Annotated in this window: 42 protein-coding genes and 2 pseudogenes (2 of these 44 running past the window's edge); 15 read left to right on the top strand and 29 right to left on the bottom strand. The window is 39.6% G+C overall.

Translation table 11 applies throughout. From position 1 onward, the window contains the following. Positions 1 to 268, bottom strand: the 5' portion of a protein-coding gene (locus FUT79_RS10260) for an FtsB family cell division protein (RefSeq protein ID WP_162147448.1). 149 nt of this gene lie to the left of the window's left edge; only the first 268 of its 417 coding nucleotides appear in the window; its start codon is at positions 266 to 268; the stop codon falls past the left edge of the window. 1,406 nt (positions 269 to 1,674) lie between these two features. Here FUT79_RS10260 and FUT79_RS15920 point away from each other — a divergent pair. The 5 genes and pseudogenes from FUT79_RS15920 to FUT79_RS10285 all read left to right on the top strand — a co-directional run. Further along, positions 1,675 to 2,496 (top strand): annotated as a pseudogene (locus FUT79_RS15920) (hypothetical protein); the annotation flags it as partial. Beyond that, complete coding sequence (locus FUT79_RS10270; protein WP_148889641.1) at positions 2,496 to 3,404, top strand: hypothetical protein; 909 nt, start codon at positions 2,496 to 2,498, stop codon at positions 3,402 to 3,404. The pseudogene FUT79_RS15920 and the gene FUT79_RS10270, both read left to right, overlap by 1 nt. Continuing rightward, a complete protein-coding gene (locus tag FUT79_RS10275; RefSeq protein WP_024751964.1) occupies positions 3,404 to 4,849 on the top strand; it encodes a 6-hydroxymethylpterin diphosphokinase MptE-like protein in 1,446 nt (481 codons plus the stop codon). The genes FUT79_RS10270 and FUT79_RS10275 overlap by 1 nt, the downstream gene beginning before the upstream one ends. Continuing rightward, positions 4,842 to 6,365 (top strand): 6-hydroxymethylpterin diphosphokinase MptE-like protein, encoded by a 1,524-nt coding sequence (locus FUT79_RS10280; RefSeq protein WP_024751965.1) that lies wholly within the window; start codon positions 4,842 to 4,844, stop codon positions 6,363 to 6,365. The genes FUT79_RS10275 and FUT79_RS10280 overlap by 8 nt, the downstream gene beginning before the upstream one ends. Beyond that, entirely contained in the window at positions 6,362 to 7,720 is a 1,359-nt protein-coding gene (locus tag FUT79_RS10285) for a GGDEF domain-containing protein (protein WP_002701185.1), read from the top strand. Before FUT79_RS10280 ends, FUT79_RS10285 begins: the two co-directional genes overlap by 4 nt. A gap of 883 nt (positions 7,721 to 8,603) precedes the next feature. Here FUT79_RS10285 and FUT79_RS10295 read toward each other — a convergent pair. The 4 genes from FUT79_RS10295 to rpe are packed head-to-tail and all read right to left on the bottom strand — an operon-like array spanning position 8,604 to position 12,315. Further along, on the bottom strand, positions 8,604 to 9,707 hold the full coding sequence (locus tag FUT79_RS10295) for a tetratricopeptide repeat protein (RefSeq protein WP_002701193.1): 1,104 nt from the start codon (positions 9,705 to 9,707) through the stop codon (positions 8,604 to 8,606). Positions 9,708 to 9,709: 2 nt separating this feature from the next. Beyond that, on the bottom strand, positions 9,710 to 10,732 hold the full coding sequence (locus FUT79_RS10300; protein ID WP_024751966.1) for a hypothetical protein: 1,023 nt from the start codon (positions 10,730 to 10,732) through the stop codon (positions 9,710 to 9,712). Then, a complete protein-coding gene (gene bamD, locus FUT79_RS10305) occupies positions 10,733 to 11,689 on the bottom strand; it encodes an outer membrane protein assembly factor BamD (protein ID WP_024751967.1) in 957 nt (318 codons plus the stop codon). Next, entirely contained in the window at positions 11,686 to 12,315 is a 630-nt protein-coding gene (gene rpe, locus FUT79_RS10310; RefSeq protein ID WP_002701199.1) for a ribulose-phosphate 3-epimerase, read from the bottom strand. The genes bamD and rpe overlap by 4 nt, the downstream gene beginning before the upstream one ends. A 216-nt stretch (positions 12,316 to 12,531) precedes the next feature. Between rpe and rny the strand changes: the two genes are divergently transcribed. Further along, positions 12,532 to 14,067: a ribonuclease Y gene (rny, locus tag FUT79_RS10315; protein ID WP_002701200.1), complete on the top strand. Its 1,536-nt coding sequence runs from the start codon at positions 12,532 to 12,534 to the stop codon at positions 14,065 to 14,067. Between the two features lie 115 nt (positions 14,068 to 14,182). On the opposite strand, the pseudogene FUT79_RS10320 reads toward rny, so the two are convergent. From FUT79_RS10320 to FUT79_RS10335, 4 genes and pseudogenes are all read right to left on the bottom strand, one after another. Then, positions 14,183 to 16,308, bottom strand: a pseudogene (locus tag FUT79_RS10320) (methyl-accepting chemotaxis protein). Positions 16,309 to 16,570: 262 nt separating this feature from the next. Next, the gene (locus FUT79_RS10325; RefSeq protein ID WP_024751968.1) at positions 16,571 to 18,445 is read right to left on the bottom strand and encodes a beta-N-acetylhexosaminidase; all 1,875 of its coding nucleotides are present in this window, start codon (positions 18,443 to 18,445) and stop codon (positions 16,571 to 16,573) included. A 309-nt stretch (positions 18,446 to 18,754) separates the two neighbouring features. Continuing rightward, positions 18,755 to 20,191 carry a D-alanyl-D-alanine carboxypeptidase family protein gene (locus FUT79_RS10330; protein WP_044634291.1) on the bottom strand — a complete coding sequence of 479 codons (1,437 nt, stop codon included), beginning with the start codon at positions 20,189 to 20,191 and terminating at the stop codon, positions 18,755 to 18,757. A 161-nt stretch (positions 20,192 to 20,352) separates the two neighbouring features. Continuing rightward, positions 20,353 to 21,537, bottom strand: a complete 1,185-nt coding sequence (locus FUT79_RS10335; protein WP_148889643.1) for a coiled-coil domain-containing protein — start codon at positions 21,535 to 21,537, stop codon at positions 20,353 to 20,355. Between the two features lie 195 nt (positions 21,538 to 21,732). On the opposite strand from FUT79_RS10335, the gene fusA reads away from it, so the two are divergent. Further along, on the top strand, positions 21,733 to 23,814 hold the full coding sequence (gene fusA, locus FUT79_RS10340; RefSeq protein ID WP_024751971.1) for an elongation factor G: 2,082 nt from the start codon (positions 21,733 to 21,735) through the stop codon (positions 23,812 to 23,814). A gap of 199 nt (positions 23,815 to 24,013) precedes the next feature. After that, entirely contained in the window at positions 24,014 to 24,571 is a 558-nt protein-coding gene (locus tag FUT79_RS10345) for a DUF2147 domain-containing protein (RefSeq protein WP_024751972.1), read from the top strand. Position 24,572: 1 nt separating this feature from the next. On the opposite strand, the gene FUT79_RS10350 is transcribed toward FUT79_RS10345, so the two are convergent. From FUT79_RS10350 to FUT79_RS10360, 3 genes are all read right to left on the bottom strand, one after another. After that, a complete protein-coding gene (locus tag FUT79_RS10350; protein WP_024751973.1) occupies positions 24,573 to 26,687 on the bottom strand; it encodes a flagellar assembly lytic transglycosylase in 2,115 nt (704 codons plus the stop codon). Then, positions 26,668 to 27,753, bottom strand: coding sequence for an Hsp70 family protein (locus tag FUT79_RS10355; RefSeq protein ID WP_002701217.1), 1,086 nt, complete (start codon positions 27,751 to 27,753; stop codon positions 26,668 to 26,670). The genes FUT79_RS10350 and FUT79_RS10355 overlap by 20 nt, the downstream gene beginning before the upstream one ends. A 180-nt stretch (positions 27,754 to 27,933) precedes the next feature. Continuing rightward, positions 27,934 to 28,161, bottom strand: a complete 228-nt coding sequence (locus tag FUT79_RS10360; protein ID WP_024751974.1) for a hypothetical protein — start codon at positions 28,159 to 28,161, stop codon at positions 27,934 to 27,936. A 213-nt stretch (positions 28,162 to 28,374) separates the two neighbouring features. Between FUT79_RS10360 and FUT79_RS10365 the strand changes: the two genes are divergently transcribed. The 4 genes from FUT79_RS10365 (at position 28,375) to FUT79_RS10380 (ending at position 31,930) form a co-directional block, all read left to right on the top strand. Then, a complete protein-coding gene (locus tag FUT79_RS10365; RefSeq protein WP_024751975.1) occupies positions 28,375 to 29,511 on the top strand; it encodes an AAA family ATPase in 1,137 nt (378 codons plus the stop codon). Beyond that, the gene (locus FUT79_RS10370) at positions 29,483 to 29,953 is read left to right on the top strand and encodes an RloB domain-containing protein (RefSeq protein ID WP_024751976.1); all 471 of its coding nucleotides are present in this window, start codon (positions 29,483 to 29,485) and stop codon (positions 29,951 to 29,953) included. The genes FUT79_RS10365 and FUT79_RS10370 overlap by 29 nt, the downstream gene beginning before the upstream one ends. A gap of 151 nt (positions 29,954 to 30,104) precedes the next feature. Beyond that, on the top strand, positions 30,105 to 31,589 hold the full coding sequence (locus FUT79_RS10375) for a transposase (protein ID WP_148879630.1): 1,485 nt from the start codon (positions 30,105 to 30,107) through the stop codon (positions 31,587 to 31,589). Positions 31,590 to 31,609: 20 nt separating this feature from the next. After that, complete coding sequence (locus FUT79_RS10380; RefSeq protein ID WP_024751978.1) at positions 31,610 to 31,930, top strand: hypothetical protein; 321 nt, start codon at positions 31,610 to 31,612, stop codon at positions 31,928 to 31,930. Between the two features lie 59 nt (positions 31,931 to 31,989). Here the strand turns inward: FUT79_RS10380 and FUT79_RS10385 are convergent, their stop codons facing one another. After that, a complete protein-coding gene (locus FUT79_RS10385) occupies positions 31,990 to 33,219 on the bottom strand; it encodes a dicarboxylate/amino acid:cation symporter (protein WP_024751979.1) in 1,230 nt (409 codons plus the stop codon). Positions 33,220 to 33,554: 335 nt separating this feature from the next. Here FUT79_RS10385 and FUT79_RS10390 point away from each other — a divergent pair, with 335 nt between their 5' ends. The 3 genes from FUT79_RS10390 to recQ all read left to right on the top strand — a co-directional run bounded on the left by FUT79_RS10390 (position 33,555) and on the right by recQ (position 39,219). After that, positions 33,555 to 34,796 (top strand): IS256 family transposase, encoded by a 1,242-nt coding sequence (locus FUT79_RS10390; RefSeq protein WP_024751981.1) that lies wholly within the window; start codon positions 33,555 to 33,557, stop codon positions 34,794 to 34,796. Between the two features lie 89 nt (positions 34,797 to 34,885). Beyond that, positions 34,886 to 36,067 carry an IS630 family transposase gene (locus FUT79_RS10395; protein WP_148889645.1) on the top strand — a complete coding sequence of 394 codons (1,182 nt, stop codon included), beginning with the start codon at positions 34,886 to 34,888 and terminating at the stop codon, positions 36,065 to 36,067. A 947-nt stretch (positions 36,068 to 37,014) separates the two neighbouring features. After that, the gene (gene recQ, locus FUT79_RS10400) at positions 37,015 to 39,219 is read left to right on the top strand and encodes a DNA helicase RecQ (RefSeq protein WP_044634289.1); all 2,205 of its coding nucleotides are present in this window, start codon (positions 37,015 to 37,017) and stop codon (positions 39,217 to 39,219) included. Between the two features lie 498 nt (positions 39,220 to 39,717). Here the strand turns inward: recQ and FUT79_RS10405 are convergent, their stop codons facing one another. From FUT79_RS10405 to bamA, 16 genes are all read right to left on the bottom strand, one after another. Continuing rightward, complete coding sequence (locus FUT79_RS10405; protein WP_002699212.1) at positions 39,718 to 40,545, bottom strand: carbohydrate ABC transporter permease; 828 nt, start codon at positions 40,543 to 40,545, stop codon at positions 39,718 to 39,720. Continuing rightward, on the bottom strand, positions 40,538 to 41,422 hold the full coding sequence (locus FUT79_RS10410; RefSeq protein WP_148889649.1) for a carbohydrate ABC transporter permease: 885 nt from the start codon (positions 41,420 to 41,422) through the stop codon (positions 40,538 to 40,540). Before FUT79_RS10410 ends, FUT79_RS10405 begins: the two co-directional genes overlap by 8 nt. Before the next feature lie 164 nt (positions 41,423 to 41,586). After that, positions 41,587 to 42,858: an ABC transporter substrate-binding protein gene (locus FUT79_RS10415; RefSeq protein WP_024751984.1), complete on the bottom strand. Its 1,272-nt coding sequence runs from the start codon at positions 42,856 to 42,858 to the stop codon at positions 41,587 to 41,589. A 326-nt stretch (positions 42,859 to 43,184) separates the two neighbouring features. Further along, positions 43,185 to 43,643 (bottom strand): PTS sugar transporter subunit IIA, encoded by a 459-nt coding sequence (locus tag FUT79_RS10420; protein ID WP_002699220.1) that lies wholly within the window; start codon positions 43,641 to 43,643, stop codon positions 43,185 to 43,187. 11 nt (positions 43,644 to 43,654) lie between these two features. Then, a complete protein-coding gene (locus FUT79_RS10425; RefSeq protein WP_187426842.1) occupies positions 43,655 to 45,208 on the bottom strand; it encodes a BglG family transcription antiterminator in 1,554 nt (517 codons plus the stop codon). A gap of 465 nt (positions 45,209 to 45,673) precedes the next feature. Next, a complete protein-coding gene (locus FUT79_RS10430; RefSeq protein WP_148884568.1) occupies positions 45,674 to 46,525 on the bottom strand; it encodes an L-ribulose-5-phosphate 3-epimerase in 852 nt (283 codons plus the stop codon). 247 nt (positions 46,526 to 46,772) lie between these two features. Beyond that, entirely contained in the window at positions 46,773 to 47,507 is a 735-nt protein-coding gene (locus FUT79_RS10435; protein ID WP_024751986.1) for an L-ribulose-5-phosphate 4-epimerase, read from the bottom strand. Positions 47,508 to 47,530: 23 nt separating this feature from the next. Beyond that, positions 47,531 to 49,165 (bottom strand): phosphoenolpyruvate--protein phosphotransferase, encoded by a 1,635-nt coding sequence (gene ptsP, locus FUT79_RS10440; protein WP_002699233.1) that lies wholly within the window; start codon positions 49,163 to 49,165, stop codon positions 47,531 to 47,533. Positions 49,166 to 49,169: 4 nt separating this feature from the next. Further along, entirely contained in the window at positions 49,170 to 49,430 is a 261-nt protein-coding gene (locus tag FUT79_RS10445) for an HPr family phosphocarrier protein (RefSeq protein ID WP_002699235.1), read from the bottom strand. A 518-nt stretch (positions 49,431 to 49,948) separates the two neighbouring features. Then, positions 49,949 to 50,245 (bottom strand): PTS sugar transporter subunit IIB, encoded by a 297-nt coding sequence (locus FUT79_RS10450; RefSeq protein WP_002699237.1) that lies wholly within the window; start codon positions 50,243 to 50,245, stop codon positions 49,949 to 49,951. A gap of 59 nt (positions 50,246 to 50,304) precedes the next feature. Beyond that, positions 50,305 to 51,765 carry a PTS ascorbate transporter subunit IIC gene (locus FUT79_RS10455; RefSeq protein WP_002699239.1) on the bottom strand — a complete coding sequence of 487 codons (1,461 nt, stop codon included), beginning with the start codon at positions 51,763 to 51,765 and terminating at the stop codon, positions 50,305 to 50,307. Positions 51,766 to 51,807: 42 nt separating this feature from the next. Then, the gene (locus FUT79_RS10460) at positions 51,808 to 52,866 is read right to left on the bottom strand and encodes a hypothetical protein (RefSeq protein WP_039943356.1); all 1,059 of its coding nucleotides are present in this window, start codon (positions 52,864 to 52,866) and stop codon (positions 51,808 to 51,810) included. 20 nt (positions 52,867 to 52,886) lie between these two features. After that, complete coding sequence (gene ulaG / locus FUT79_RS10465; protein WP_024751989.1) at positions 52,887 to 53,990, bottom strand: L-ascorbate 6-phosphate lactonase; 1,104 nt, start codon at positions 53,988 to 53,990, stop codon at positions 52,887 to 52,889. Positions 53,991 to 54,370: 380 nt separating this feature from the next. Continuing rightward, positions 54,371 to 57,019: a DNA mismatch repair protein MutS gene (mutS, locus tag FUT79_RS10470; RefSeq protein WP_024751990.1), complete on the bottom strand. Its 2,649-nt coding sequence runs from the start codon at positions 57,017 to 57,019 to the stop codon at positions 54,371 to 54,373. Then, positions 57,020 to 57,535 (bottom strand): OmpH/Skp family outer membrane protein, encoded by a 516-nt coding sequence (locus tag FUT79_RS10475; protein WP_002699255.1) that lies wholly within the window; start codon positions 57,533 to 57,535, stop codon positions 57,020 to 57,022. Positions 57,536 to 57,556: 21 nt separating this feature from the next. After that, positions 57,557 to 57,671 carry the 3' end of an outer membrane protein assembly factor BamA gene (gene bamA, locus FUT79_RS10480; RefSeq protein WP_024751991.1) on the bottom strand. It continues 2,369 nt past the right edge of the window, so the window shows 115 of its 2,484 coding nt (coding positions 2,370–2,484); its start codon lies off the right edge, out of view; its stop codon occupies positions 57,557 to 57,559.

The raw sequence follows: 57,671 nt of genomic DNA on the forward strand, positions 1-57,671 counted from the left end.
AAAAATTTGTCGGCTTAATAAGAAACTCTCCATCCCTCACATAACCTAACTGATTTGCATAGACCTCAATTGTGTCTTGGTCAAAAGAAAGATTATCTATTATAATTCCAAGCTCTTTGGTAGTTTCCGCTAAGGCTTCAACATGATATTTTAAGGCATCTCGCTGCATTTGCATTTGTTTCATTGCAAAAAAACTTTTTTGCCCGAAAAAAAGAGACAAAAACCCGTATAGCCCGACGGCAACAAAAACGGGAAAAATTATTTTCAAATACAACTTCATATCATTCTTTAGTTACGGCATATTCGGACTTTCCTTTAAATAATATTGAAAAAAAACAAAAAGTATTATATACTTATGATGTATATATTTTATGCCGATATACGTTATAACAATCCGATATTAACGTGGAGAAAAGCATGGCTTCAGATTATGAAAAAAAAGATTCAATAGATGATTTCTCTTTCCCGGTGCATTTTGATGACAACTCAAAACTTGATATGTATGGAGTTTGGATAAAAAAAAGCGCTCGTGATGAGTCAGATAAAGATTTTCAAGCAATAGAAAACAATAAAGATGCGAGCAGTCCGGCGGACGATATTGAAAATTTGTCTGATTTTGCCGTATCTTTTCCCGAAGAAGAACAAGGCATACATTCCGAAGAAAACTCATTTATACAGGAAAGCAGTAATCATGCTGATGGACAAGGAGATGATATGGCAGCTATGGATATTAACGGATTTGAAACACTGGATCTCGATGATTTTTTAGACGATTCTTTTGACGATTCATCCCAATCCGATCAAGCATCTCAGTCGGATGAACAAGATAAAACTCCTATTAAAGAGGCAGATTTCACTCCCGTTGAATTTTCTATGGAAGATTTTGAAGCGGAAATTAGCAGACCGAACGAAGAGGAAGAGGGAGAAGATCCTCACGCTCCGGTAGATATTGATATAGACTTCAGTCCCGCAGCAAGCACGAACACGGAAACTTCTGAAGGAGACGATAGTTTAAATACAATTACGGAAATTCATTTTGACCTTCCCGATTCTTCACCGAGCTCAAGTTCCAATTCCGCTATAAAGACCGAATTTTCTGAAGCATCCGAATTTGACGATCTTCTTGACGGGCTTGGCTCTTCTTCGGCAAGTACAACAGTGAATGTGCCTGATAAAAGAAAATCGGAAATCAATTTGAATGTTGATATTGAAGATGCAGGTGAATCCAAAGCTGAAGAATTTGAATTTGCCAAAACGGATATAGAGTCTGTTGATATTTCCATTTTTGACAATGATCCCGTTGTGCCTGAGGTAGCGGTAAAAGCGGAAGAACCCGATAAGCCAAAACAGGAAGAACCGGAAGAAAAACTGTCGGCTGTAAACATTGAAGTTCCCGAAACCGACATGTTTTTTGATGATGTCGGTGCTTTAACCGATGACCTTATGAAAGAAGAAATTGCTTCCACAGAAAACAGTCTGGATTCAGTACCTGAGCATCACGCAGCCCAATCGCTCGAAACTGAAAATCTTTTACGAAAAATTGCGGAAGAAATTGCCGGCATTAAAACCGAATTGGCTGACCTTAAGAAACAAGTAAATGAACAAGCGACTGCCCCACTCATCCACAAAGATGATGTCATCCAAACGGAAGAGAAAAAACCCGCGGCAAAAAGCTCGGGTTTCTTCTCCGATGATGATACGGATGAAACAATTGCGCTTACCGGAGATGAACTTAACAATATCTTAATCACGGCGGATTTTACCGAAGAAGCAAATACGGAAGAATATGAAATCCCCGAATTCCTTGATTCGACGAATGAAAACCTTGCTGCACAGGAAATAGAAAATACGGAAGAAAAGAGCGAGCTTGAAGACTTTAAGCCTGCACATATTGTTCCGAGCGGAGATGACCTTAGTTATCTTGATGACCAAAGTGATATTCCCAATGATGAAACAATGCTGGGATCGGTTGCTGACGATTACATTACAAAACCGGATTTTGAATCGGAAGTTTTGGAAGAACCTGAAGATTTAACGATTGAAGCCCTTAATTTTGAAACTGATAATATTGCAGATATACAAAAAGAGACTGATGAAGCTCCGGTGCATGCGGACGATTTGAGCGATATCGACTTTTTAACTGAAGATATATCGGAAATCCCCGCAGAGCAGGAAATTGAATTACCTGAAATTGAATCTCAAGAGTTAACTGATTCTGAAGCAAATGAAGTTTCTTCTTTGGCTGAAAAAGATGCCGCTTTTTTTGATGAAACCCTGACAGATAAAATACCTGTTCACACGGAAGAGATCAAACCTGAACCGGCACAGTCGGAAACTGCAAGTATGCCTCTACAATTGAAAGAAGAAATCAAATCGGTTTTAAGTTATATGGACAGACTGCTTGAAAGCTTGCCGGAAGAAAAAATAGAAGAGTTCGCAAAATCCGAATATTTTAACACGTATAAACGCTTGTTTGATGAACTGGGAATTTCCTGATGGGTTTAATTGCAAAAGCGGAAATATTACGCGGTTCCGTATTTTTTGATACGGAAAAAAATTCGCTGTACGGAGAGCTGGAACGAAAATTTGCCGAACTTCGAGATGCGATAGGAATTGAGCGCGCAGGGTTTTTATATCCCGATGAAAAAAAGACTTTTGCACTCCATTTTGCGTTTGGTCTTGATATCACAACGCTACTTAGGATGGTAATACCCTTCAATACAATAAAAAATGTTTTACCGCAAAATAATTGGATATGTATTGAAGGTGCCAACTTGGAAGCTTTGCGTGTGTATTTTTCTTCTCATGAATTTGCTTCTTTAAAACGTCTGTATCTTTATCCGATAAAAATACAGAATATTTCACTGTATATTATCTTTTTTGATTCTCTTTTAAATGTTGCCGGAAAAAATTTTCAACCTGAGAAGGCGGCAACGCTTATTAAAAATTTTCTCCCCTCTCTTAAAAAGGCTTTTTCAGTTATAAAAATAACTAAGTTGATTTACCCTTTTCAAAAAGGTCAACGCCTTATAAAAGAGCGAATTGATGCGGCAATAATGGCAGAGAATACCGCAAATCTTTTTACCTTAAATACCAGCGCTGTTTTTCCAAATATTATTCGTCTGCACGGAGACATCAGTAAGTTACGCCTTTATTATGCGCTTATCAATCGGTTAATGGTTTTGGTTGGCACCTCAAATTTGTTTTTATTTGAGTCCGATCTCCAAATGCAAATTGTTATTTTTTCCGTCTCTCCGATTGATGCAGAGTTGTATATAACGCAGTTGCGTCAATCAGTGCAAGAAATTTTCGGTTTAAGTGTTGCGGAAAAACTTTTAATTGCTTCTAAAGGCAACAGCAAAGACTCTGAAGAAGTGTTGAAATTTCTTCACTTAAAAGGCTGATGATTCCGCAGGTTGCCCTACATTCAAAATACAACCCGCAAAAAGAGGCTGAAACCTTTGCCGGCTCTATCAAAACAAATCCTGCAATAATCGTTATTAGCGAACCGGGAGAATCCTATGCAGCGGAATCTTTGCGCAAAAGGTTTCCTTCTGCAAAACTGATTGCTTTACGGTATAGTCAAACTCTTTTTTCAGAAAGTGATTTTCTTTGGGATTCGGTTTGGAGACCGCAGGCAGGAAGCCTTGAATTTTTTTTAATTCAAAATATTCACGATGAAGAGTTATCCAATACGATTTTTATTCCTTGGAAGCCGGCGGATCGGGCTTTTCCCAATGAAGCAAAGCTCGTTTGGCAAGGAATTGCAACCGCCATTAAAATGATTCAAAGTGAGATGGCAACAAGGACATTTTTTGGGAAGCGCTGGCTTGCCAATATTTTGCGTAACAGCATGTTTGCAGAACAGGTAATCGATTTTTCTTTTTATGCCGAACGGGTGATTTTTGCTGCCGCAGGGCAAAGCCTTGAAAAATGCCTGAGCAAAAAGACTGGGGCTCCGATTGCGGCAGTTTCTTCCGCGCTTTCTGCATTGGCATATCGCGGGGTAAAACCTATCTTTTGCGTAAGCACCGATGGCGGTTTTTGGGCTGCCGCCCATTTAAAAAGAATTGCCACTGATATTCCGGTTTTGTTCCCACTTGAGGCAGCTATTCCTTCTAATGTATTAATAAATAATCCGCTTTCTTTTTTAAATTACGGATCAAAAACCGAATCTTTTTTCTTAGATGCGTTTCAAGCTCCGTCGATATCAGCACAGCGGAATGGAAGCGTTTCAGGTACGATGGCAGAGCTCTTATTTAATTTCAGAATAAAGAAGATATACCTTTGCGGGCTTGATTTAGCTGAAGGCAAAGGATTTCAGCATGCACGTCCTCATGCATCGGGTATTGCTAAAACATTTAGAACGATGCCTCTCGCATCAATTATTGCAAAAGGCGGAAATCCTCAGTCTTTAGAAATTTATGCAAACTGGTTTATGCAGCTGCCTAAGGAAAAAACCGATTGCCTCATACGCGTGGGCGAAGAAGGAAGAGCATTACCTTCAATAAAAACAATATCGCTAAAAGCGTTTTTAACGCAGATGCCGACCGTTATGCCGCAGATACGGACTCAGACGATTAAAAAAATATCAAAAAAAGATCGATTCGCCCTTGTGCATACATATCTTTTATTACTTGAGAAAACTGCAAAATTAAAAAACGGTGCGACTAAATTTTTAGAGCGAGGTATAGAAAAAGAGGCGGCTGAATTTCTTGCCTATCCGGAACTTTTGGTAGCGATAAAAAATCGAGGAACAAAAGAGCGTTCAATCGCCGCTCAAAAACTTTGTGAAAAAGTATCTGTGGAAATAAAAAAATTACGACAAAGGTTGCAGATACATGAATAAAATTTTTACCGAAAATATAGCAGCATTAAAAAAAGAAAATACTCGACTGGCGGACATACTCGAAAAAACCGAGTCAAATTCCGCGTATTCAAACGTATTCGTCGCAAAGTCGGGAGAACTTGTTCCTCTTTTAAAAAATGGAAAACCCCTACACTCAAAATATGATCCGAAAAAAGAAGCACAAAATCTCTTGCCCAAAGAAAGTTGCTTTGTACTTTTTTGCGGAATAGGCTCCGGTGTTCAAATCAAACTCTTTTTAGAAACCTTTCCTCAAGCTTTTTGCGGAGTTTGCGAAGCTGATTATCCGACACTTCGCTCAGCTTTTGACTGCATTGATTTTACTGAAATCATTGCAAACAAAAGATTGTATTTTTTTGCGCCTATAAGCGTACAGCGTTTGCCCCAAGAACTTGCAGAGCGATACCTTCCAGCAATGCACGGTAATTTTTCGGTATACAGCCTAAGCGCATGGACCCGATTTTTCCCCGAAGAGATAAAACTTTTTTCCCATCTTGTGGATGCGGCTCTGGACAAAATACGGGCTGATTATTCCGTACAAGCGCATTTCGGAAAGCTTTGGCTGCGGAATGCTTTTATCAATTTACAAACAGCGGCAAAAATATGTCCCTGCCTGCCGAAAGTTTCTTTAAGAACTCAGGCAGCTGTTTTGGGTGCAGGACCGAGCTTGGAAGAAGGTATTAAAAAAATACAATCAGAGCGAAGCGCATACACAGTTTTTGCAACCGACACTGCCTTTCCCGCCTGTATAAAACAAAAGCTGATTCCTGATTTTTTTATCGGTATCGACCCTCAGTATCTTTCATATGCGCATTCATTTCCGCCTCTTCCAAAAAACACAACGGCGATCTTTGATCTTTGCGCCTGCCCCTCTGCTATTACTCCTTTTATTGAAAACAAGAATCCGCTTATTTTTGCCGCCGGAGGGCATCCCCTTGCGCAACTTGCTGCCGAGTATTCTCCGTTTCCGTATATGGAAACAAGCTCGGGAACTGTTACCATTGCCGCCTTATCGGTTGCTTCAAGCTTGGGATTTACAAAACCGCTTACCTTCGGCGCGGACTTCGCCTACATAAACGGAAAACCGTATGCACGCGGAACCTATCTTTTTGATTTATATCAAAAAAAAGCGGTACGGACGGCACCGGCGGAAACTTCTTTTTCCGCCCTTATGTTCAGAACTCAAACAAAAAAAATAACAAGCGATTCGGGCATCACGTACACAACCGATGTGCTTACCCGATATAAAAAATCATTTCTTTCTTTTTCCTCCGAAAATATTTGGAAAAAAGAAGACTTCAGCGCATTTCCTTACAATGAGTTTATACAGTTTTTCTTAAAATCGTTAAAAGAGGAAAGGCACGAAACCAGCCTTGCGCTTCTGCCTTTTTTTGCATGGTATAAACTTAAAAAAAAGAAAAAAGGAGAAAACCTCGATAGTTTTTCTATCAGAGAACTTGTCTTTGGGGAAATTCTACGATATACTAAACTGAAATGAGTAAGATTTCTATACGCATATATGCGATTTTTGTAACTGTTGTAATAGTTTTTACCATATTGTGGTTTGCCTTATCGGTGTCAAGTGCGGTGCAAAAAAACACCGAAGGGGCACGAGTCTTTTTTTCGCAGACAGCGCAACGTTTTTTTTCTCTGATTTCTCCTGAAAAACCCGTTACACAGGCAAATATAGAAGAGATAAAAAAAATTTGTGAAGATAGCGGTGTGATACTTGCTTTACATATCGCAAGTCCGCAATCGAAATTATTTAACTGGGCAAAAGACGGTGAAGGCTTTAAATACAATAAAGATAATGAACTTGAACTAAGTGATAATCCGCTTTTTGTAAAAGTTTTTTCAGGGCAACTTGGAGAAAATCAGTCTTCCATATTGACTTTTACTGCTGCAATAAATATTTTGCCGACGGAATTTATCTTTGCGCGATTTAGAGCAGTTTTCTTTATTGTTTTATTTCTTGCGTTACTTTCCGCTATTTTGCTCTCTTTGCAATATATCTATCTGCCGGCTTCTACGAAAAGAGTTCAAAACAAGGAAAAAGAAAAGTTTTCTTTTGAGTCCGCCGAACCTGCGGCCACATCGACAACATCGCAAATGTATTCGCAGGACTCTAATGAAAGTACCGACTCGTATGACAGCTCTAAAAAAGAAGCCTTTTCATTTGCAAAAAAAGATTCGGATCTTACTTTAGATTCATTAGATAATTTAAATTTGTATAAAGACTATCCTGAAAATAATTTTTTTGATGATCAAGAGTTTTCAAAAACAAATACAGAGACTGCGCCTGACCAAACCGACAGTACAACAGTTGAGGCTTCAGCGTTTGATGAGCCGATAGAAGAAAATGATCAGCGAATGGAACTGGGACTGTTTACACCGATAACAGGAATTGGCTGGGAATCCTATCTTTCCGAACGATTGGAAGCTGAGTTGGGCAGGGCAACAGCATCCGATAATGATCTTACGCTGATGCTGATAAAAATACCGGGGGTTGTGCAAGAATCAGAGCTTGCCGTAAATATTTCCCATCGATTAGTAGAAACTTTTCAGTTTAGAGATATGATTTTTGAATTCGGCAATGACGGTTTTGCCGGCATTTTGCAAGATACCAGTCTTGATGAAGCTATGCCGCTTGCAGAAAATTTGCGTGCCGATATTCTTCAAATCGAAGGTTTAGATACAGAGGCGCAGGTCTTTATCGGGATTACCACAAGAACAGCCCGCCTTACTTCTGCTGAAAGACTTTTAGAAGAAGCCTCCGGGGCATTGCAGAAAGCGGAAGAAAGCTCAGGTGCAAATCCCATTATCGCTTTCAGGGTTTCCGCAAGCCGCTATTAACTAATGAAAAAAGCACACAAGGTTTTGTTCTTGCTAAAAATCGCTGTGAATTTTTGCATTTTGACTATGGTACGTTTGCTTACCCTTGCTCAATTCCAAAGGATGTTTTGCCTGACACTCCAACGTAAACAGGCAAAACTCGTAGGCGAAGTTACAGTAAATTTTCAAAACTTCGCCCGTGCTCAATTTCAAAACGATGTTTTAAAGCATCAACACTATTTTGTAAAATTGAAGCTTTAAAACTCGTTGGCGAAGCGGAGGCAAATTATTAACGCTTTGCCCTATGGTAAGTTTACCCACCGTTGTCAAAACTCAGAACAGGCACAGATGGCAAAATCAGAACAATACCAAACGATGTTTTAAAGCATCAACACAAAATTGTAAAATTCAAGCTTTTAAACTCGCAGCACTGATTTAATCAAGAATACTAAAAATCAGTGCGTGGCGGTGGTTCCACGCAGATGGTTTAGTTTTTGCCATGGACGGCAAAAACTCAGAACCGCCATGGACGGCGGTGGTTCCACACAGAAATGAGTTTAAAAACTACCACACTTCTATAATAGGAGTTTTTAAACTCATGGTTTGGTTTTTGCCATGGACGGCAAAAACCAAACCGGAGCTCTTTTTTATAAAATTTTTTACGATTTATATAAAATGCATTAAAAGCGGATTTGAGCTATCAAAAGAAGGTTATATCAGTTTTCAGTTGTGTTTAGTAGGCAATAGTTATACTTTGCAGCATTGAAAGAAGTTATTGCTTTACCGCTTTCTTGGAAGCTGCTTGGGAAGACTTCAATAGCGGTAAAAACGTTTTTCATCGGAAATACTGCGGCGAGAGTATGCGGAAGGTTTTACATAATTTTAATTTTATCAACATATCGGATTATTGCGCCGGCTGTTGACTTTGGAAAATGCTTTTTCCTCTTAAATAAAGAATCCCGTTCCGCAATTGCACTTTTCCTAATACTTGTATGGGTTTGCCTGCATCAACAGGCAGTGAAAAATTACAAACAATGGGTACAACTCCTTCAAGTTCCGTGCGGGTATCATATCCTACCAAAAGATTAAAACTTAGGGTTTGTTCGGATTGCTTGATATTCGTCGCCATCCCTTTCCATACTACCCAGCAATCAAGGTAAAGCTCTTTATTTGTATTTACTTCGCTATACGGAAAGCTGTCTTTAATGGTATCAAAACCGGGAACGGTAAAGTATTCTGTAAGCGTTTTTGCTTTTCTCTTAATTGCGGGCGATGCATTTGAGTAGAGAATTCGGTTTACTTCCACTTGCGCAAGGTTGTCTTTAAAAGATTGAAAGTACTTTTGCGCAGCCTTATATGAGGCAATAACCTCTTTGTTTGTAAGAGTGTAAAGAAAATCGCCTTCGCCGGAAAGCGGCGCTGATTCTTCGTCGGCAACTAAAGCTAATGCGGATAGATCTGCCCGTTGCCCGCGTATGCCTGAAGAATTGGAATGAAAAAACACTACTCCCAAAGATATTCCCAAAGCACAGAGTATGCCGGTACCTACACAACTGAATATGAGTTTTCTGTGATGCTCGCGTACGCCCGGCTGCGGATATAGTTTTTTAATCTCCCCTGATTGAATAAAGTCTCCGATCGCTTCGGGGGTATTATTGTTTTTTATAAAATCCAGACCTTTTTTTGCAAGAAGATGTTTCGGATCAACTTCAAGCGCATCAAGATAACATTCAACCGCTTTGTTGGTGTCTCGTCGACGTAATGCAATTGCCGCCTGTGCGCAAAGAAGATCAGGATCGGGATGCGCTATTTTTATTTGTTTTGCTCTATCCAAGTATGCGAGAGCTCCTGCAATGACCCCTTCATGTAAGCAAGCTAAGCCTAAATATAAATGAAAAGAAAATGATTCGTGATAGTCCAATACACAGGGTTCCAATAATGATATAACTTCATTATATTTTTTCTGTACAAATTTTTTTTTCGCTCGTTCAAGTACTGATAGTGCCATAATTATTCCTGTATATCTTTAATAGCTTTATCCGTTTGATCCGTTAAATCATATATTGCTTCGTCCGAAACAATATCCGGATTTTCTTCAACTTTTTCTATTTTTTGCAAAAGTTTTTGTATATAGTCGTAATTCTTTTTTATTCTTTCGCTTTCCGTTTCCGCTATAGTTATAGAATCTCTTATTCTCTGAGCAGTTAATAAGCAGTAGTCTGCGCATCCGACAATCATTGAAACAGTCATTATGCTGCCTTTTTTAAGAAGTTTTTCTTTCCAAATAAAAAGCATCGCGGCATCGCTTACTGAATTTCCTTTTGTAAACGATCTTCCCTGTTGGTAGTGCGGAAGCCATTCATGGCCGGTAAGTCTGTTTCTGTTTGCAGCGTATACATTTATCGGAGTAATTGCTTGAGGGTGCTTTAGCAAAAAAAGACAGGCTGCATTCACATCGGAGGATACTATCGTAGCATCTTTTTCAGTATCAAGTCGAAGAAGTATTTCTGAAGTTATATCGCGTTTTGTGTCCGTGTATAAAAAACGTTTTTTGTTTTCTCCCAACGATGAATCTATTAATGCTTTAAAAGCGGCAAAAACTGAATTTTCAGAAAGATTATGCACGGAAATGTCAATCTTTAAATACTGCCCGCCTAATTCTTTTTCACCGGGAATAAAATAAAACGTTTGTGTTACTTTAAAATCCTTTGAAATCTGAAAAGTCATTACTATCCGATTGTCAATTTTTTCCGCAAAAATTGTTGAGCCGATCTTTTTAATAAGAGGATATACTGTTCGGTTAAAATGTAAAGAAATTACATTAACACTGCCGCTTCGCGTACTGTCGTATAGCGGTGTGTAATTTTTTTTACAAACATCAAATCGATATAACGTAAAACTGCCTGTTTTAGGATATACCATAACTTTTAAAAATCCGGAACTTAACTCAAGAGCTTCATTTGCGGCAGCACTAACAAGCATTCCGATACCAATACAAAAAATGAGTATGCTCTTTTTAGTAAATCTCCTCATTTACTTTGTCTCCTTTAACAGGTTATCATACATAAATTTGAGCTTGCGCGCCTTTGTCCGCAACTCTTCCAAAGCCTTTCTGCGCTTATTCGGGTCAGCGTAATCGGCAGGTAAAGACGGCGATTTTTCTTCCGGAGCCGGCGGTTTTTCCGTTGAGGAAAGCATCAGTGCTGCGGAAAGTTCTTGGTTCTTCATTTCAACCATTGTAAGCGCATCATAAAGCTCTATATTTTTTTGGCGCTCTTCCTTTAAAAGCTGCTCAAGCTCCGCCGTTCTGGGATCCTTATTCATCTCTCCTATTTTTTTTTGATAAGCTTCAATCGTTTGATTATAAATTTTCTCACGTTTTTCAGACTCTTCTGTTAAACGTAAAAACTCTTCATGACTCATTTTTAGCAGCTTTAATAGTTCTTCCTGCGTTTTTGACTGATCAATCAATGCTATCTTATATCGCGCCGCCTCAACCTTTGCCGACTGAGGATGATCAATTAAAATACGTGAAAAAATACTCCGCGCTTCTGGAAATCTGCCTGTCAAATAAAGGTTTTCTCCTATCCAATAATATGCGGAAGGCACCTGACTGTGATTTGCCCACCGTTTAATAAATGCATATAACTCATTTATTGAATTTTCATGCGCGCCACAAAGGCAAAATATTCTTCCCCGCTGGTATACCACTTCCGGCATTCTTTGGCTTCGAGGATTTGCCTGAATAAACTTTTCAGCTTGAGTTAAAGCAATTTGATAATTATGCGCGGAAGCGTGAGCCATAATAAGCCAGTACCAAGCTTCATTATATTGCGCACTTTGGGGCTTCATTGCTTTTTGAAATGAAAAAATTGCGGAAGACCAGTCCGAGCGCGCATAGGCATCAAGACCCGCCGTCAAGTAGTCTTGAGAAAAACTAAAAGCCGAAGAAAAAAGAATACATACACATAAAAGTAAATATCTTTTCATACCCGCAATTCTCCTGAAAAAAACGATGAGCCCGAAACAATAATATCCGCTCCTGCTTCCGCTGCAACGGGAAGTGTTTGACTATTGATTCCTCCGTCTACGGAAATAAGATACGATAATTTTTTTTCTTCGCGTATTTTTTTTAACTGTCGTATTTTTTCTATACATTCGGGGATCATCTTTTGACCGCCAAACCCGGGATTAACGGACATCACAAGCACAAGATCAGCGAACGGTAAAACTTCCTGTAAAACGGAAACCGGCGTTGAAGGCACTAAACTTATTCCCGGCTTCATTCCGTACTCTCTGATTAAACCGATAAGCCTATGGGCATGCACCGCTGCTTCAATATGAAAAGTAAAATATTCGGCACCTGCTTCTGCAAAATCTTTTACAAAATCCGATGGATTAGTAACCATAAAATGAACATCAAACGGAAGAGACGTTTTTCCCTTAAGACTCTTCAGCACCGGAGCACCAAAACTCAAGTTAGGGACAAAATGCCCATCCATTACATCCACATGGATAAGCTTTCCTCCGTTTTCTTCTATATATATAAGCTCGGAACCGAGTTTTGAAAAATCCGCACTCAGCAAAGAAGGTGCAAGTAAAAAAGACTTACGCATATAGTATATATTAGCAAACAAATGTCAATCTGTAAATAGGGAAAATCTGCGGTTACAACAAGAGCATAGCGTTTTTTTAATACATCTTACAAAATAGGAAAAAATCAGTTTCTGCATTAAAAAACCTTTCTATAATATTATCAATAATTTATTGACATTATACCAATTTGATTGTAAATTAAGTATGGACAGTACTATTTTTTAAGGAGCATACCAATGGGCACGACCATTTTAATCGGTATTATCCTTGTTGCTGTCGGTTTAATTCTTGGATGGACGATTCGCTGGTTGTATGCCAGATTTCAACTATCTGCTTCTGAACAACGTGCAGAGCGGGTTTTACAGGAGGCAAAAAAAGAAGCTGAAGCTCAAAAGAAGGATATTCTTCTTGAGGCAAAAGAACAACTTATTCGGGAAAGAAATCAGCAGGAACGGGAAAACCGCGAACGTAGGAATGATCTCCAGCGTTCGGAACGCCGTTTAGCGCAAAAAGAGGATGTCCTCGACAAGCGATTGGAAACGGTGGAAAAGCAAGAAAAGCAGCTCGTTGAACGTGAAGCCGCACTCAATGAACGCGATAAGAATTTAAGCGGCGAAGAAGAGCGGTATCGGGAAAGATTGGAGGAAATCTCCGGTCTTACGCAGGCGCAGGCACGGGATTTGATAATCTCGAGTCTTGAAGCGGAAGCAAAACATGATGCGCAAGCTTTAATTAATAAGATAGAAGAAGAAGCACATCTTGTAGCTGAAAAAAAAGCGCGGGACATTCTGGTAACAACTATCCAAAGACTTGCCACCGATACAACAAGTGATATAACAGTATCGACGGTTAGTTTACCGAGCGATGAGATGAAGGGAAGGATTATCGGGCGAGAAGGGCGTAATATTCGTGCGCTTGAAACCTTAACCGGTGTGGATATCATTATTGATGATACGCCGGAAGCGGTTGTTATTTCCTGTTTTGACCCTGTACGTAAAGAAATTGCGCGGATTGCGCTTGAGCGACTCATCCTTGACGGGCGTATTCACCCTGCACGAATCGAAGAAATTGTGCAAAAGGTAACACGTGAAATATCGCAAAAGATATACGAAGAGGGTGAAAAGGTGCTTTTTGACTTAGGTATTCATGACATGAGTCAGGAAGGTGTACGGGCGCTCGGGCGGTTGTACTTTAGAACAAGCTACGGGCAAAATGTCCTGTACCATTCTAAAGAGGTTGCAGTCCTTGCAGGGATGATTGCCGCAGAGGTTGGCGCCGATGTGGAAATAGCGAAGCGCGGTGCCTTGTTGCATGATATCGGAAAAGGTGTAGAAACAGATTCCGATAAAAACCATGCGGAAATCGGCATGGAAATTGCACGCAAAATCAATGAAGACCCGCGAGTGGTAAATGCGGTAGGCTCACACCATAATGATATTGAGCCTTCTTGCGTGGAAGCTTTGCTGGTGCAAATTGCGGATGCGATTTCCGCCGCACGGCCGGGAGCTCGACGCGAAACAATGGACAACTATGTGAAGCGTTTGGAAAACCTTGAAGCGATTGCCGAAGGTTTCCCCGGTGTTGAAAAAGCCTATGCAATTCAGGCAGGAAGAGAATTGCGAGTTCTGGTAAATAATGAAAAAATACCGGATCAGGACGTAAAAGTGCTTGGAAGAGATATTGCTAAAAAAATTGAAAACGATCTCAAATATCCCGGCAGAATACGCGTAACCCTTATCCGTGAAACCAGAATTATAGAATATGCACGTTGACGAATTAAAAAGGCTGTCAGTTTGACAGCCTTTTTTATTTTAGGGTTAGAATTCCAACATAGCAGGTTGAGCACTCGCGTTTAGTCGCAGATACTTTTTTAAAACTATCAACGTATCAAACTTTAAACTTTTTCACCTCGCTTACCAGTTTTCAATGCTTTCCTTATTCTTCTGAGTAATTTCATTGACTTCTTGCACCGCATTATTTATCTGCATAATTCCCGATGCCATTTCGTTCATGCTGCCGGTGATAATCAAGGTTAGATTATCCAGCTTTTGCATTTCCTGTGCAACACTTTCTCCGCCCGTGAGCATTTCTGCGGATCCGTCTTTTACTTGGCTTGTAACAGCATGTATGTCTTTAATAGCTGTCAGCACTTCACTGCTGCCATGTTTTTGTTCTTGCATTGCGGAATCAATTTGTTCGACATGCTGTAATGCTTTCTTAGCAAGACTTACAACTTCATCAAATACATGCTCCGCCGCATTTCCGGAAAAAGCAAGATCCTCAATAATTTTCGTAGATTCTTTGAGCATTGCGCTAATTTCTTTTCCTTGTGCATTTGATTCTTCGGCAAGTTTTCTGATTTCATCTGCAACAACCGCAAAGCCCTTCCCTGTATCGCCTGCGTGAGTGGCTTCTATTGCCGCATTCATTGCAAGAAGGTTTGTTTGACTTGCAATATGTTGGATAATTTGACTGGCATCCATAAGGGTATCCGATTTTTCAGTGAGTTTTGCAACCTCGGCATTGGCAATTGATGCACCTTCTTTACCGAGTAAGGTTTGTTTATGAAGCAGGTCAATCACTTCTTTGTTTTCATTAAGCATTTTTCCTATTGATCCTATATTTGCTACCATTTCTTCTATCGAGGATGAAGATTCCTCAACGCTTGCCGCTTGGTTTTCGATACTTGTATTAAGTTGTTTTATCGTACGGATAATTTCTTCAATTGTTGCGGCGGTTTCGGTAACACTAGCCGCCTGTGTGAGGGCTTGCCGTTTTACTCCGTCGATGTTTGTGCTGATTTGATGTACTGCACTTGCGGTTTCTGCCATATTACTTGAAAGTTCCGTGCCGATGTCTTCCATGATAATCGTATTATCGCCAACTTGCTTTACCGCCTCTCTAATTTTTTTAATAGTTTGATTAAAATAATCGGAAAGTTTTGTTATTTCATCATTGCCGGTAATCGGTAATCTCACTGTTAGATCTCCATCACCTTGTGCAATGTTTTGCAAGGCATTAACAGTAACGGTTATCGGCCGCACTATTAGCCGTGCAGTGATAAAGATAATAATGAGAGCTATAATCAGAATGAGTAAACCGGTAATCCATATAGATTTTCTAAGCAACTGTATTGTTCCCATAAATTCATCAATGGGTGCATAAACAATAACTGCCCAGCCTGTTTTTTTTATTTTTGCGAAGGAGGCAATTCTGTCACTACCCTCCCATGTATAAAGCCCTATAACAGAATTTTCCGATGTAATTGCCTGTTTTTCAAAAGCTGCTATACTTGCCAAAGTGGGATCTGTTTTAGCACGCTCAATAGTATTCTCTTGACTGGTAACTAAATTCACATCAGGGTCTGCAATTACCGTGCCGGTTAAATCTAAAACATAACACTCCCCTGTTTTACCTACAATAATATCTTTGATATTATCACAAAGCCACAAACCGCTTATAGTCATACATAAAGATCCGGTAATATGCTTATCCTTGCCATAAATAGGGACACCGACAACCATGATGAAGTCTCCGTCAACCACAGAAATAAAAGGCTCGGAAATAAAATCCTTACCGTCCATCGTTGCTGTAAACCATGATTGACCGGTTATGTTCACTGTTTTTAGATTATGTGTGTATAAGTTTCCCCGTATATCCGCAATACTAATAAAATAAACACTTTCAGGGCAGTCGACTTTGGTTCCCAAATACCGAGCTTTTTCTTCAAAAGAAACAGAATCATCACCGAATATAGGCATTTTTGCCGTATTTACAAGGAATTGTAAAAAAATATTTATTCTACCGCTGATAATTTCTGCAGTATCTACAGCCTTGTCGGTAAGATGTGCCTCGACTTTTTCTGTTACAGCTTTTTTAGCGAAGTATAACGACAGAAATCCAAGCATAAAAACTGAAACAACAACAAGAACTCCAAAAATTATAAGTAACTTTTTTCGGATAGAAAAAAGCTTTTTACTCCCTATTTTCGAGGGGGGGGGCAGTACAGTCATTCATGTAAAGCACCTCCTACGCACTTTTCGTAGTTTTTATATCATTTTTTTTGTAGATTGTAAAGAGGCGCCATTAAGTAAAATATTTCTATTGCGTATATAATCGTAACACCAACAATGATGGGTTGCGAATTCACCATTCCTATGGTAAGTTTACTCACCGTTGCGCCGTGTCGGGCTCTTTTTATAATAGGGAGTTTTTAAACTCGCAGGTTTAGTTTTTGACAAGGACGTCAAAACCAAACCGTTGCGCAGCATTCTTTTACAGCACGGAAGCGGTAGCAATGTTTTTCCAGCCCGGCGAATACATGGCGTTCGGATATTCAGGGTCAAAGCTCAAAGGCTTTTGATTAAGCTCGGGGAGTTCCCGCAGCGTTCCTTTTGCATACAGAACAAGCCTTTCTTGTGCGCGTGTAATCCGCTGCAACAGTCCGCCCATGCGCAAATCAAAGACATCTAAACCGAATATTTTATTTTCCGCCTGCCATTGCCGCGAGTAAATAGAAATAAAGTTTTGAATCTTTTGCGCCAATGCGGGCAAATCCTTTTCGGCAATTTCTTTGAGCTTGGCACTGTCCTTTGCTTCATAGGCACGCCGAATCTTTTGCGGTAAAATGCTTTTTTCCGCAAGAATATCCGACAAGGCAAAACCCGTTTGAAACAACTCCTTCCATGCGGGATTTTTTGCCTCAGCCTGTTTCATTTTTTCAGCGCATTGACGATAGTGCGCATAGGTGCTTTCCCCTTGAATATGACTTTCAAATAAGGGCGCAAGAATATCCTGATACAAAATATACTTACTCGGATTGACCGTACATTTTCCAGGTGCGGGATTATCCGGCGTGAGGATTGGCTCATCAAGGCTTAAAAAACTTTCAAAGTCCGCATTGCAGCAGAGGGCAAACCGCCGAGGCAGCAGCTCAAGCGAATCCGCCCAGCAAAGCTCCGCCCAAGCAGACACCGCAGGCAAAACCGAAAACAGCGACGCCTCGTTGCCGTCATCGCCCCAAGCGGTTACCAACAGCTCTTGTATGCCGGTCTTTTTTGCCGCCCCGTGCACGGAGACGGCAGCCGCTATGCTGAATTGATTGCAGGTAAAAAAACTTGCCCACTTCCATGCGCCCGCCGCAAAACCCGCATTATTACAAAACGCTTTATGAATCTGCATTGGCAACTCATAATCCTCGCTCGGGCGCAGCGCATAATCCCAAAACAATAAACGGCTGCCGGCGGGAATGTCGGCGGCAATATTTTTGTCTATTGCGTGCAAACTCAAATTTTTGGAAAAATAGCTTTCTCCGGTGGCAAGCTTAAAAAAAACATCGCTCCAAAGATACACGGAGGTAAATCCCTGTTTTTCCGCAAGCGCATGCACAGTACGAAAATGCCGCAGCATAAGCTCATATCGATTAGTATAGCCGTGCAAGTCCAAATATCTGCCGAGTCCGACCATAGCAGCCTCGTCCATACCGATATTTATTTTTTTCGAGCTAACCGATTCGGTCAAACTTTTAAACATTGCGGAAATAAAGGCATAGGTTTCCTCGCTGTCAATTAAGAGAATGTCATTACAATCCCGCAAGTTTGCAAACGCCTGCCATTTCAGCACCTGTTGCAAATGCGCAAGGGTTTGCACCGCAGGAATAAGCTCTATGCCATACTCTTTTGCATAAGCATCCAGTTCCCGCAACTCGTTTTGAGTATACCGCCCCCGCTGATAGCCGAAATACGGGTACTCATCAATCGTGAAAGTATCTTCCATATATAATTGCACGGACGAATATCCCATCAGCGAGAGATGCGGCAGCAGCCGCTTAAATGCCGCAGGCAATAAAACGCCGTTTCGGGAACAGTCAATCATCAGCCCGAGACTTTGATAGCGGCTCTTTTCTTTGCGAGGCAGAGGCAGGTCAAAGGCAAGACTTTCAAAAAAAAGAGCAATACACCTGCCGGCTTGATACGGGTGTGTATACTGCAACAGGATTGCGTCTTCCGTATCGAGAACCGCAATATCATGCGGCTCGTTTTCAATTTGAACATAGCGGCGTTTTTTCTTAAAAAGCGGATTGCTTGTTAATTTAGCCTGCAAATCTTCGGAAAGGCTTGCAAAAAGCAACGATAAAAATGAGTCTGTCATACCAACCTATTATAACATGTTTTTGATAATTTTATGCGAATCAAGATAATTTTATAAAAAAGAGTCAGACACAACGGTTTAGTTTTTGCCGTCCATGGCAAAAACTAAACCTGCGAGTTTTAAAGCTTTACAATCTGTCTTGCTTTAAAACATCGTTTCTGTTTGGAACCACGGGCGTCCGTGCCCGTTCTGAGTTTTGCCGTCCGTGGCAAAACCAAACCGTCTGCTTGGAACCACGGGCGTCCATGCCCATTCTAAGTTTGACAACGGTGAGCAATTTACCATAGGAATGTTTAAAGCCGCAGGCAGTTATTTTCCGAAAAGCTTTAAACTCAAAATATCGAGCTTTTTACTTAAGTCGCTTGCGGCGGAAACATCCCGATCTGCAATAAGCGGAAAACTTCCGTAGGGAAATTCTTTTCCGTCTACGGTTCGCATAAGATATGCAGTACCGATAACTTCCCCCTTATCAAGGGGAGCGTATAATTGTTTTGGTAAATGTATTTGCAAATGAAGCAATTCGGTTGAGGAATTGTCGGTGTTTTTTTCGTTTAAACGGAAAACAGTGGTTTTATTTTGAGCAAACCTTCCGAATACAATAATCGGATATACCGATGCTTGACTGCTTTGACGTGCAGCTCCAATTACGGGGATCTGAGCTAAAGCTTTTTTTTCAATAATGAGCGGGTAGGTTTGAAAATTGTGAAAAGCCCAGTTCATTATTTTTTCACCATCTTTTTCCCGTATTGCCCTTCCTTGAGCAATTGTTTTTCCCGCTCCGCCAAGAATTACCGCAAGTATTCTGGTGCCCGCCCTTTTGCAGGTAAGCGCAATGTTAAAACCCGATTCATAGATAAAACCGGTTTTCAGTCCGTCGCAGCCTTTTAATTTACCAAGCAACGTGTTTGTTGCCGGCTGCGTGATCGAAATCAGGTTTTTTACATTGTGAGAAAGCGGATAGGTTAATTCTTGCAGCGCATGAAAGCGTTCAAGATTTTCGGGATATTCCCGGAGATACACAAGGCAAAAACGGGCAAAATCCCTTGCGGTGGTATAGTTTTCTTCGCTTAAACCGCTTGGTTCCGTAAAAACCGTGTGCTTTAAACCAAGTGTTTTTACCGCTTGGTTCATGCGCTCCACAAATTTCGGAACAGAGCCCGAGACCGTATGAGCAAGCGCAATTGCCGCATCATTCCCCGAAACAACCGCCATACCGCGCAACAGTTCCGATACGGTAAGCTGCTGATTAGGGCCTAAAAAAAGTAACGACGAGCCGGGCGGAATATTCTCCGCCCAAGATTCTCTTGGCGGAACAACAACCTGATCAAGGGTGATTTCACCGGAATCAATTGCTTGCATCGCAACATACATTGCAACAAGCTTGGTAAGCGATGCGGGCGGAATTTTTCTGTCCGCTTGATATTCGTATAAAAGTTGTCCGGTATCCGCATTGGCGACAATCACCGACTGCGCCGCAAGTATCGGTGCGGGATTCTGCATTTTTGTTTCGCGCATCAAAGCTGCCGGACAAAGGTTGGCAAGCTGAGGAGTCCCCTCTACCTTGTATTTTGCGTAAAAGTCTTCAAGAAGTAAGACTTGTTCTTCAGCCGAAAGGGGAAGAGCGGTATGGTTTTGTAATTTTTTTGCTCGGCTAAAAAGGAATAACGAACCGACACTTGTCCAAAAAACTACCACAACCAAAATGAGAAAAAAATAAAATAAACTGCGTTTTTTTCCGGTTTGCATATTCGCTTATATACTCCGTTTACGGAATGCAAGATTAAAATCCATTAGTTGATATTAATTTTAAACAAAGGCTTTTATAATTACGCTTTGCCGACCTGATACCACTTATGAGTAACGTTTAAAAATAAAAGTACTTACTAAGTGATATCACTTCGGTAGTGTTAATTTAAATCTTCGATTTTAGCCGAGAGCGCATCAATCTTTTGAGAAAGCTCTTGTTTTTTCGCCTCTGAAATTTCAATATTCTTTTCTGCAGATTCTATCATCTGTTGATATTCTTTTATGCCGCGTTCATAGTCATCAATGGATTTTTTAAAATTTATAATTTTTTTATCCTCTGCGGAATGCTTTTGTATAAGCTCGTTTTGTTCTATAGAATACTTTAAATGAGCGATGCTTTTTCGCATTGCCGCAATCGTGTGTAATCGTTCCGCATACTCTGCCGGAAAAGAATGAGCGCTGTCTTTCTCTTTCCCCTCGTCGGTAAGATACTGCTCACAATATTGAAAGGCTGCTTCTTTACATAAATGATCAATATTTTCATCAAGCTCTTTAAACTGCACGGTAAGTACTGCAATTCGCTTTTGAGGATTCGTCCCGCAGTCGCATTCTTTCAATTGTTCCAGCAGGCTTTGTTTCTCTTTTTCAAGATTTTGCTTGCGTTCATCATTTTCCGATTGCTTTAATTTATTTAAAAAAAGAATTCGATAGGATTCTGCCAATTCATCGGAGAATTCTCCGTTTTCATACATTTGTTGAATTTGGCTGTGAGCAAGAATTTGCGAGGATTCCCGAATAATAATTTTTTTAATTTTTTCTTGCAGATATTTTATTTTATTTTCCGTACTAAAAGTTTTAACTTGTAAGCCTATTTTTTCAAAAAACTTTGCATCGTTTTTTTCATCATCCTGCTTTTTTATACTCGCTTGCAACTCTGAAATTTTTTCTTCAATATCCTCAACCTTGTTTTTGAGATCGGCAAGACATTCCAATGATAAGTGATTATATGCTTTGTAAAATTGCAATACAAAGTCGCTTGCGCTGCGTTGATTGTCTTTCATATGCTCTTTTGAGATTTTTTCAAGCTGTTTTTCAAATGTTACAAGCTCTCCTTGCCTCTGCGTAATAGCTTTAATTTTTAAAATGGTATTTGTTGCCTTTTCTCTTTCTTGCCGTAACTCATTCCATTCTTCGCCAAAGGTTTTTTTTTCATTGTTCCGTTCCGGCAAAAAGGTATTATCGCTTATGAGTTTTTCTCCAAAATTAATATATGCGGTTTTAAGCTCTTGCTCCCGTTCGTGTAAATCTTTTGCAAGGCTCCCAGTGTTTTTTTTGTCTGTGTTCATTGTTTTATTTTAAACATTTATTTTATCCTTGACAATACCATGAAACACCTATTAAAATATTTCTTAGGAAGAATTATAGGTGCAGCATTAAAATGCTGATTTTTACAAGATAAATCTAAAAATCGCATAACGTTTGTAAAGTAAAAATCTTATTATCACCGCTAATTCTATTTTCATCTAAGGAGTTTTATAAAAATGAGTGTTTCAACAAATGATATTCGAACAATAGTTATTGCAGGACATGGGCAATCAGGAAAAACAAGCCTTACGGAAAGTCTGCTTGCGGTTTCCGGAGTTATTCAAAAACCGGAAGCTGTTCAAGGAGGAAAAACAGTAAGTGATTATACTCCTGAGGAAATAGAGCGAAAGATTTCGATTTATGCTTCGCTTGTCCATCTCCCCTGGAAAAATAAGACTATCAATTTTTGGGATACTCCCGGTTCTTCCGATTTCATCGGAGAGGTTGTAACAGCATTTCGCTCCTCGGAAATTGCCTTGGTTTTATTGGACTCTCGCTCGGGAGTTCAGATCGAAACAATTAAATACTGGCGCGATTTGGACAGACGAAATAAATCCCGCATGGTTTTTGTAAATAAAATGGATGAAGAGCGCGCTGATTTTGCACATTGTATCAGCGATATAAAAAAACAATTTTCGGTAGAAGCATTTCCGGTTACGTTCCCGATGGGAAAGGGCGCTGATTTTAAAGGGATTGTGGATGTTTTAAAAGGAAAGGCGTATGAAATATCAGCCGACGGAAAAGAAAAAGAAGTTGATATTCCTGCCGAGTATATGGATGAGTATAAACGCCAGCTTGAAATATTGGCGGGAGCCGCTGCTGAAGGCGATGAAGAGTTGTTAATTAAATTCATTGATGAAGGAGAGCTTACTAGTGAAGAAATTGCACACGGCTTAACACTTGCAATAAAAGACAATCGGATTGTTCCGGCTTTTGCAGGCTCCGCCCTTAAACAATCAGGGTTAACATCTTTATTAAATTTTATCACGGATATTCTACCCTCTGCGGAAGGTTATCTTGAACGAGCGGAAAAAGGAGAAGAAGCGGTTACCGTTAAAGTAGACGAAACAGCGCCGCTTTCCGCTCTTGTGGTAAAAACCGCAAACGATCAATTTTCCGGACGACTTTCATACCTTAAAGTTATTACCGGTATTCTGAACGCCGACAGTGAAGTATATAATGTAAATGAGCAAAAAAAAGAAAGAATCGGTAAACTTTATCGCCCCCTAGGGAAAAAACTGGTAGAAATACGGGAACTTGTCGCAGGAGATATCGGCGTTGCGGTAAAGCTTGCGAATGCAAAAACAAATGATACTTTTACCGCGACGGCAGACGGTCTTCCTTTTGTTAAATTACGCACTCCGGAGCCGATTTACTCAATTGCGGTAAGTGCAAATGAAAAGAAAAATGATGATAAGCTAAGCGAACAGCTTTTTAAAGCATGTGAAGAAGACATGACGCTTTCTTTCCAATTTAACCCGGAAACAAAACAGAATGTTTTTTCAGGCATGGGCGATCTGCATACCGGCATTATTCTTGACCGCATAAAAAAGCAAAATAAGATAGAGATAGAAACTTCCGTACCGCGAATTGCCTATCGTGAAACAATCAGACAAAAGGCACAAGCCGAATACACGCATAAAAAACAATCGGGCGGGCACGGGCAGTTCGGGCGCGTAGTTCTTGCCATTCAGCCGCTTGCGCGCGGGGAGCACTATAGTTTTGCCAATGCGGTTTTCGGTGGCGCAATCTCCAAGGGCTATATTCCCGGTGTTGAAAAGGGCGTAAAAGAAGCGATGGAGCACGGCGTTTTGGCGGGCTACCCGGTAGTTGATGTAGGAAGCACCGTTCTTGATGGAAAAGAACACCCGGTAGACTCCTCTGAAATGGCATTTAAAATTGCAGCCCGCAATGCGTTCAAAGATGCAATGCGCAATGCAGGGCCGATTTTGCTTGAACCGATCATGAATTTAACCGTATATGTTGACACCCAGTATTTAGGTGATATCATGAGCGATCTTTCTTCCCGCAGAGGAAAAATACTCGGGCAATCTTCTTTGGCAAACGGCATTGAAGAAATTCGCTCACAGGTTCCGCATAAAGAACTTTTGCGCTATGCAATCGACCTTCGCTCTATGACCAGCGGCACCGGTTCATTTGAAATGAGTTTTGATCATTATGATCCGATTTCAGGAAAAATAGCCGATGAGGTTATCGCCGCTGCAAAAGCATTTATAGAAGAGCAGAAAGAAGAGTAGCTTTTTACCGAATTTAACAAAAAGTTACAATCGGTTATTGTTTGGAAACTGAAAGTGCCAAGCAAAACTCTGATGGAGTTTTGCTTGGCACCTCTGCAGAACAGTCATCATGCTTATTAAAATAAGCCCGTAAAGGGATTGTGCGGCATTTGGCAGAGAGGGATTATTTCTTGTTAAAAAAAATGTGTAAGGAGCTAATATGAAACGTGTTATAACTATCTGTTTGGCAGTGCTGTGTATGGCTTGCGTCTTTTCCGACCCTGCCGAAGGTTTTTGGAAAAGTCTCGGAAGAAAAAAAGCAGTTACCGGTTTATGGCGTTTTGAGGTAAAAGACAATGTTTTATACGGCACCTGCGTGCTTGCGATGAAGGAACCGGTTGACAGAATTTTAACAAAATGCAAAAAAAACTATAAGGGGTACCCGCTTGATATCGATCTGAGTACTCAGAGGCAAATTGATGTTCCGCTGATTTACGGTGTTCAAAAACAATCCGAAGGAGTATGGCGTGACGGTCATATTATTGATGCTCGGAACGGAAGGTTATATACATGCCATATTACCTTTCATCCTGCCGGAACGGAAAACTTCAAGGTTGATACCCTGGAGTTGCGCGGAGAAATCGGGCTCGGTATCGGAATGAGTCAGTATTGGGAACCCACAACCGCCAAAGAAATAAATCAATTTATTTTGGCAAATATCGAAAAATACGGAAGCGAGGAAACCAAGAAAAATAAAGAAAAATTTTTGGTGCGTTAAATCAGTCGTGTGCTCCAACTATTTCAGCAATGATTTCTGCGGGCGTTTTATTATAATATAAATATCCATACATTACCGCTGCGGCAAGAATCTTTCTTCCGTACCCGCGCGTTTCTCCATATGCTAAGGTTTCTAAAAACAAGTCGTCAGGAGTATCTTTTTGGAGTTTTTTCCAATTACGAACACGTGCATAGCCGGCATTATACGAAAACAGTGCAGGCATAATCGCCCCGTCCCATCTGCGAATAAGATCCGTAATAAAAAATGTACCGAACTGAATATTGGTATCGGGATCGGTAAGATCATATTCGGTTATTTTTAGCTTTCGTGCAATATCTGCGGCGGTCGGTTTCATCAGCTGCGTTAAACCTATTGCTCCCGCATGTGAAATAACTGCAGGCTGAAAAAGGCTCTCACTTCTGATAAGAGCGTACAGTACATACTCTGCAATACCGTATTGTTTTGCGTATTTTTGCACAATATCAAGCCATGGACGAGGATAAATCAGCTTTAACTGTTCATCGTCAAAAACCGCATCTTCCGAGTGAAGTGCATACGACATGATTTTTATTGCATCAGCCCAACGGTTTTGGCTTATCTGAATATGAGACAACTCCGTTGCCTCAGCCACAGAGATATTGGGATATACTTTTGCGATTGAAGGATAAATTAAATCTGGTAACTCATATACCGCATAACCACGAAGAATTTCCATAGAATGCTCCGCAGAGAAAAAACTATGTGTATTGCGCTGTTTTCGTACCTTATATAAAGAATCGGTTAAAGGGATCTGCAAAACATTTGCGGCAAGTATTCGGTAATAAAAAGAATAGTGATCTTTTTGAAATGCGGTTTGATACGCAACAGTTGTCTCTTCCGGTGAAAGCATCCCTGAACGTGCTAAAACATATGCAATTCGCGCTTGGCGGTCGGGAAGTGCAGTGTTTTCAAGTGCTTCCGCAAGAATTTTTAACCTTTGCCATTGTTTTCTGCCGACCAACTCTACAATTGTGTAATCAGTAAGATCCGCAAACCAATTAGGATCATTCCATGTACCACAAGTTTTTGTAAGAGCGGTAAAAAAATCATTAAAACTTAATTTTTTCAGTGTATCAAGATAATACCAAAGGGTATTATCCGAATCGGCAGGAGTTGGTGCATATTGTTGTGCTGTTTGAAAAAGCGAAAGTGCTTTTTTTAGCCCTTCACTACCCGCTTTGGTATACAGTCTTGCGGCATAAAAGTTCGTATAAAACTCAAGATTTTGTTCTTTTGGTAAATCGCTTGCACCCTTCACCGTATCGGATATCGAGCGCAATAGCATTGCCGCCTCTATTGCATTTTGTGAACCGTATAATGCCGCCCGCCCTATATCGGAAAGCACGGGGTCAGTAAGGTATTCAGTAACGGAAACAGGATCCTCTAAAAGCTTTTGAAACCCTTGCCATGCGGGGCGATAATCTTTATAAAAAAGCAGTATTCGAGCTTGCACAAGATCGGTAAACTGTTCGGGTAAATCCGGAAAAGCTTCAAGCACCTCCGAGAAATACTCACATTTTTCTGCCTGAAAAGCGGTATCGATATAGATACTTTTGACTGAATTTTTAAGTATATCAAAGCGTTTTAAAAGAAATAAAAGCTCTTCCTGCAAGTCTTCCAAATGCTCTTTTTTTACTATAAGTTCTTTAGAAGCTGTTTTTTGTTTTGACAGAGTTTTAAGCGCTGTTTCAATAAAGAGGAGTCGTTGCTCAGGAGTTCCGGTTATGGCGGCTTCTTCTTCACAAAGTAGATTAAAAGGCGCTTTCCCTTTTGTTCCTTGCACAAAAAACTTGTGAGCATCTTCTTCGTTTTTTGCATTTTTTAAATGAATACCGACAAAGTAAAGCCCCCCTGCTCCGCTTCGGGAAACAAGTTTAATAGTTTTTTTTGTAGGATTTTCGAAAAAACTATAATCGTGATCTTTAAGAGCGGAGAAAACTTTTCCAATGTTGCTCCCTGTTGAGCAAGAAAAAAAACTACTGCAAAAAACAATGCATAAAAAAAGAAATTTTTTGTGCAAAAATGCGGAATGGTATTTTCCATTCCGCAGATTCTGCTTATTTAGGAGGGATTTCAATATATCTTCCTGAAATAATAAGATCAGGGTTTTTAATTTTATTATGCCGCGCAATTTTTTTATACAACCATGGATTCTTATAATAAGTATCCGATAAATCCCATAAGGTATCACCCCACTTAATCTTATGTCGCACAGCGGCTCCGGGAGTTACCGGCTCGGGGCGTGTTTCTTTTTTATCAGCTATCGGTTTTTCAACAGTTTCTTGTACCTGAGCAAGCTTTTGAACGGGCTCTTCTGCTGGTTTTTGAACAGTTTCCTGCACAGGTTTTTGCACTTCGTCCTGTTTTGTCTCTATTTGAACAACATCAGGCTCTTTTTCAACTTGCACAGACTCTGTTGCCTTTATTTCTGATTCCGCAGGTTTTGGCGGTTCGGTTGTCTTCCCTTGTGTGCGCTCCGATTCTATTTGCTCCGTATCTTTTTTATCAATTGTTTTTTCTACCGGAGCGGGAGAGTCTTGCTCTTTGCTTGATCGACCGATGCTTCTTGTAAGCAAGAGAATGGCTAATACAAGGATTGCAATGCCCAAAAGAACTAAAATAATTAAAAGCCAAAGCGGAAGTCCGCGTTTTTCTTTTTCTTCATATTTATGGTCTTGTTTGTACTCTTTTTCTTTTTTTTGCTCCGATTCCTGTGCTGCAGAAAAAGCAAGATTATCAAAAGAGGGGTCGCTTCCAAAATCGATATTATCGTTTACCGGAGAAAGATCAAAGTCGGGAATATCGAAAGCATTGGAATCCAGTGTTTCTAAAGAAACCTTCAGCCCTTGCCTCGTACCGGAATCCACATCTATAGCTTCAGCCGAAAGATTTTTATCTTCATCTAAGCTTAATTTAAGTTCAATTGTGGGATCTCCTGCAGGTTTCGCCTTAATATCTTCAACAATAAGCGATCCGATATATTCAGGCTCCGCCACATCCTGTTTTTTAAATAAGTTAATTTGTACGCTTGTTTGATTATCACGAACTGTTGTAAGCTCAAGCTCTTCCGAACTTAAACTATTTTCGTCCATAATAGGGAAAAATCTTCCATCTGCAAGCTTTATGCCTATTTTAGAAGCCATATGTATACTCCTTTATTACAATTAGTTTAGTATGCAAAACTCTCTTTGTCAACATTGCAAAAATGTTGTTTTAGAACAGGACCGACAAGAGTTTTAAACCTTTTTCAAAAGCAGCTAAAAGTACATTATATAAAAGAGATCGGCATAAAAACGCAAACTCTTGAAATAAAATAATCCCCCTTAAATAAAAAACCGCAAATCTTTGTCCATTGTCATTTGGGAAAGATGTCCGATGATATAGGTTCCGGTCAAAGCGGTCAGTGCATCAAGGGCGCAGGCTATTGAGCCTAAATAAAAGGCTGCCGGGCGCAAAATCAGATAGCCCGATTCAAAACCGCCGCCGTACAACATGCAAATAGCGGTAAGAGCGATAAATGCACCGCCTGACGGAAAGCGCCCTAAACTCATAAGTGCTATTTTGATACGGATGCCAAAATAACACCGTTGCGCCGTGCCGGACTCTTTTTTATAAATTTTTTATGGTTCGTATAAAATGTATCGAAAACGGATCAAGTTATCAAAAACGCTATAATAAATTATAAAAAGTTGCCGTAATTTTTTTACGGATGCTTGCCGATAATGAAAATACATGATATAACATTTTTATTAAGAGAGTTTCCTATGTTGACAAAGTTTTCTGTAAAGAATTTTAAAAATTTTAAAGATTGGCTCACTTTCGATTTTACCAATACAAAAAATTATGAATTTAATAAAGAATGTATACGGGGCGAAGTTATAAAAACAGCTCTTATTTACGGCATAAACGGCTGCGGAAAATCAAACCTGGGACTTGCCCTATTTGATATCATTTTCCACCTTACCGATATGGAAAAAGTTTGGAAAATATATGGTGATTATCGCAATGCGAAGGCTAAAAATGCTTTTATTGAGTTTAAATATTATTTTAATTTTAACGGAATAATTCTTGAATACCATTATGGAAAGACTGATATTAATACATTATTATATGAACGAATTATCATACATGATGCGATTGTTTTAGAATATGACAGAAGAAACAGCAATGAAAAGTTTTTTAAAACAAGCCTTGTCGGAACAGAAAACCTCATCAAAGATTTGTCTCAAATAAAAATATCTGTTGTAAAATACATTAAATCAAATACAGTTTTAGAAATAAATGACGAGTCGGAAGTATTGCAGGCATTTTTTGAATTTACAGATAGCATGTTACAATTTAAATCTCTTGACTATCGGATTTATCAAGGCTATGAGGTTGGATCTGTAGATGTAATAGAGTATATTGCAAAAAATCATACAGAAGATTTTAATAAATTTTTATGCGAGGCGGGGTTTGACTGTCATCTAGTTTCGCGACTTGTTAGAGGAAAAGATAGCTTGTTTTTTGAATTCAATGGCTCTCGTATTGATTTTTTAACCAATGCTTCAACAGGAACAACATCACTGACTCTTTTTTATTTTTGGCTAAAAAGACTGGAAGAACATAAAGCCTCTCTGGTATTTATAGATGAATTTGATGCTTTTTATCATTATGAATTATCAGAATTTGTGGTGAAGCAACTTAAAAAACTTGATTGTCAAATTATTTTAACTACTCATAATACATGGCTTTTAAACAATGATTTAATGCGCCCCGATTGTTGTTTTATTTTAAAAGACGGCAAAATTGCGCCACTTTCTTCTCTTACTGACAAAGAACTTAGAGAAGCACATAATATTGAAAAAATGTATCGTGCAAAGGTTTTTGATAATGAGCGAGAAAATATTATTTGTATTTGAAGGAAAAAAAACAGAACCGCAAATATTTAAGAACTTAAATAAAGAAATATTTAAAAATAAGTTTGACTTATACCTGTGTTATGGATCGCATATATACAGCTTATATAACAAATTGAAAAACGATAAATATTTAGATATTGTTAAATTACTAAGAGAAGATCATCCCGAAGAATTAAAAGATATTTTTTCGTCATCTGAGGTTTCTGCGGTGTATTTATTCTTTGACTATGATCCACAATCATTTGAAAATGCTGATGAAATCATTCCTGAAATGCTGGAAAAATTTAACAATGAAACTGAATATGGCAAGCTTTTTATAAGCTATCCAATGGTAGAAGCCATAAAAGATTGCAGTTCTGAGTGGAACATTTGTGCCTATCAATGTAATATCACTAACCCCACAAAATTTACGGTAATAGAAACACGCCCAAAGCCCTTCTAAATTAAAGTTGTTCCCTAACTAATGCGATAAACTTGCAAATAAATCTTAAAATCCCATAAATTATGCTCAAATTTCTCTTGTAACCTATTGATTTAGCCGCTCATAAGTAGTATACTTATTACGTAACTTACGTTAATACAAAGGGCGTTTTATGAGTATTCCGCAATCAATTAAACAATTTCGTCCAACTCAGTTTGGGGCGGTCGAAATTCGGTTTATCGGTAATTATTACTATGTGTATCAAGTCTCATCCAAGTGGGATGGCGCAAAGGGCAGAGCGCAGAAAGTCACGGGCAAAAGTATTGGTAAAATCACGGAAGCAGATGGGTTTATTCCAAATGCAAACGGACTTCGTTTGATGCAGCAAATGCGCAGCACTGCTGATGTCGCACCTACGGTAAAAAATTATGGTGCGTATGAGTTACTTCAGCAATTGGCACCGGAACTTAATGATAAACTCAAACAACATTTTCCCGATATCTTCAGAGAAATCCGTACGATAGCACTGCTGCGCTTGGTGGGTAGTATCTGCTCAGATAAAATGATTCAACTGCTGTTCCTTGATTCCTATATGAGTACCCTATGCACTGATATTGCTGTTTCCGAAGCTTCCGTACGAAAGTTCATTACGCTCCTTGGTTCGCTGCAGGAGCAAGCGGATGCCTTTATGAGGGATCAGGTAATGCCCGCAAACGCGCTTTTATTTGATGGCACATCAATCTTCACCCGTTCTGCCGATTCCCTTGCGGCAAAAGGATACAATCCTCAGCACAGCCGCGGCACACAGGCGAGAATCCTGTATGTCTTTGAGAAAAATTCACATAAACCGGTATTTTACCGCGTGTTACAGGGTTCAATTGTGGATAAAGTCGCTTTCATGGAAACAGTACATGCTGCCGGCTGTAAAGATTGCGTTATTATTGCGGATAAGGGCTTTTATTCCAAAGAAAATTTGGCGGCCCTTATGAATGCAGGTCTTCAGTTCATCTTGCCGCTTAGAAAAGATACCGTCAATGTTGAGCCTGCTTTTTATGAGAATACTGATGATAGCAAATGGGATGGTGTATTCACATATAACAAACGGCCTATCTGGTTTCGTAAAAAACCAAGCGGTACGAAAGGAAATTTTATCTACACCTATCGAGACGATTCTCGTAAGGCAGAATTGGTCGGTCAGTATGTAGAGAAAGTTGAAAAGTTTTATGGTGAGCGCACGCATGAGCCGAAAGATGTTTTAAAGAAAATCAGAATGGGCTATTTTTCTTTTTGCAGTAATCTTGATGTATCCGCGCGGGATATCTACATGAATTATAAAGAACGCTGGGATATTGAGCAATGTTTTGACTACCTGAAAAACAGTGTATCTCAGTCGGCATCACATGCACATACGGATGAGTACTTTCGCGGTTGGGCATTTGTTAATCACATCAGTCTTTTGTACTACTATGGATTGTTAAACGCACTGCGGAACACAAAACTTGATGAACAGTATTCGGCATCGGATGTTTTGAAGCTTACAAAGAATATCTACCTTGTTGACAGCGGCGATAATCAGGGCTTCAAGCTGTCAGCTATACAAAAGAGAACTCAACGTATCCTTGATACCCTTGGAATCGATCTATTACGTAAAAACTAAGGGGTTTGTGTAATATTGAAATGAATAATATTACAAATTACAAAAAAATCGTTACGGAAAGGAATCATCACAAAGATTTATTACATTTCAGCCAATATACAAAAGTTCTATGGATAAATATTTTTAAAGCTCATCTTAAAAAAGCAAACTGTTTGGTAAATGATTTAAACGTTCTCCCCAATATTGATACGGCAAAGAAATTTTCACAACAAATTATTTACAATAACCAGTTACGGAAATTTGTGCAGCCCTATAATTGTGTTGCAATATTAAGTGCTTTTCCTTTTTTTATTGTTGAGTATTTTACCAAAGAACGCATACAAAAAGAAGGGTTGTTATAAAACCCTTCTTATCATATCAGAACAGAAATACTTAAATTTTAAATAAAATAATTCAACCCCTAAATAAAAAACCGCAAATCTTTGTTCATTGTCATTTGAGAGAGATATCCGATGATATAAGTTCCGGTTAAAGCGGTCAACGCATCAAGGGCGCAAGCTATTGAGCCTAAATAAAATGCTGCCGGGCGCAAAATCAAATACCCTGATTCAAAACCGCCGCCGTACAACATACAAATAGCGGTAAGGGCGATAAAAGCACCGCCTGACGAAAAGCGCCCTAAACAAAAAGAAAATAAAGACGCAACGCCGATGAGCCAAAACATATTCCGAAAGCCGACACCTAAACTGGAATAGGATTTCAAAATAACAATAAAACTTACCGTAATAACCATTGCGGTTCCCGCTCTGCCGAAAACCGAAAACATTGGAAGCGTAACTGAAGATATTCTCCGCCGCACTCCAAGACTCTCATTTGAATGGCGTAAAAGAACAGACAACGTCATATTTGCATCTCCGGAAATAAAAGCTGCAAAACATGGTGCCATAGCGGCGTAAATAACGCGGTAAGGATTTATATCGCGGCAAACAAGTTTAATAATAATCGGATAAATAACCCCGACAATGATGATAAAATTAACAAAAAGCAAAATAATAAAATCAATAAAAATCTTGCTTGACAGCATCGCACGAAACTCAATCACCCAATGTGCAGACACGGCAATAAATCCGATAGAAAGAATATCTACAAAAAAAACCATCACCGCGTATGAAACTCGAGCAAGAGAATCAAAAAGAGTTAAAGAAGGTTTTGCAATTGCCTTATCAACCGCACAACCTGCGCCGGCAAAACCGCCCAAAATACAAAGCGGTAAAATATAAGAGCCATTAACAAAAGCTTCAAAAGCACTTGAGGGAAAAAGCTGCAAAATTGATTCTTTAATCCCTATTTGCTGAATTTGCGAAATACCTTCCACAAAAATAGGAATTCGAGCAGGCTGACGCACAAGAACCGAAATAAGCCCGATTGTGGAAAGAAGTAACGCAAATCCCGCTGCAATCAATACGGTAAGAATGGCAATTCTGAAAAGCCCTCTATTTTCACGCAATTCAAAAATACTGACGGTAAACCCGAAGAATAACACAGGATACAAAGAATATCTTCCCGCTAAAATTGTTATATTTGAAATAAAAGCTGCCGATTCCGCAAAAAAAACATTTTCCGAAGAAGCAAGAAATGAAAAACCTACACCGATAATTATGCCGATAAGATATTTTAACCAAATTTTCATAGTAAATCAGTGTAATCAAAAGAGGTTTTTGCGTCAATCAGTAAAGATTTTAGCAACAACGCATACGCATGAAGAAAAAAAATCATACATTTTCGGGCGTTGCGGTTTGAAATTTTTCTCTTATCCGACTTATTTTTTACTTGTCGGAGTTGAATACTTACAAACCGCCGGCGGAACTACGGACTCCGCTGTCGCTGCGGCTCTTTTTGCGCTATTTTAGGCGCGCAAAAAGGATCCGGCTTCGCATTTTTGAAGAGACTATGAATAAAAGTCTGTAAATTTCAAAAAATGAGTCTTCTGTGGTAAAATAAAAAATATCACAGGAGGCTTTTAAAATGGCTAAGAAAAAAGAGGTTTACAAAGTAAAACCGCTAACGGAAAAGAAGAAAAATATCATTGCAGAATTAATCAACGAATACGATATAAAAACTGCAGATGATATCCAAGAGGCATTAAAAGATCTTCTTGGCGGAACTATTAAATCCATGATGGAATCTGAAATGGACGAACATCTCGGTTATGGAAGCTACGAGCGAAGTGACAACAATAACTATCGCAATGGAACAAAATCTAAACGAGTTCGCAGTCATTACGGCGAGTTTGCAATAGATGTTCCGCAAGATAGAGAGAGCTCCTTTGAACCTCAAATCGTAAAGAAAAGACAAAAGGACATTTCAGAAATCGACCAGAAGATAATCAGCATGTACGCTAGAGGCCTGACAACGAGACAAATATCTGAGCAAATAGAAGAGATATACGGATTTGAATGCAGTGAAAGCTTTATCTCTGATGTTACGGATAAAATACTCCAGGAGATAGATGACTGGCAAAAGCGACCATTGGACGAAATATATCCAATTGTAGTTATAGATGCAGTTCATTTTTCAGTTCGTGAAGATAACCGGATAAGGAAACTTGCCGCTTATGTAATCCTAGGATATTCTTTAGCTGGTAAAAAAGACGTCATCAGCCTTGAGATAGGCGAAAACGAGAGTAGCAAATATTGGTTAGGCGTATTGAATGGCCTAAAAAACCGTGGAGTAAAAGATATTATGATAATCTGTGCCGATGGTCTAAGTGGAATAAAAGAAGCCATCGGAGCAGCATTCCCGGAAACAGAATATCAAAGATGCATAGTACATCAAGTTAGGAACGTCCTCAAATACGTGTCATACAAGGACAGGAAAGCCTTTGCAGGAGATTTAAAAAGGATATATCTGGCACCGACTGAACAAGATGGGTATGATGCATTGCAAGAAGTTAGAGATATATGGGATAGTAAATATCCTAATGCAATGAAAAGCTGGGAACAAAATTGGGATGTACTTACACCTATCTACAAATTTTCAGCAGATGTGCGAAAGGTAATATATACAACCAATGCAATAGAAAGCTTAAATAGTACATACAAGAAACTAAATCGCCAGAGAGCGGTATTCCCAAGTGATATGGCTTTGCTCAAGGCATTGTATTTAGCCACTCTACAGGCCACGAAAAAATGGACTCAGCCATTGAGAGAATGGGGTAAAGTGTATGGCGAATTTTCGATAATGTATGCCGGTAGAATGCCTATTTAGCTAGTATAGCGTTTTTCTGAAAAGTATATTGTATTTTTCTTTGGTTTGTGATACTATCTCAACAGCTTTTTATCACTAAGGAGTATTGCATGCCCAAACCGCCGAGTAAACTTGAACTAAATCCTGAAGAGCTCACGTACCTTGAATCACTTGTTCGTTTACGAACAATCCAAGCACAAACGCTTACGCGTGCACGAATACTTTTGCTTAAAAGCAAGGGGCTGTCCATTAAGGAAACAGCCGACAAGGTAGGCTATACGTATAGAAGCGTTGCGCTCTGCCTTAAGAAATATAAGCAGGGCGGCGTAGAGCATGCTCTCACCGATGCACCCGGACGCGGAAACAATCCGGAAATTACCGATGAAGAGAAATCGTGGATTATAAATCTCGCTTGTCAAAAACCGACTACTTTTGGGTATGCTGCAGAAACATGGACTTACGCACTGTTAACAAAGCATATTAACACCACCGCTGAAAGTGCAGGATACCTACGGCTCGCTACTATCCATAAAACAACGGTATTTAAAATACTAACTGAAGCAGACATTAAACCTTACAAAATAGAATATTACTGTGAAAACAGAGACCCTGACTGTGATAGAAAAATGCACAATGTTTTACTCGTTTATAAGCAACTTGAACTTTATTTTGAGGAAAATAAGCCATTACAGACAGAAGAAGGGAAGAATATCCATGTTGTTTCGTATGATGAGAAGCCCGGCATACAAGCTATCGCGACGACAAGCGATGATTTACCTGCTGATGAAACCCATCAATGCATTCGCCGTGATTATGAATACAAACGGCTTGGCACGCTCTCACTTTTAGCAGGCATTGATTTACAGACGGGGGATGCCATTCCTCTTGTAAGCGACAGTCACACCAGTAAAGATTATGTGCAATTTCTTAAAATACTTGATGAACGATACCCGCAAGAAGATAAAATTAGAATCATTTTGGATAACTTAAAAGTACATACCTCCAAAGAAACCATTCGATATCTTTCAACGGTACCGGGAAGATTTGAGTTTGTGTTTACGCCAAAACATGGTTCTTGGTTAAATATGATTGAAGGATTTTTCAGCAAACTAACAAGACAACTGTTGCGGGGCATGAGAGTAAAATCAAAAACAGAGTTAGTTAATCGACTGTATAAATACTTTGACGAGATTAATGAAGAGCCAGTCGTATTCCATTGGAAATACAATCTTGATGATCTCGATGTTTCTGAAGCGGTTATAACCGACGCTCTCAAATATGAACTTAATTAGAAAACGTTATACTAGTTATGCGATAGCACGCAAGGACTCCTTTTCGAAAGGAGTCCTTGACATGTAAATAACCGTATATTATATTGTTGTTAGCTGGAGAGCCTTAAAAAATCAAGCTCTCTACTATATCTAAATTACCATGGAAGGCAATTTACAGAAAAAGTTTCACACACTCTTTTTGAAAAAATGCTTCGCCGTCCTCCGTTCGTCTAACGCAATGCCCTATTACCCCAAAAACTTCCGCCCTCCTCTGCCTATGTCGATTATTTTTGCATCTTTATGTGTGAAAGTCATCAGTGAAAATAGTTTGCACAATAAAAACCACCCTCCGGTGCAGGAGTTAAAGGGCAACCGCCCCTTAAAATGCAAAACCCTCCTTATACAAGTATGGAAATTACCCGAATTTTCCTTGCCGCAGAAAATAATTTGTCTTTAAGCAAAAAAGATTTAGGTACTATCTAAAAAGATTTAGGTACTATCTAAAAAGATTTAGGTACTATCTAAAAAGATTTAGGTACTATCTAAAAAGATTTAGGTACTATCTAAAAAGATTTAGGTACTATCTAAAAAGATTTAGGTACTATCTAAAAAGATTTAGGTACTATCTAAAAAGATTTAGGTACTATCTAAAAAGATTTAGGTACTATCTAAAAAGATTTAGGTACTATCTAAAAAGATTTCGATACTATCTAAAATAATTTGTCTTAAAGCAAAAATAATTTGTCTTAAAGCAAAAAAGATTTCTCTTAAAGGAAAAACAACCTACCGGTGCAGCACTCAAAAGCCGGGGTCTAAGAGGTAGCATTCCCCTTAATGCGAAGCATAGGCAGGTTAAGGGCTGCCCAAGCCCTTAATGCGAAGCATAAGCGGGGGTTCAAGGCGGCAGCCCTTTGTTCATGGTAAGTCCCGGTGTTTTTCATACAAATCCTTTCAAAATTAAGCCATTTATGATATTATTTTCTACTATAATATATGAAATACATGAAGGAGTTTCGGTGCAAAACGCAGGTGCACAGGATTTGCTGAAAAGGATTTTCGGGCATACAGAGTTTAGAAGCAGACAGGAAGATATTATCAATGCGATTCTTGCAGGCAATGATACGCTTGCGGTAATGCCCACCGGTGCGGGGAAGTCGCTTTGCTATCAAATACCCGCAATTATGATGAGTGGCGTAACGCTTGTTGTCTCCCCGCTGATTTCGTTGATGAAGGATCAGGTTGATGCATTAACCGAGAACGGTGTTTCCGCTGCCTATATTAACAGCAGTCTTGAATACACCGAATATTGCGCCATTCTTTCAGGTGTCCGTGCGGGGACTTTTAAGCTTATCTACATTGCCCCCGAACGTATCGAAAACAGTTTCTTTTTACAGCTTATCTCGGAAATCTCTGTTTCCATGCTGGTGGTTGATGAGGCGCACTGCATCAGTCAATGGGGGCATGATTTCAGACCGAGTTACCGAAATATTGCCGCAATGGTGCAAACGCTTAAAAAGCGTCCGATTGTAAGTGCTTTCACCGCAACCGCAACAAAGCCCGTGCAGGAAGATATCATCAAACAGCTCAATTTGCAAAATCCTTTTACGGTGGTTACCAGCTTTAATCGGAAAAACATTTTCTTTTCGGTGGTGCATAATGCGGACAAACACGAATATCTTATTTCAAACCTTAATAAAAATACCTCCGCAATTATTTACTGCGCCACACGGAAGATTTGCGAAGAAGTGTATAGCTTTTTAAAGAAAAACAACTATCCGGTCAGCATATACCATGCGGGATTGAGCGAAAAAGAAAGAGCGCAAAACCAAGAACTTTTTATGTATGATAAAAAGCCGATTATGGTGGCAACATTGGCATTCGGCATGGGAATTGATAAATCAAATGTGCGGGAAGTTATTCACTATAATCTTCCTCGCTCAATAGAAAATTATTATCAGGAGGCGGGGCGCTGCGGCAGAGACGGAGAAAGCGCAAAGGCAACCTTGCTTTTTTCCGCGCAGGATAAGTTTATCAATACCTTTTTAATAGAAAATTCGGGCGGCAGACAGGAAGAGTATGATAAATTGGAGTCAATGCTTGCCTACGCAAAAACAAATCACTGTCTACGCAAAAAACTTCTTGCTTATTTTAATGAAGAACTTGCTGAAGATTGCGGCGCGTGCTCAAACTGCAAGGCTGCGTTTATCGAAAAAGATATCAGCATAGAAGCGCAAAAGATTCTTTCTTGTGTAAAAAGGACGAACGAGCGTTTCGGCTCGGGGCTTATTGCGGATGTGCTGATCGGCGCAAACACCAAACGCGTCAAAGATTTCGGTTTTGATTCGCTTTCTACCTACGGGATTATGAAAGGAGAGACAAAAAGAACGGTAGTCCGCCTGATTGACGAGCTTATTGCGCAGGAATGCTTGGTCAGCAGCGGCTACCCTCGCCCGATTTTGCAGCTTAACCGGAAATCATGGGCAGTCTTAAAGGGCGAAAAGGTATTTATAAAGGAGCACAAGGCGATACGCCAAGAACACAAACAACTGCGCCCCGAACTTCTTGCAGAGCTGCAAACATGGCGCAAACTGCGGGCTGAAAAAGAAAACGTTCCGCCTTTTATTATTCTTTCTGACGCAAGCTTGCACTCGCTTACCGCCTTACTGCCGGTAACAACCGAAGAGCTTTTGCAGGTTGAAGGCATTGGAGAGTTTAAAAACGAAAAATACGGCGCAGAGCTGAAAACCATTATTACCGCATACAGAAACGCATACCCTGATGAAAAGCCTATTCTGCTCAATCAAAAAATAAAAAAGCCGCCAAAAAAGAAGGAAAAAGGAGCAATATCCGAAACGGTTATGCAAAGCTACTCCTTATACAGTCAAGGCTTGAGTATTGAACAAATAGCGGAAGAGCGCGCATTAAGCCCGCAAACAATCGAAAAGCATATCTGCGATTGCTATGAGCAGGGCCTTGCCGTCGACATTTACGCATTCACAACACCGGAAGAAGAAACCCTGATTTTACAAGCAGCGGAAAAAACAGGCAGCAAATACCTGCGCCCCATCAAAGATCTCCTCCCCGAATCCGTCTCCTACCTCGCAATCAAACTTGTCTGCATAAAACAAAAAACCGTCAATTCGCAAATAAACCAATCAGAAGTGAGCCAATGACAAACAATCGAACACACATCGCATTGCTTCTATGCTCGGTTTTCAAGAGGTAACGAATGAAGGTTTAACGTTCGGGAAAAACCTTCACGCACAAACATCCGTCCCCATTCTGATTGTAGCTTTGGTATGCTTGCCAAAATTACAGCTGCCGATTTTAAAGTCATCATTTATATTTAGTACTGATTAAGGAATTCAGAACCTCGTGTAGCGTTTTGTAATTAACTTCCTGTTATAAAAATTGGAGTATCAACAATAAGGAACTGCGGATTTAAACATTCCTATGGTAAATTGCTCGCCCTTGCTCAAATTCAAACGATGTTTAAAAGCATCAACACTGTTTTGTAAAATTGAAGCTTTTAAACTCGTTGGCGAACCATAGGTAGAAACCCCAAGGGTTCGCCCTGTGGTAAGTTTGCTCACCGTTGCGCCGTGTCGGGCTCTTTTTTATAAAATTGTGTATGATTCGTATGAAATTATTTTGGGCAGCAGTATGGTAATTTATAGTTTTACCCCGCTGTGTGCAATTCCTTCAATAAAATGCTTTTGAAAAATAAAAAAGAGGATGATTATCGGAAACACCGCCATGACAGCGCCTGCCATTTGCCCGGGTAAATCATTCATATAACGGCCTTGTAATGTTGCCAACGCAGGGCCTAAAATCATTTTTTCAGGTTTGGTGTTGACAATGAGCGGCCACATAAAATCATTCCATGCAAATTTTGCGGTAAAAATAATCAGTACCACGACGCCCGGCATAATGAGGGGCACCATAATAGAGGCATATATTCGTAATGGTGAACAGGCATCAATAATTGCTGCTTCTTCCAGTTCACGCGGCAAGGCTAAAAAGAATTGGCGCAATAGAAAAGTACCAAAGGCGCTAAAAAGGTTCGGCAAAAAAAGTGCGGGGATGGTATCTAGCATTCCTATTTTTAAAATGATCATATATTGCGGTACCAAAAAAATTTGCCCCGGAACCATTAAAATGGCAAGCATTATAATAAAAAGTATATTTTTCCCGAAAAAATGCAGCCGCGCAAAAGCATAGGCAGCCATTGAACAAAAAAGTATTTGCGCACAAACGGTAACAACGGTAGAAATAATACTATTGAGATAAATACGGGCAAAAGGCAAAGCCGCTATTGTTGTTTTATAGCTTTTAAATTGCAGGCGGCTTGGAAATAATACCGGCGGTATGCGCATGGCTTCTCCACTTGTTTTAAAAGAAGTAAAAATCATCCAAAGAAAGGGCGTGATGACCGCACCGATGCCGAGGAGTAATAGCAAATGTATAACTGTTTTTTTTACCGCATGCTGTTTAATCATAATTGACCCACTTTTTTTGCAATTTTAATTGCACAATAGTAATACACATAATAATCAGAAAAATAAACACCGAAAGAGCGGAAGCATAACCTTTTTTTCCATAATCAAAGGCATAGCGGTAAAACATCATTACCAGAGATTGGGTTGATTCATAGGCTATACTCGCTTTTCCCACCATCATGTATATAGTATCGAATACTTGAAACCCGCTTATCATTGAGGTAAGCATTACGAAAAAAAGAGAGGGTGTCAAAAGAGGTAGGGTGATATGAAAAAACTGCGTAAACACTCCTGCCCCATCAATCCGTGCTGCTTCGTAATAACTGCGTGAAATTCCTTGCATTCCCGCAAGCAAAATAACCATGTTGTAGCCTGCACTGCTCCATATCGCAACAATAATAATCATGTATAGCGCAGTAGACGGCTCGGAAAGCCAGTTCCTTGGACTCATTCCCGCAACAGCTAAGATTTGATTCAATAAGCCGTATTGACCATTGAATATCCATTTCCACACCATCGCAATTGCAGCAGGCATTGTTACTGCGGGTAAAAAATAGAGTGTTCTGTACAGTGATTTTCCTCTGATAGAACTATTAAGCAGTGCTGCGAGGAATGTTGAAACTGCCATTCCGATGGGAACAGAGATAATGGCATAGATAAAGGTATTATACGCAGTAGACCAAAATTCCGGATCTGCAATGATTGTGGTATAGTTTTTAATTCCGGTAAATTTTGCGCGGTTAAAATTATTAATGTCATAAAAACTATTGAGAAAATTTTGTATAAACGGGTAGATATAGAAAATAAGTAATCCGATAAAAACCGGACCAATAAAAAAATACCCCCACAGTGATTGTTGTATCTTTTTCCTATGCATTATATGCAGCCCCCTTTTTGAGAGAGCGGGCAACAGAGGCGCCTCTTGAGGTAGTCATACGGTATGCCTGAGATAAGGCGAGTCTATTGTCCGCTCATCAATAAAACCGAGCGGAAAACTGGAGCATCTTGAAAACCCGCCTGAGTTTTCAAGATGCCTTGAGCTTATTGCGCTAAAATTTTGTCTGCTTCTTTTGCCAAATTTTTACATGCTTCTTCTACCGATATTTGTCCTGCGTATGCCTGCTTAAGCCACTTGTCTTCGGCAGTGAATAATTGGGACGAAACATAACATGCGGGTAAAAGCGTTGCCAAATCCGCCTGGTTTGTATAGGCTTTTAAATTAATTGAAGGCTGAGACTCAGAAAAATAATGCTGCGCATCTTTCCGTGCGGAAATAACCGTACCGCTTTCACCCTGAATTTTCATTGCCTCAGAACTGCCGAGCCAGAGGGCAAAGTCTATTGCAGCTTCTTTATGCTTTGATTTTTCATACACTGTATAGGCAAGACCGTTTATAACATTTGCCTTCTTTTTATAGGCAGGCGCTTCCACAAGATCAATGATATCTTTTATAACCTCATTTTGCATATATTCGGGCGTCATATAAGATCCTGCCCATAACATTGCAATTCTGCCCGACTCAAAAAGAGCATCAGGACCAGTGTCAGTCAGATCGGCAAAACTCGGCGAAGCACCTTTGTTTATTAAATCCACCCATATTTGAATTCCCTCTATTGTTTTAGGATCATCATAACCGCTTTTTGTTTTGTCTTTGTTCAGGATATACCCTCCTGCTCCGAATACGGTATTGTAATAACAGGTTTGAAAATCCAGAGGAGCGGCAATACCGTATATTTGTTTTGTTTTATCGGTAAGTTTTATCGCTGCTGCCTTCATATCCTCCCATGTCCAATTATCAGTCGGATAGGGTACTTGCGCTTCGTCAAAAAGTTTTTTATTAAACCAAAGAGCATTAGTATCAAAATCTTTTGGAACACCGTACGACTTTCCGTCAAATGTGTAAAAATCAATAAGAGATTGAGGGAAATTTTCTCCGGTAATGCCTTGGGCACGCATGAGCTCGGTTAAATCGGCAACCAGTCCTGCCTCAACATATTTTTCGATATTCAATCCATTCATCCAAAACACATCGGGAGCAGTTCCGCCTACCGCACTTGCTTCCAATTTTGTCCAGTACTCGCGCCCCCTATACGGCGTAAGTTGCACGGTTACCGTAACATCTGAGTGGCGTGCATGATATGCTTCTGCAAGTTTTTTCATAACGGGTTCTTGATTTTTATCCCAGATACCGAGCACAAGCGTAATCGCTGTTTCAGAATTTTGCTGAGTATCTTGTTTACTACAGCCGGTATATACCATAAGCGATAGTACCGTACAAACCATCAATGTAATTAATAGTGTTTTCGTTTTCATAGTTTCTCCCTTAAAAAGTTTTGAAGCAGCATCAACGCTTACGGTCATGCTTTGCAAAGAAATGGATTATATGCTTTTTCAATGCTGTTACAAATCAGATTCCGATAAGCTGTTTATCAGCGCTTCTATTGCAAAACAAAGATTTTACCGACAGCAAGATACAAACCTCAATTAAAAATTTTCCGTAAAAGGCAAGAGCACCCCTCAATATTTGCGCTAAGCAAAAGGATTCTGCAGTCCGTTTCCTTACATTCAGATCAGGCAGTTTTAGCAGTAAACCTTAGGCAAGTAAAAAAGTCTTTGCGTTCTTTAACCTCTTCGGCTTCCTACAGCTCTTCAATACTGTTCAATAAATTTTCCAAATCGCTTTTTGTTTTTGCCTCTCGAAGGGCTTGAATGTTTTCATCGCCATCGAATAAGTTCATAACTTCCATAATGCCTTCTTCAGTTAAGGCCTTTGCATCCGGTGCACAGATACAAAGAACAATATCTACCGGGTCATTTTCTTCGTGATTAAATTTAACCGGCTCTTTTAATGTAACAAGCGCAAAACCGATAGTCTTTGCTCCGGTTTCAGGACGCGCATGTGGCATCGCTATTCCCGGTGCAATTACATAATACGGACCGTGTTCTTTCGCAACCTGTATCACCGCATCGTAATACTCCGGCTTAATACAATCATGTTGTAAAAGAATGTCGGTTCCCAGTTTAATGGCTTCTTGCCATGTCCCCGCCTCTGCCTGAAGTTTAAAGGCTTCCTTTTCAAGTAAAAATTTTTTAAGCATTGTATGCCCTCCTAATATAAGAATTTACGTTCTTCAAAATGAATGATAAAATTTTTTATATGAGTAATATCATCTGCTTTTAACGGAACGGTTATTTGTATAATTGGCACCGAAAGCTTTTGAATTCCGATTGTAGAAATAACAAAATCTATTTTCTTTTCTTTGATATAATCGTCCGTAAGCTTTCTAAGCGAAACAGTTTCTATTATTTTAAATTCGGGAAAACGCATTTTAATTTGCTTGGCAAGAATAGAGCTGACTAAAATACCGGTAACACAAACAAGCGCTACGGAAAAATTTTGTTTTTTCTTTTTTAAAAATAAAAAACAAATAGCTAAAAAACTATGCACTATCTCATCTGATAACTCCATTGCCAAGTTGTGTTCCAAATACTGCTTTGCTGTTGGCATAAAAGTATTTATCTCTGAACTTGCATATTGTACATGCTGGAAATCAAATAAATAATTAATATTCTTATCCGTAGAAAATATTTTTCTGTACTGATTCACTACATGAAGAATGTTTTGGTACAAAAGATATTCCGCCCTCTTTGTTGATGTAATATATCCGTTAAAATTATTTTCTACCAAAGACATAAAGCCTCTAGCCACAGATTCACATTTTTCCCAATCATCGATTATGTTCATAGTTTCGGTATTTAAAATACTGATAAATAAAAAGGCGGATTCATATACATGTGTTTTTGATAAAGGAGAGCAATAAAAAAAGTATTGCAAATATTCGGCGATATTTTTATATTTTCCTTCTATTGTTTTATCATTTAATTCAAAATGATATTCTTGAATATGAAATCCGTTCACGCACCGCATTTTCGCAACTGCCAAATAAAAAAAAATAACAAAAAAATCAATATCGGAAAATTCATACCCCACAATTCGCTCAAGGTTTTCCGTGAAGATAAATAGTCTTTTCATATCGATTCGTTTTCTGAAAAAATTAAATACAGTTGAGGTAAACGAATAAAACTGCATTTTGCTATTTTCATTATATATGAAATTATACAGTAGTGTCATAAATTCATTTGGATCAAGATATAGACAAGCATTCTTTAATGCAAAAATTCTTATATCAATTTCTTCTCCATCGATACAAGTTCCCACTCCCGGTTTTCGTGATATTGTGCAGCCTGTGCCGATAAAAGAATTTTCCAAGTCGGTTAATATTTTGGAAATAGTTGATTCGGAGAGTTTTAATTTTGATGAAAGAAATGAAAGCTTCGTGATACTTTTTTTTGTGAGCAAAGAAAAAAATAATAAAAGACTTTTTTCTTTTTGTGAAAAAGCATCGCTGGAGTTGTTTGATACCAGTTTTTCTATAAGAGCAATTTTGTCACGCTTTTCTCCTACAAGCAAAAAACCTTTTCCTCGAATTCTATTTATTTTTAAATTAAACTTCTCTATATAAAATTCGATTTGCGGTAATAAACGAAAAAAAGTTCTTTCGCTTATACCCGCCTTGTCAGCTATAAAAAAAGAGGAAATATAATCTTCGGAATCGAACAAAGTTTTGATAATCAAAACAGCTCTGCTATCAATATCTTCCATACGTATCATTTTATACGATAAATGACAGTTTTGCAAAACAAAAATTGTTTTTTGTTAATAAATGGTATACTCAATTCCGCCGGTCTCAGAACATACTCACAAACCGCCATTGTAGAGCGATGTTTAAAACAGAAAACGCTCATGTTTAGATTTCGGTTTTAAATTCACCGACTTAGTTTTATCACAATTATAAAAATTAAGTTATGGACTCTGCTGTCGTTGTGCTCTTTTAAGCGCGCATAAAGGATCCGGGTTCGCATTTTTGAAAAATGCGCTATCGTCCGCCTAACGCATGTTCAGCATTGTATATCCTTGTATAATGCTGAACAATGAGTTTTTTCCGTTTACTTTTTAGTACGGACAAAACTCATTTCTGCTTGGAACCGCCGCCGTCTGTAGCGGTTCTGCTTATTGTTTTCATGTTCCCTATGCGGTTATTTTTTTGGCGTAACCACTGCGCTTGCCTTACCCTGTCTGCTGTTTATCTAAAATAGCGCTCAGCATTGCGTGCGCATCACGGATATCATTCTCCCATGAAGGATTGCCGGTGTACCACATTTCCGCTACAAAGCGTCTGACGCCGAGCTGCCATGCTTTTTGTATTCCGCCTTCAAAGTCTACATGTCCGGTGCCAAAAGGGATTTCGCGGTATTTACCGGAAACGGTTTCTTTTAAGTGCATTGCAATAAGATGTCCACGTCCTGTTTCCAAATCTGACAATACATCAGTTTTATATTTGCAAGCAGCATTGGTAATATTTCCGAGATCGGGATACACACCAAGATACGGAGAATGAATGGATTTTACATAGTGCATTGCTTTTTCTGTTGTATCCATAAACTCAGTTTCCATTGTTTCAAAGCCGAGCATGATTCCTGCTTTTGCTGCCATATCTACAGCCTTTTGCAAATTACTCGCGAAAAAATTTTTCGTCTCTTCATTGCCCTGTTCATAATATACATCATAACCGGCAAGTTGGATGATTCTAATTCCCAATGCAGAAGCAAGCACAACCGCTTTTTCCATTATTTCAAGACTTTTGCTTCGAATCTTTTCATCCATGCTTCCAAGAGGATATTTTCGATGTCCGCTTAAACACATACTTCGAAAACAAATCCCCGTTTCACTCATTATATTATTAAGACGTTGTATTTCAGTGCGAGAATAATCAAGCCGTTTGAGTTTTTCATCAGTTTCATCAACACTAATTTCAACAAAATCAAATCCGCATTTTGCAGCTGTTCGCAGAGCTTCCTCATACGATAATGAAGAAGGCATTGCTTTTTCATATAAGCCAAGCTGATATACTTTTTCCATTACACGCTCCCATAAAATTTTTTGAAGGATTTGTCAAAACCATACTGTCTTACTCGGAATAATTAAACTGCCGACCAAAGCTGCCCGCGGTTCAAATTCCAAAAGCATCTTTTTATGTTTTCAAGACGACAGCACAAAAATAACGTTTTAAAAAATACAGTTACTCGTTAAACACACAATCCGTTGTTATTCCTGAACGGATTGTGCATTACCTTCTTTTGTAATTCTTTTTAATAAGAAGAGTCTATCATATTTTTTTACTCTGCCCGTAATAGGCATTTGCTCCGTGTTTACGCAGATAGTGTTTATCTTGTAAAATTTGCGGAGCAGGCTCAATGTGGTTGTTGAGGGCTTCGGCTCTTGCCGCCATTTTAGCAATTTCTTCCAACACAACCGCATGATAGACTGCCTGTTCAGGAGAGGTACCCCATGCAAAGGGCCCGTGGTTTTTACAAAGAACACAGGGCATGGCAATATACGGTTCAATACTTTCACCTTTTTGTTTTTCAGCCGTTGCTATTTGTGTAAAATGCTCCGCGATAAGAACACCGGTATTATATTCATAATCTTCGTCTATTTCTTTTTGTGTGAGTGTTCGCACGCAAGGAACAGCCCCGTAAAAATAATCCGCATGCGTTGTTCCGTAACACGGAATACTTCGACCTGCCTGTGCCCAGCTTGTTGCCCAGGGGCTATGCGTATGCACAATTCCGCCTATCTTTTTAAAAGCATTATACAGCACAAGATGTGTTTTTGTATCCGATGATGGGTTATAATCGCCTTCTATTTTATTGCCCTTTAGATCCATAACAACCATCATTTCGGGTGATAGCTTTTCGTATTCAACACCGGAAGGTTTTATTACAAAGAGCCCCTTTTCGCGATCAATTCCGCTGACATTTCCCCACGTAAAAGTTACCAACTTATGTTGTTGCAAATCCATATTTGCTTCGTATACTTTTTTCTTTAACTCTTCAAGCATGTTGATTCTCATCTCCTTTGAATTTATATTTTCAACGTAAGCAGATGTTCTTTGAGATAGGGTATACGATTAGGACTCATACTCAGTTCACGCAATCCTGTTTCCAAAATAGCTTCGGTACATTCGGTAAGAGAAGCCATTTCTCCGCACATGTGTATTTCGATTCCCGCTTTCAACGCCGCATGAACGGTTTGGCGAATAAGCGAAAGAACCGCAGGGTGCATTTCATCATAGAGCTCAGAAACATACTCGTTCCCTCTGTCAACGGCGATAGTGTACTGCGTTAAATCGTTTGTTCCGATACTGAAAAAATCAACATGCTGTGCAAGCGTTTCCGCAGTTAAAGCTGCGGCGGGTGTTTCTATCATTATACCAAGCGGCACCGGTTTTATTTTTTTGCCGTCTCGCTCTTCCAATTCTTGATAAACGGATTCAACCAGTTTTTTTGTTTGCAAAAGTTCTTTTTCACCGGTTATCATCGGAATCATAATTTTGCAATTGCCATATTCACTTGCCCGCAATAATGCCCGAAGCTGCACGCGAAAAATCTCAGGCGTTTTTAAGCAATATCGTATTGCTCGCCAGCCTAAAAAGGGATTTTCTTCTTTAGGAATTCCTAAGGCGGCAATGTGTTTATCTCCGCCCGCATCAAGAGTTCTAAATGTTACCGGCCTGTCACCCATTTTACTCAAAACTGTTTTATATGCCTTAAACTGCTCTTCTTCAGTTGGCAATTTTTCCGGATTTTGCATAAATAAAAACTCAGTGCGGAATAAGCCGATACCTTCAGCATTATTTTCCAGCACAGCGTCAATTTCTTCTACCGTACCGATATTTGCCATGAGCATTATCGGGGTTCCTGCGCCGGTAACGCCTTTTTTGTCTCTGAAAGATTCCATGCACTTTTTTTCAGCCTCAGCTTTGGATATTTTTTCCGCATACTCCGCTTTTAACGCAGAGTCGGGATTTACAAAAAGGTTGCCTTCTACAGCATCAACAATCAGCAAATCTCCCGTTTGTATGCCCGCTTCCGTATAGTTAATACCGGAAAGCATTGGGAGTCCCATGGAGCGGCACACAATCGCAGCGTGAGAAGTGCGGCTTCCTGTTTCAACTACAATTCCTTTTAAGTACTTTTTATCCGCTTTTGCCATATCGGCAGGACCGACTTCGGTTGCAACTAAAATAAAATCAGCCGCCTCGCCGATATTACCACTTTGGGCACCGGTGTGCATATCCATGATAATTCTAAATATTTGTCGAAAATCATCCGCACGCGCTTGCATATACGGATCATCAAGGGCTGCCATATCAGCGGCATATTCATTACATACATCCATGAGTGCTGTCGAAAGATCCACCGATTTTTCTTTTATACAAGTTTCAACATCGCTGCGCAATTCTTCATCATCGACAATTTCAATATATGCGGCAAAAATCTCACTTTGTTCTTCAAAGCCGTCTGCGGCAGCCTTATCCTTTAGCCGCTCTATTTCCGCTATTGTTTTTTTAAGCGCCACATGAAGAGATTCTATTTCATGCTGAAATTGACTCTCGTTAATAGATACTCGATTTCCACTGAAATGATTTGTTTCTAAAACAACTGCTTTTGCAAGAGCAAAACCCGCAGCAGATGCGAGACCTTGAAATTTTTTCATAGTCTCACTCCTTTAAATTTACAATATAGTCGGTTAAGGCATCGATAGCTTCTTGTTCATCATCACCTGATACAATAAGTGATATTGCATCATTGCAAGAAATACCGATTTTCATCATTTTAATAAGACTTTTTGCGTTTGCCTCTTTATCGCCCTTTCGTATAGTAACATCCGATTGAAATTTTTTTGCCAGTTGGACAAATTCCGTGCCGGGGCGAGTATGTAGTCCTGTCGGATTTGTAATGGTAAGCTCTACTTCTTTCATAATCCACCTCCCATAGTGAGTACTAAGGATGTCATCAAAACAATCATCCTCAAGATTCCAGAATTCTTTTCGTCAATCCTTTTGAGCGAAACCGTATCTGTCAAAACCTCAATAGTTACGCAGCATATTTTTAAAATTCAATACTTTAAACAATGAGGTTTATTCTAGTACAAACATTCTTTTGATAGTTTAATTAGTTTTTTTAATTCAATACAAATCATAAATAATTTTATAAAAAAGAGCCCGACACGGCGCAAGGGCGAACCCTTGGAATTTCTACCTTTGGTTCGCCTACGGTGGGCAATTTACCATAAGAATGCTGAATCTGCAAACCGCTCCGATTAGTACAGCAGCAAGTTAATTACAGAACGTTATACTAGACACACATTCGCACAGCATTATAATTACAGATAAATTTTATTTGCATAATGTACGAATATTTTTGCCCATCGCTATCATAAACCGTTAATACCAAAACCTATATTTGTTACCATTTTGCTATCTGGTTTAAAAATATCTTACTTCAATGAAGCAAGATCAGCTTCAAGTATTTTCCCTTCAATTTCTTTTTCATCCAAAAGATTTTTTAGCGCAATCACTTTTACACCCTTCGCTTTTACCGTTGTAAAAGTTTCCATCAGATTCTCGGGGCAAACAACTGCATGATAACTTTCTGCGGTGCTTTTTGCTTCACCTATATTTGTGTGATGAATATCCGCGGCAATATTCAGTTTTTTCAAAACCTTTGCCATTTTCATTTTGATAATCTGACTTGACCCCATACCGGATCCGCATGCTACTACAATCTTAATCATATATCCTCCAATAAAATATTATTTAGAAGCCGCTCACTATGAGCGGCATTTTAAGATTTTTAATTTTCTTCTTCAGAAAGCGATGCAAAATTTTCTGCAACCACAAAATATTTTTCTCTTTTATACTTCCCAAAATAATACTGAAGCTGCGGTATCGCAAGTAAGAAAATTATACATATTGCAACGCCTACATACTGCATGCTGTGCATTATGAAGCCGAAAACCGGCCAAACCGTATCCCAGTCAAAGTTACCGTGCCACCCGCCGAATTTTCCAAGTCCGAAATAAAAAGCAGCAAGCGCTCCTCCCAGTACCTGTACTACTCCTGAAATAAGCGGCAAAATACATGCAGCTTTAACCCCACCCTTTCTGTTGGCAAAAACCGCAAAGGTTGCATTATCAAAGAACACAGGAACAAATCCGGTGATGATAAAAATGGGACTCTTAAAAATAATGAGTCCGGCAATAGCGATAAATTGTCCAAGTGCTCCGAAAAGGAAGCCAATTGTTACCGCATTCGGGTGCCCAAATCCGTATGATGCGGCACAGTCAATTGCAGGCATTGAACCGGGCAATAATTTTTCAGAGATTCCTTGGAAAGACTCGGTTAATTCTCCAACAAAGAGTCGAACTCCAAGTTGCAGGATTTGAAGATATACGGCAAAGGTGAAAGCTTTTTCTACAATATAAAAACCAAAACTTTGTTTTGTTGAAAACCCTTTGTCCAGTTCATGCATGATATCCTGACCGAGTATTGCAATAATGCCACCGAAAAAGAATGTCATCAAAACCGCTGTTGCCACAATGTTTTCATTAAATATTGAAAGGAAGCCCGGTAGTTTTATATCTTCAAGCTTCTGCTTATTTTTACCGCCTATTTTTTCGGCAACTTTATCCACGAGCCAAACACCGAACATTTGCTGATGCCCGATTGCGAATCCGCCGCCATCTGTTAATTCTTGTGTGGCACCGACAGTCATATTGGAAGAAACCGCCCAATAGGTTCCAAGCAAGAGTCCGAGCATGATAACAACATTAAAGTCCTGCAACGCGGGGAAGCAAAAAAGAACGATCCATAACGCGGTTGAAGATTGTTGTACCATAATATGACCGGTAATAAAAACAGTTCGAACCTTTGTTAAGCGCCGCGCGATAACCAAAACAAGATTCCATATAAAGGCTAAAAGCAAAACCTGCACCATCATTGTAAAAGATCTGCCTACATTTTCAACAGCAGCCTGTGCGGCAGCCTGTCCGAAATACGGATCGATAACAGCAGCGTTTAGCTGGAATCTTTGATTTAAACCCGCAAGAATGGGACGGAAATTTCCAACCAATCCGCCTGCGGCAACATTCAAAATCATGTAGCCGACCGTTGCCTTTATAAAGCCCGCAAGCGCGTTATAAAATGGTTTGCGCAATAATAGGTAGCCTAAAAAGACAATAAGACCTACAAAAAATGCCGGTTTTGTCAGAATATTATTCTGAAAAAACGTCCAAATTGAAATAATAATACCCATAAAATCCTCCTTATTTATACAGTTTTTTTACTGTATTTCAGTTTATGATAAAAATTCATATACTGCTATTTCATCAATTTCGCGGTTTGTTACCGCGAGGCAATCTTTCCCGTTTCGTTTAAAAAAACAGGCATTTGCCGCTCCCGTATTTTCATCAAGCATATCCGCCGCATAGCAACCTTTTTCCGAATCATAATAAAACGCTAAAAGCCGCTTTGCACCCTTTCGGTGTCCTATAAAAACGTATTCTTTTCCGGCAACGGTTGCGCGCTCTATTGCATGAGAAAACTCGGCTGCTTCCGGATAGTCATATACTTTTACGTATACACCGTCTTTGCACTCGTAAATTGCTAAAGCATCTCCGTGAAACGGCGAGATGACCAGCAGCTCTTTTTTGCCGTCAGCATTCAGATCTGCCATTATCGCATCGGATGCGGGAGTGTTTATCAGTTGTTCAATACCCCAATCTCCGCTTGGCTGCTCGGGGGGAGTAAAGCGAAACACACCGTTTTCAGCACTGATTATGGCGGTTTGCACGCCGTTGTGTATATCCTTTGTATATCCGTGATTTTTAGTCAGCCCGTCCTTAATACACGTAATATGAAGATCCTCTTCCCTTACATTTGCAGGATTAAAAGGATTCGGAAGCACTACTGCATATACTTTACCGGGAGAACTCCAATCATCTTTATGATGATGTTCCGATTTTATGGTACAGAGTATGAGATATCGGTAACCGTTCCGCTCCAGAATATCAAAGCGGTGCAAAAAAGGCATATCAAGCAGCTTTTTTACTTCCCACTCGGCACCGTTATTTTTCGGCTTTACATGCACAATACATGATTGGGCGGAATCATTCGGTGAATAAAATTTCTGCGTAGCAAGAAACTCTCCGTCAAAATCGGAAAGCGGAACTATACTCATTGTGCCGCCCGGGCCGTCCCAGACGCTTGATACCTTGTTTCCCTCTAAATCATATAAATTGCAGGCATCTTGTTTTTCAGCGGCAACCAGCAAATGATCTTTGCCGCTGAAATTTAACGTGCTTACCGCATAGCATTTTGATAATGTATCAATGCATTTTTTATGCACTTTTATCATTTACACACCTGTTCCTTTTATTAGAGCATAGAGCGGAACGGAATATTCTGCGGATGTTCAAAGCAATCTTCAAAACCGCGGCGATGATGATACATTCTCTTATCTTTATCCCGTGGATACACGTATTTACCGCCTACCTCCCAAATAAAGGGATGGAATTGATAATCAAGGCGATATTTTTTCATATCGTATAATACATTAATTTCATTGGTATCCGCCATGAAGTTTGTCCATACATCATGGTGAATAGGAATAACAATCTTGCAGCGCAGAGCTTCCGCCATGCGTAAAATATCAACGGAAGTCATTTTGTCTGCCATACCTATGGGGTTTTCACCAAAAGCACCGAAGGCAACATCAATCTCATGATCTTTACCGTGTTTTGCAAAATAAATAGAGTAATGGGAATCGCCTGAATGATAGATATTTCCGCCCGGCGTTTTAATCAGATAGTTTACCGCTTTATCATCCATATCGGTGGGACAGATTCCGGTAAGCTCTTCTCGATTTTCCGAAGTATCATCGGTAGTAACGAGACAGGTTCTGTCAAAAGAGTCAAGCGCAATAATTTCAATATCTTTTATTTTAATTTTATCGCCGGGTTTTACGGTTATGCAGCGATCGGCAGGCACGCCCCATTTGAGCCAATATTCAACTGACTTTTTCGGTCCGATAAACGGCACAAAGATTTCTTTTCCGTTTATATCAACGGTTTTCATGCCGCTTTTTACAACATGAGCGGCAAAATTCGGATCCATATGATCTTGATGATAATGCGTTGCAAGAACGGCATCAACATGTTTTACCGCAAATGGATCGAGAACAAAAGGAATTGCTCGCAAATTGGGCTGCATCATTCTGCAGCCCGCCATATTCGCCATTTGGTGTCCGGGCTTCATTTTATTATCACCGTGGGTTCTTTTACCGTTGCCGCTCCAGAGGTCTATCGTAATATTACAGTCTTCCGGTGTTTTTAGCCAAATTCCGGTGCATCCAAGCCACCACATTGCAACCTGATTTTTCGGAACCTGCTCTCCCTCAATTTCTTCGTTTAACCATGTTCCCCACTCGGGAAAAGTTTCCAGAATCCATTTTTCTCTTGTAATTTCATCAATTTTACTCATTTTTACCTCCGTAAAAAATTTTTCCGAGAACTAGTCAAAATCTTACACTTCGCACTGATTCAAAGAAATTTATCGTGAGCTGCTTTTGCGGACACAGGGAATAAAAATCTAAAAATTTTCAGCGCGCTTGCATAACAAGCCATGGATAAATAAACAGAGCGGAATCGCCTGCTTGTCTATCCGTATTTTTATTTGTTGATAAGGATAATCAGTTAAACCATGTAAGGCTCAAGCATTTTTTAACCGGTTTGATTGCTGTTTTGATTATGTTTTAAAGTGTATAATCAAACATTGTATTTGTCAATAATTGATACTCTCGAATAAGGGAAATTTCATTTTTTGTTGACAGGAAAGATTAGTGCCAAAATAAAAGATGTCCGCTATTTTTGAGGATATAAATTGTTTTTCCAGCGAGTAACCAGCTGCAGCGCTTCAAGCGGAGTTATTGAATCCGGATTAAGCGAAATAATTTCGTTAATAATCATATCTTCTTCCGAAAAGAGAGTGTTTGAGTTTTCACGCGGAGAGTGATTTTCAAAAGCTGCGGGGCTGATTATGTCTGCTGTAGTGTTTTGATTTTTTGTTTTTGCAAATAGATCTAAAAGGGTTTGTGCGCGAGCTAATACCGATTCGGGCACCCCGGCAAGACGGGCAACATGAATTCCATAGGAATTATTGGATACACCTTCAATAACCTTTTTCAAAAACACAATTTTCTCTTCTGTTTCAAGCACATCGAGACAAAAATTCTTTAAGCGAGGATGCTCAAGATACGACAACTCATGATAATGCGTTGCGAAAAGCGTTTTTGCACCGATTTTATTGAGTAAGTATTCACTTACGGCGCGGGCAATAGAAAGCCCGTCTTCGGTAGATGTTCCCCTGCCCACCTCGTCCATAATTACCAAGCTTTTTTGAGTTGCAGAGCGTAAAATATAGGCGGTTTCAGTCATCTCAACTAAAAAGGTAGATTCTCCGCGCGCAAGATTATCCGAAGCGCCGACTCTGCAAAAAATGCAGTCAACGGGAGTAATAACAGCCTTTTCGGCAGGAACAAAGGAGCCTATTTGCGCAAGCAAAACTATCAGGGCGGTCTGCCGCAAATAGGTGCTTTTCCCCGCCATATTCGGTCCGGTAATAAGAGCAAACGAAGGCAGAGAAGAATCCGATTCGGATGAAAGGTGTAAATCATTTGGAATAAACTCCCCTGCGGGAAGATGTTTTTCCACAACGGGATGTCTACCTGCAATAATTTCCAGCTGTCCGTCATCAACAAACGAGGGTTTTACCCAGCCATGTATACTTGCAGCTTGCGCAAAGGACTGAAACACATCAAGCTCTGCAATTTCAGCAGCAAGTTTTCGCAAAAAAAGATTCTCTTTGTTTATGCGGGAACGTATCTCAAAAAAAATATCCCGTTCACATGCAATGATATTTTCATCGACATTATTTAATTTAGTTTCAATATCTACGAGTTTGTCAGTAGTAAATCGATCGGCATTGGCAAGAGAGCGGCGGCGAATAAAGTGGTCGGGCACCGATTTTAAATTTCCCTTTGTTACTTCTAAAAAATAGCCGAGCATTCTGTTATATTTTATTTTTAAATTATGTATACCTGTTGCTTCTTGCTCTTCCAATAAATATTGTTCAAGAATGCTTGTTGCATTATTTCGCATATCATATAATTCATCAAGCTTTTCAGAAAAGCCGCGCTTAATGAGCTTCCCTTCGGTAAAAATAATTGAACAATCTTCAAGTATCGAGTTTTCCAGTAATGTGAAAAGCTCTATCAGTTTTTGCACTTCCAAGTCCGACAATTTTAAAAAAAAGAGGCTTTCTTCCGCGCTGATTCGATTAAGGCTGATGCAGGCGTTTAAACTCTGCTTTAAGGCAAGTAAATCTTTTGCGTGAGCGCGCTCCATCGCAAGCCGCCCCGCAAGCCGCTCAATATCAAAGATATCGGATAAATACTCTTGCACCCGATTAAACGCTCTCTGATTTTTATATAATACGTCCGTTTTTTCTAATCTTTTTTGAATTTCCGCCTTATCTCTTAAGGGGCGATGCAATCGATAACGTAATAATCTTGCCCCCATTGAGGTTTTTGTATAGCTCAGGGTTTCAAAAACACTGTAAGCAGAAGTCCCGTCTCGAATATTCTGCAAAATTTCAAGATTTTTCCGTGTTGAGTCGTCCATGGTAACAAAATCGTTTTCTCCGTATACGGAAATACCGGTAACATGAGAAAGAGGCGCCCCGGAAGTTTGCTCCAAATATTCCAGTAACAGTCCTGCCGGCGGCACTTCAGGAGAATCAACGGTAAGAGAAAATGCTTTAAGGTTTTCAGTGCCGAAACACATACAAAGCCGCTTTTCCGCAGTTTTCGGATTATACGACCAATCGGGATAAAGATTTTGAAACATATCCGGATATTCGGCACAGATGTTTTTAAGCTCCGGGATTTCCTGCGGTAGAGATTGCTGAATAAGGATTTCCTTCGGTTGAATTTTCCCCATCTCTTTTTTAAAATTATCAGCGAATTCCGACAACGGAAAAGAGGTGGCAAAAAAGTATCCGGTACTTACATCGATATAGGCAAAGCCGATGTAAAAATCAAAAGCTTTCTCCGTGCGATATTTTTTCGGTGTGCAGTATACCGCCGCAAGATAGTTTGCTTTGCCTTGTTCTAAAAAATCATCTTCAACAGCGGTTCCCGGCGTGATGATTTCTACAACTCTTCGCTTGGTTAATTCCCCCGGAACAGGATTAGAAACCTGTTCACAGATTGCGATTTTTTTCCCCGCTCGTAAGAGTCTGGCAATATAAATTTTTGCGGCATGGTAAGGAATTCCGCACATAGGATTTTTGCCCCGCTGCGTAAGCGTCAAGTTAAGCAGCTTGCTAATCTCTATTGCATCTTCATTGAACATTTCATAAAAATCTCCAAGTCTAAAAAACAATACCGCATCGCGGTGCTCCGCTTTAATCTCTTGGTACTGCCGCATCATTGGAGTTTGTACGTCGTTCATTTACCTGGAACCGAGCTCCCTAATTGTTTGTTCGGTAATATCGACAGTGGGACTGTACCAGACAATTCCTGAATCTTTTTGTAGATCTAATACCATCGTATATCCTTCACTTTCAGCAATTTTTTTTATTGCATTATAGAGTTTACCATAAAATTCATCATCGCTTGTAAGATTTTTCCTAATTGCGGCAAGCTCATCATTTGAAGCTTTTGAGTATTCCACTAAAAAGCTGGTTTTTGAGGCAATCATCGCGTCATATTTTTGCGCAATATTTTCTTTTCCAACCGCTTCTGCATCAACTTTTTTTTGGCGAAGCATAATTATCTCATCCGACATTTTTTTTATTTCGGCTTGATGTTTTGCTTTTTTTGCCTCATAATCCCGCACCGCCCGAGAATCACGTAAAAAAAGCGTATAAATTCGCGATGTATCAATGACGGCAAAACGGGTAATTTGTTGCGCAAATAAAAAAGCGCCGAACATCAAAAAAAATACAATACTCAAATTTTTTTTCATTATGAAACAATCTCCTTTATATCATAAATTAGGTGTATTAAATGAAAGCACAAATTTCCAATCAGCACCTTTTCCGTTTCCCCAATACGGCTTCCAGTTGTTTGAGCGGAAGGTATTGGCAAACATAAGGCGCAAT

The organism is Treponema phagedenis (genome assembly GCF_008153345.1).
GTDB lineage: Bacteria > Spirochaetota > Spirochaetia > Treponematales > Treponemataceae > Treponema > Treponema phagedenis.

Excerpts from the sequence above, each read along its gene's own strand:
- FUT79_RS10270 (WP_148889641.1), top strand. The coding sequence starts at position 2,496 with ATGGGTTTAATTGCAAAAGCGGAAATATTACGCGGTTCCGTATTTTTT.
- FUT79_RS10275 (WP_024751964.1), top strand. The coding sequence starts at position 3,404 with ATGATTCCGCAGGTTGCCCTACATTCAAAATACAACCCGCAAAAAGAG.
- FUT79_RS10280 (WP_024751965.1), top strand. The coding sequence starts at position 4,842 with ATGAATAAAATTTTTACCGAAAATATAGCAGCATTAAAAAAAGAAAAT.
- FUT79_RS10285 (WP_002701185.1), top strand. The coding sequence starts at position 6,362 with ATGAGTAAGATTTCTATACGCATATATGCGATTTTTGTAACTGTTGTA.
- FUT79_RS10295 (WP_002701193.1), bottom strand. The coding sequence starts at position 9,707 with ATGGCACTATCAGTACTTGAACGAGCGAAAAAAAAATTTGTACAGAAA.
- FUT79_RS10300 (WP_024751966.1), bottom strand. The coding sequence starts at position 10,732 with ATGAGGAGATTTACTAAAAAGAGCATACTCATTTTTTGTATTGGTATC.
- bamD (WP_024751967.1), bottom strand. The coding sequence starts at position 11,689 with ATGAAAAGATATTTACTTTTATGTGTATGTATTCTTTTTTCTTCGGCT.
- rpe (WP_002701199.1), bottom strand. The coding sequence starts at position 12,315 with ATGCGTAAGTCTTTTTTACTTGCACCTTCTTTGCTGAGTGCGGATTTT.
- rny (WP_002701200.1), top strand. The coding sequence starts at position 12,532 with ATGGGCACGACCATTTTAATCGGTATTATCCTTGTTGCTGTCGGTTTA.
- FUT79_RS10325 (WP_024751968.1), bottom strand. The coding sequence starts at position 18,445 with ATGACAGACTCATTTTTATCGTTGCTTTTTGCAAGCCTTTCCGAAGAT.
- FUT79_RS10330 (WP_044634291.1), bottom strand. The coding sequence starts at position 20,191 with ATGCAAACCGGAAAAAAACGCAGTTTATTTTATTTTTTTCTCATTTTG.
- FUT79_RS10335 (WP_148889643.1), bottom strand. The coding sequence starts at position 21,537 with ATGAACACAGACAAAAAAAACACTGGGAGCCTTGCAAAAGATTTACAC.
- fusA (WP_024751971.1), top strand. The coding sequence starts at position 21,733 with ATGAGTGTTTCAACAAATGATATTCGAACAATAGTTATTGCAGGACAT.
- FUT79_RS10345 (WP_024751972.1), top strand. The coding sequence starts at position 24,014 with ATGAAACGTGTTATAACTATCTGTTTGGCAGTGCTGTGTATGGCTTGC.
- FUT79_RS10355 (WP_002701217.1), bottom strand. The coding sequence starts at position 27,753 with ATGGCTTCTAAAATAGGCATAAAGCTTGCAGATGGAAGATTTTTCCCT.
- FUT79_RS10360 (WP_024751974.1), bottom strand. The coding sequence starts at position 28,161 with ATGAGTTTAGGGCGCTTTCCGTCAGGCGGTGCATTTATCGCTCTTACC.
- FUT79_RS10365 (WP_024751975.1), top strand. The coding sequence starts at position 28,375 with ATGTTGACAAAGTTTTCTGTAAAGAATTTTAAAAATTTTAAAGATTGG.
- FUT79_RS10370 (WP_024751976.1), top strand. The coding sequence starts at position 29,483 with ATGAGCGAGAAAATATTATTTGTATTTGAAGGAAAAAAAACAGAACCG.
- FUT79_RS10375 (WP_148879630.1), top strand. The coding sequence starts at position 30,105 with ATGAGTATTCCGCAATCAATTAAACAATTTCGTCCAACTCAGTTTGGG.
- FUT79_RS10380 (WP_024751978.1), top strand. The coding sequence starts at position 31,610 with ATGAATAATATTACAAATTACAAAAAAATCGTTACGGAAAGGAATCAT.
- FUT79_RS10385 (WP_024751979.1), bottom strand. The coding sequence starts at position 33,219 with ATGAAAATTTGGTTAAAATATCTTATCGGCATAATTATCGGTGTAGGT.
- FUT79_RS10390 (WP_024751981.1), top strand. The coding sequence starts at position 33,555 with ATGGCTAAGAAAAAAGAGGTTTACAAAGTAAAACCGCTAACGGAAAAG.
- FUT79_RS10395 (WP_148889645.1), top strand. The coding sequence starts at position 34,886 with ATGCCCAAACCGCCGAGTAAACTTGAACTAAATCCTGAAGAGCTCACG.
- recQ (WP_044634289.1), top strand. The coding sequence starts at position 37,015 with ATGATATTATTTTCTACTATAATATATGAAATACATGAAGGAGTTTCG.
- FUT79_RS10405 (WP_002699212.1), bottom strand. The coding sequence starts at position 40,545 with ATGATTAAACAGCATGCGGTAAAAAAAACAGTTATACATTTGCTATTA.
- FUT79_RS10410 (WP_148889649.1), bottom strand. The coding sequence starts at position 41,422 with ATGCATAGGAAAAAGATACAACAATCACTGTGGGGGTATTTTTTTATT.
- FUT79_RS10415 (WP_024751984.1), bottom strand. The coding sequence starts at position 42,858 with ATGAAAACGAAAACACTATTAATTACATTGATGGTTTGTACGGTACTA.
- FUT79_RS10420 (WP_002699220.1), bottom strand. The coding sequence starts at position 43,643 with ATGCTTAAAAAATTTTTACTTGAAAAGGAAGCCTTTAAACTTCAGGCA.
- FUT79_RS10425 (WP_187426842.1), bottom strand. The coding sequence starts at position 45,208 with ATGGAAGATATTGATAGCAGAGCTGTTTTGATTATCAAAACTTTGTTC.
- FUT79_RS10430 (WP_148884568.1), bottom strand. The coding sequence starts at position 46,525 with ATGGAAAAAGTATATCAGCTTGGCTTATATGAAAAAGCAATGCCTTCT.
- FUT79_RS10435 (WP_024751986.1), bottom strand. The coding sequence starts at position 47,507 with ATGCTTGAAGAGTTAAAGAAAAAAGTATACGAAGCAAATATGGATTTG.
- ptsP (WP_002699233.1), bottom strand. The coding sequence starts at position 49,165 with ATGAAAAAATTTCAAGGTCTCGCATCTGCTGCGGGTTTTGCTCTTGCA.
- FUT79_RS10445 (WP_002699235.1), bottom strand. The coding sequence starts at position 49,430 with ATGAAAGAAGTAGAGCTTACCATTACAAATCCGACAGGACTACATACT.
- FUT79_RS10450 (WP_002699237.1), bottom strand. The coding sequence starts at position 50,245 with ATGATTAAGATTGTAGTAGCATGCGGATCCGGTATGGGGTCAAGTCAG.
- FUT79_RS10455 (WP_002699239.1), bottom strand. The coding sequence starts at position 51,765 with ATGGGTATTATTATTTCAATTTGGACGTTTTTTCAGAATAATATTCTG.
- FUT79_RS10460 (WP_039943356.1), bottom strand. The coding sequence starts at position 52,866 with ATGATAAAAGTGCATAAAAAATGCATTGATACATTATCAAAATGCTAT.
- ulaG (WP_024751989.1), bottom strand. The coding sequence starts at position 53,990 with ATGAGTAAAATTGATGAAATTACAAGAGAAAAATGGATTCTGGAAACT.
- mutS (WP_024751990.1), bottom strand. The coding sequence starts at position 57,019 with ATGAACGACGTACAAACTCCAATGATGCGGCAGTACCAAGAGATTAAA.
- FUT79_RS10475 (WP_002699255.1), bottom strand. The coding sequence starts at position 57,535 with ATGAAAAAAAATTTGAGTATTGTATTTTTTTTGATGTTCGGCGCTTTT.